Origin of the sequence: Arthrobacter sp. S41, assembly GCF_004320535.1 — a bacterium.
Lineage (GTDB): Bacteria > Actinomycetota > Actinomycetes > Actinomycetales > Micrococcaceae > Glutamicibacter.
Genome location: NZ_SIHY01000001.1, coordinates 113,013 through 170,683, shown reverse-complemented (window position 1 = coordinate 170,683; position 57,671 = coordinate 113,013). Strand labels below are relative to the sequence as shown.

Genomic DNA, 57,671 nt, shown 5'->3' with positions numbered 1-57,671 from the left:
TAGTGGCGAGGCCACTACAGCCGGGAAGGACTTACTTGATAACGAAGGCGAAAACCAGGCCAAGGATGGCCAGTGCTTCGGCAAGTGCGAAGCCAAGCATTGCGATTGGCTGCAGGATACGCTGTGCTTCAGGCTGACGTGCAACGCCGTTGATGTAAGCAGCGAAGATCAAGCCCACGCCGATAGCCGAACCAATTGCTGCCAGACCGTAACCGATCATGTTCAGGGAGCCGCTCATGCGATTTTTCCTTTCAAGATACCGTGCTTCTTAGCCGGTAGGTTGTGAGGTTTTCCTTGAAGGATCCAAGGAAGAACTTTTGGGATTTAGTAAATAAGAAATGGCCTAGTGGGCGTCAGCTTCAATTGCACCCTGGATGTAGATCGCGGTCAGCAGCGTAAAGACGAACGCCTGCAGAACCATGATCAACAATTCAAGGAAGTACATTGCTACGTAACCGACGATTACCAGAACACCAACACCATTCAGTGCCAGCTGATCCTGGACGACAATCAAGTAACGAGCACCTGAGGCTGCCAGCATCACAATGATATGGCCTGCCAGCATCGTCGCCATCAAACGCAACGAGTGCGTCAGTGGGCGAACAATGAAGTTAGAAATGATTTCCAAAGGCACCAGCAGGATCAGCATCACTGGGCTGACACCTGGTGGGGTGACTGCCAACTTGAAGTAACGGATACCGTGGTTCTTCAGACCTACAGCAATCCAGGTGCCGTAGATAATGATGGCCATTGCGTATGCAGAACCAGCGTGTGAGAACGATGGAAGCTGCAGGAACGGAATCGCACCGAAGAGGTTGTTGAGCAGTACGAAGAAGAAAGTCGCGAACAGCAGCGGAATCCATGGGCGGAAGTTTTTCTCGCCAATGATGTCGCGGCCGATACCGTTACGCACAAAGGCGTAGCCGGATTCAGCGAGGTACTGCATCTTGCCTGGAACCAATTTCGGGTTCTTGATGGCCATGGTGAAGAACCAAGAGATAAGCACAACCGACAAAGCGATCATGAGCATCTGCTTGCCGAAACCAGTGCCGTACTCAGCCGCCCATGGGAAAATTTCCGGGAGGTGGGTATCGTGCACGGTTGGCGGAATGAAGCCGCCTTCTTCGGAGGCCATTGGGAGCGCAAACGCGAACAACGCGCTGTCCTCTCTGCAGTAACGGTCACGGGCAAAAGGCGGTGACTGGCGGAAACTGCCTCTCACCGTGTGAAGAAAAGATCAAACGGGATCTCATCGCAGCTGTTGCCGGAGGCATCAACCTTGATGAGGAGCCATCAGCAAGTTTCCCTGCGACAGCATTAACTATTCAGCCTCACGCTTTTGGGCGCTTAGCTAAAAATGACCCGTAGTAAGCTTATCAAACTCACAGCATCCCCTGAGACATATCGCCTTCGGGAACTCTCTAGTCCTCGTTGTAGATAGCTAGCCGAGCCTTCATGAAGGCTCGCACTTCACCAATCTGCCAGGCAACGAGTGAGATTGCTGCTGCAAGAACGAATCCCTGTCGGTTTACCCACTCGGGCAAACCCAGGTTCAACAACACGAAGGCGATACCAAAAACCTTGATGACATATGCGCCCAAAAACGCGGGCATAGCCCACGTGCGGCGAATTCGTCCCGCTACTTCGGCGATCAGGATGCCAATAGCAAAAAAGCTAATGACAATCACTGCCGCCAATGCGCCCGACTGTGCGTAACGAAGATCGGCGGCCAACCACGAAATCAGGAAAAATGCGGCTGTTGCGATCAACGAATACATCAGTGACAAAGCCAGAATCGGCAACCAGATGGATTTCGGAGCTGACGAAGTACTGATGCGGGCAGAACTAGAAGCCACGACCGCAACCTTTCTTCGTCAAATCCGAGGAACCATCAAGCACCCACGATGCTGATGAAACTTGAAACTTCCGCTCACCCAAAAGAGCGTCCGGAAGAAGATCCATACTGAATTCTACACGAGATAGAAAGACATTGCTCGCGAATTGCTTGGCCAATTGGCCGGGTTAGGCCTTGCGCAATCGTTTGAGTAATGCATTGATTCTGCGCAACACCAATGGCCACCATGTACCAATAGCCGCAGCAAGGAAGAGTACCAAGGCCACAGGGACCACCAGGGCCACTGGGATGAAGGCAATTGCGACCACGGACACAGCAATCACGGCGGCCCAAATATAGAGCAAGATCACTGCCCTGCGCACTGAGTGCCCCTGAGCCAACATGCGGTGATGGATGTGTTTGGAGTCCGGAGAAAAGGGTGAGCGTTTGTTAGCCAACCGGCGCAGTACTGAGAGTACAAGGTCTAGTACTGGTAGGAACACAATAACCATGGGCAAGACCACTGGCATGTACGCCGGGATGTTTCTGAACCGTTGAGCTTCCAGCCCACGCACGTCACCGGTGACCGCAATTGCTGATACCGAGAGGATCAACCCGATGGCTAGTACGCCACTCTCCCCCATGAAGATATTCGCGGGGTTGAAATTATGTGGCAAGAATCCGAGGCAAGCACCCAGGAGCAGTGCACACAACAAGGCGCCAACGTTCGCGTAATCATCCGCGCTGACATGTGTGGCCAGTACATAGGAATAGACGAAGAAGGTGGCAGCGCCAATGGCTGCGAGGCCGGCAGCTAGACCGTCAAGCCCATCGGAGAAGTTGATGGCATTCATGGTCAGTACAATCAAAAATACTGTCAGTACAATCTGTAGCCATTGTGCGTTGATATGCCACGACCCCACAGGCAGAGACTGAATCAGCACACCGTGAGTGGCCATGATGAATCCGACGAAGATCTGGCCTAAGAGTTTGATCCACCAGCGCAGATCAAACATGTCATCTGCCAGTCCAAGAATCAGGATGACAATTAAGGCGTAACTCAGACCTTGAGGTACGTAGCCGCTGAAGACTCCCCTGAAGAAGTGGAAATTACTGGCCAGCCATAACCCCATGGCAAAAGCGGCAATAATTGCCACGCCGCCAAACTTCACGATGGGTACCTGATGCTGATCGCGGTCACGCAACATCTGGTTGTTCGTAAACCTGTGTCCCACTGACCGAACAATCGGAGTCAGCAGGTAGGAAGCGGTGAAGCTAAAGGCGATAAGCAGTAGGTATATTCTCATGCGTCCTGGCCCGGGGCATCCTGTCCCAAGTCGAGCACTTCAGGAACTACAACGCGCAACTCCTCGATGGAAATCGTTCCAGCACGGACAACCTTGAGCTGTTCACCGGTGCAATCGATAATTGTTGACGCTGCTACGTCTTCGCCGGTTTCGCCGCGCGGACCACCATCGAGGTAGACGTCTACCGATTCACCAAGCTGATCCATCGCGGACTCAATATCCAAGGCTGCTGGTTTGCCGGTGCGGTTAGCCGAAGATACGGCCAATGGTCCGGTTTCGCGCAAAAGTTCTAGGGCGGTGTCATCGTTGGGAACACGCAATCCAACAGTTCCGCGGGTCTCCCCCAGATCCCAGGTCAGCGAGGGCTGCGCTTGGAGGATCAGGGTCAGTCCGCCAGGCCAAAAAGCCTCAGCAAGTTTGCGGGCAGCATCTGGGATATCGCGAGCCAGCCCATCCATGGTGGCGCTTTGAGCGATCAGTACTGGAGGTGGCATGGTGCGGTTCCGGCCCTTGGCCGCCAACAACATGGCTACTCCCTGAGCGCTGAAGGCGTCAGCGCCAATCCCGTAAACGGTGTCCGTAGGCAAAACGATGCATCGTTTATCGGCCAGGGCAGCTTTAGCTGCTGCGATGCCGTCAGCGTGTTCTTGCTCGTTGCTTACCAAAAATCTTGTGCTCACGGGATCATTCTTTCATGCACTGTGCGTAGTAGGTGGTACTGGTTAGCGGTGTGGTGCGTACCCACAGGTGGCGCGGGCTCGTCCAGTGAGGTCTTCGTGACCGGAAACTTGGGTGAACCCTGCTTCTCTGAGCATCGTCGCCGCCGAGTCTTGCTGCACTTCAGCGTGCTCCATCACAAAATATCCACCGGGACGCAATAGCTTCATGGCCTGCCCTGCCACGGCACGCGGAATCTGCAGACCATCATCGCCTAGACCGTAGAGTGCCATGGCCGGATCATGGTCTCGAACTTCGGCCTCGCGCGGGATAGCGTTAGGCGGAATATACGGCGGATTTGAAACTACCAAATCCATGATGCCTTCCAAGTCCTCAGGAAGCGTGGTGGCATCTTGATGCAGGACGGTAACCTGATGTGGCAGGCAATTAGCTTTGGTGTACTGGATAGCATCATCGGAAAGCTCCACCGCCCAGACCTTGGAGCCGGGCAGTTCACTGGCCAATGCAGCAGCAATCGCTCCTGAGCCGGAGCACAGATCAATGCAATTTGGTGCTTCTAGTGCCTGTTGGACCACAAAATCCAGCCCCAACTGCACGACCGTTTCAGTCTCTGGACGCGGCGTAAATACACCAGGGCCAACTTTGAGCTCCAGGTAGCGGAAATGTGCCACCCCGGTGAGGTGTTGCAATGGGATGCGAGTGCGCCGGGCAGCCACTAGCTGTGTGAACTCTTCGCGGTGGCTAGCTTCAAAGCCATCCCCGCGTAGCTCGCGAAGCTTGAGTTCGGAACGACTAATGCCCAGGACATGGCAAAGCAGTAGGTCGACGTCGACGCCGGGGCTTGGCACCCCGGCGTCGGCCAATGCCGCGATCGCCTTGTGGCGGACGGCAGACAGTTCTTCCAAGACGATGCTTACTCGCCCAGCGCTGCCAAGCGCTCTTCTTCGTCCATCTGGATGCATGATTCGATCACTGGCTGCAGTTCGCCACTCATGACGGCATCCAAGTTGTACGCCTTGTAACCGGTGCGGTGATCAGCAATGCGGTTTTCTGGGTAGTTGTACGTACGGATACGCTCGGAACGATCCATGGTACGGATCTGGCTTGCACGAACTGCCGAGTTTTCGGCGTCGATGATTTCCTGCTGGTGAGCCAGCAAGCGTGAACGAAGCACACGCATGGCCGCTTCACGGTTCTGGATCTGCGACTTTTCGTTCTGCATGGCGACCACAATGCCGGTCGGGATGTGGGTCAGGCGAACCGCGGAGTCGGTGGTATTCACCGACTGGCCACCAGGACCTGAGGAACGGTATACGTCCACCTTCAGGTCGTTCGGGTGAATGTCGACTTCTTCGGGCTCGTCAACCTCGGGCAGGATCAGCACGCCGGCAGCCGACGTGTGGATACGTCCCTGAGATTCGGTCACTGGAACACGCTGCACACGGTGCACACCGCCTTCAAACTTCAGCTGTGCGTAAACACCCTCAGCTGGGTCATTGGACTTGCCCTTGATCGCAACCTGAGCATCTTTGTAACCGCCAAGGTCAGACTCGTTGAAGGAGATCATCTCCACCTTCCAGCCCTTGTTCTCAGCAAAGCGGGTGTACATGCGCAAGAGGTCAGCTGCGAACAGTGCTGCCTCATCACCACCTTCACCACCCTTAACTTCAAGGATCACGTCACGTGCATCGTTAGGGTCACGTGGGATCAGCAGGCGACGAAGCTTTTCTTCCAGCTCCGGAAGAGCTGCCTTGATGGTTTCGACTTCCTCGGCGAACTCTGGATCTTCATCCGCCATTTCCTGCGCAGCTTCCAAATCATCGGTAGCGGTGTGCCAGCGGTTGTAGGCTTCAACGATGCCGTTGAGCTGGGCAGAGCGGCGTCCGAGCTTGCGGGCCAGCGACTGGTCGGCGTACACCGCCGGATCCGAGAGCTGCGCCTGAATCTGGGCATGCTCTTCTAGTAGCGTCTTGACGGATTCGAACATGGTGATGTGCTTTCCTTGTCGGCGGTGCCCGCACAATCAGGCTCTTTTCGGGCCTGCGGGCTGCTGAGATTAAATTCTAGTGGGTTAAACGGTCACTACGCGCCGATGGCGTCCAGCCAGCTGCCCGGGTGGGGCAAACTGGCTGGACGCCATGGCGAGTAGGGCAACTAATCCTTGTTTGGGGTGGTCTTGTTGACCAGCATCAAGAATTCAGCGTTGGATTCGGTTTCGCGAATCTTTCCGGTCAGCACTTCCAGAGCCTGCTGTGGATCGATGCCCGAAAGCATACGACGCAGACGCCACATGATGCGTACCTCTTCGGCACTCATCAGCTGCTCTTCACGGCGGGTGGAGGATGCATTGACGTCCACCGCTGGGAAGATGCGCTTCTCGGCCAGCTGGCGTGAGAGGCGAAGCTCCATGTTGCCGGTGCCCTTGAATTCCTCGAAGATGACCTCGTCCATCTTGGACCCGGTCTCCACCAGTGCGGTGGCAAGGATGGTCAGCGAGCCACCGTTTTCGATGTTGCGAGCAGCACCGAAGAAACGCTTTGGTGGGTACAGTGCAGCCGAGTCGACACCACCGGAGAGGATACGGCCCGAGGCTGGAGCAGCCAGGTTGTAAGCACGGCCCAGACGGGTCATCGAGTCAAGCAGAACCACAACATCCATGCCCATTTCCACCAGGCGCTTAGCGCGCTCGATGGCTAGTTCAGCCACGGTGGTGTGGTCATCAGCTGGGCGGTCGAAGGTCGAAGCAATAACTTCGCCCTTGACGGTGCGCTGCATGTCGGTGACTTCTTCGGGACGTTCATCAACCAGCACCATCATCAGGTGTACTTCTGGGTTGTTGATGGTGACCGCGTTGGCGATCGCCTGAAGGATCAGGGTCTTACCGGCCTTTGGAGGCGATACGATCAGGCCACGCTGGCCCTTACCGATCGGGGCAACCAGATCGATAACACGTGGGCCGACCAGCTTTGGATCGGTTTCCAGGCGCAGGCGCTCGGTTGGGTACAGCGGAACGAGCTTGTTGAACTCAACACGTTCGCGGTTATCTTCTGGCTTCTTGCCGTTGACGCTGGTCAGCTGCACCAGTGCGTTGAACTTTTGGCGTGGGTTAGGGGTCTCGCCCTCGCGTGGCTGGCGGATCGCACCAACAATGGCGTCACCCTTGCGCAGGTTGTACTTCTTGACCTGGCCCAAGGTGACGTACACGTCGTTTGGACCTGGCAGGTAGCCGGAGGTGCGAACAAATGCGTAGTTCTCCAGCACGTCCAAGATACCGGCGATTGGCAACACAACATCGTCTTCGCTCAGCTGTGGCTCGTCTTCATCACGACGGTTGCGACGGTTGCGGTTGTTGCGATCATTGCGATCGTTGTTGCGCTCGTTGCGGTCATTGTTGCGCTCGCGACGGTTGCTGCGATCATTACGATCGTTGTTGCGCTCACGACGGTTGCTGCGATCATTACGATCGTTGCTGCGCTCATCGGATTCGTTCTCTGACGCTTCGTTGCGCTCGTTACGATCGTTACGGTCGATACGGTCGTTGTTGCGCTCATTGCGCTCGCCACGATCGTTATTGCGCTCGTTGCGGTCATTGTTGCGCTCGCGGCGATTGCCACGTTCACGACGTTCTTCGCGTGCTTCGCCGTTGGACTCAGACTCGCTGACTTCGTTGCGCTCGTTACGATCATTGTTGCGATCGTTGTTGCGCTCGCGGCGGTTGCCACGTTCACGACGCTCTTCGCGTGCTTCGCCGTTGGACTCAGCCTCGTTGGCCTCGCCACGCTCAGTGCGCTCGCCACGGTCGTTGTTACGCTCACGACGGTTGTTGCGGTCACGACGGTTGTTATTGCGTTCGCGACGCTCTTCGCGTGGCTCAGCGTTGTTATCAGTAGCTTCGGTCTGTGGCTCAGCGTTCTGAGCTGCAGGCTGTTCAGCGTTGACTTCAGCCTTGGCCCTCGAGTTGCGGCGCTGGCGTGGTGCCTTCTGCTCAACTGGTGCGGCTTCAGTTTCAACTGTTGCTGCAGGTGCAGGTGCTTCAGTCTGCTCCTGCGCAACTGGAGCCTTGCCCGAGTCGGTCACTCGACGCGATGGGCGACGGGTGCGTGCAGGCTTCTGTCCTGCGGTCGAGTCGTTCGCTGCTTCGGTAGCTGGCTGCGCCTGTGGTGCAACTTCAGCTTCTGCTGCCGGTGCGTTTTTTGGTGCACGGCGCGAGCGCGCCTTGGTTTCGGTTGGCTGCTGTTCGGCAGCTGGTGCTGCTTCGCTCTTAGCTGCCTTTGCTTCCTTCGCGGCGACAGATCCGCCACGCTGATGCTCGCCGATAGCCTTTACCAGGTCAGCTTTGCGCATTCGCGATCCGCCGGTAATTCCCAGCTGCGAAGCCAGCTGCTGGAGCTGGGTCATCTTCAAAGAGGCCAGACCGGCACTCTTGTTTTCGGAAGTCTTGGTGTCCACGCCTTCGTTGAGGCTCGTGGTTTCGGTCACGAAAGTTCCTTCTGACTCGTAGGATGGGCCGCTTCAAGGCAGGCCCACTATGCCGTTAATGTTTTGCCTTAGCCGAAGATTTCATGGCTAGTGCGCATTCCACCGAGCGAGCCCAAAAAGCAGGTCACTAAACTGCGGCGGAATATATAAGGAGACTGATATCTCGACGGCACGAGGCTGTGCATGAATGTGGGATATCAAAGTTGCTGCGACGGCAGGAAGAACCGGAACGACTGGACGGAGAAAGTAGGGTTCAAGAACCGAACCATTCCGTATCAACACTGGCCAATGGGATTTGAACCGGGTAACTACCCAACAATCCGGCCTGCCATAGTGTTACAGCACTTCTACTGTAACACCGTTGTTAGCCAGCGCAGGAACTTCAGCACGCCACGACACTGTAGATTCCGCAGAAAACTCTTCAATCTTGGCCAAGACTTGGGTCACCTGCTCTTCGCCCGCGACCAAGGTCAAAACCGTTGGGCCTGCCCCGGAAACCACAGCGGCCAGTCCTGCCTCACGCAATGAAGCGATCAAGGACGCACTTTCGGGCATAGCTACAGCACGGTAATCCTGGTGCAGATAGTCCTTGGTGCCTGCCAGCAAGACCGATGGATCGTTGCTGAGAGCATGAATAAGTAGGGCTGCACTGGCGCTATTGGCGGCCGCAATACTGTGATCAACCTGCGCTGGTAGAGCTCCACGCGCTACCTCGGTTGATAGCCCGTTGGAAGGAATGGCCAGTACAGCACGCAGCTGTGATTGCAACGGCACCTGAACCGAAGCAAAGCTACCGTCTGGTTGCGTTGATGAAATGCTCAGGCCACCGTAGACCGCCGGCGCGACGTTGTCTGGATGTCCCTCCCAGGCTGCCGCGGCTTGGAAAATTGCTTCGGTGCCACCGCGTGATTCTTCAGGCAGCAACGCATCGGCTGCTGCGTACGCGGCAACAATGGCTGCCGCGGAGGAACCCATACCGCGTGCGTGAGGAATATTGTTCTCTGCCACGAGGTGAACACCAACCGGTTCAAAACCGGCACGGCTCCAGTAGCGGTGCATCTCCTTGATGATCAGATGTGATTCATCTTTGGGAAGATCCTCGGCACCTTCCCCGGTGATCTCAACGCTGCTCGTCGACGCAGTGCGCACCACAAGCCGGTCCCGGTATTCCAAAGCCAAGCCGAGGGAATCGAAGCCTGGGCCAAGGTTGGCGGAAGTGGCTGGTGGGCAAACAATTACGTGCTGGCCCAAGGCGATCTGCTGCGTCATAGTTCCTTCAGTTTCAGAACAGGAAATGTGAAAAATGGACAATGGCCCGTCACGGTTGACCTAACTCCCCTACGGGAACTTGCCAAGGCGCGACGGGCCATATTCAGCCGGCGAAATCCGGCAGAGGTTCTAGGCCAGGCCCAGTGCGCCGGCTACCTCGACAACGTCGAAGCCGACCTTCTTAGGGGTGACGGCTGAACCATCGGCCTGCTTCAAGGCCCAGTCTGGGTCCTTGAGTCCGTGTCCGGTGACGGTGATGACAATCTTCTTGCCGGTTGGCACATTGCCAGCAGCGTGGTGCTTCAGCAGACCGGCAACACCGGCAGCCGAAGCAGGCTCCACAAAAACGCCTTCGCGGCTCGAAAGCCAACGGTGCGCTTCTAGGATCTGCTCGTCAGAGACCGAATCGATCTGTCCACCGGACTCGTCACGCGCTGCTTCAGCCTGTTCCCATGATGCTGGGTTACCAATGCGGATAGCGGTAGCGATGGTGTCTGGTTCGGTGATTGGGTGACCGGCAACGATTGGCGCCGCGCCTTCAGCCTGGAAGCCCCACATGATTGGAGTCTTGGTGGACACTGGTTCCAAAACCTTGCCGGCTTCGTTGGTCCATTCGGAGGAGTACTCCTTGTAGCCCTTCCAGTACGCGGTGATGTTACCTGCGTTGCCAACTGGCAGCATGTGGTAATCCGGTGCGTCACCCAAGAAGTCAACCACTTCAAAGGCGCCGGTCTTCTGACCCTGAATACGGGCAGGGTTCACGGAGTTCACCAAGAAGACTGGGTAGTTTTCGCTCAGTTTGCGAGCAACCTCAAGGCAGTTATCAAAGTTGCCATCAATCTGAATGATGTCAGCACCGTGAGCGATAGCCTGGGACATCTTGCCCATGGAGATCTTGCCGTCCGGAACAAGCACCGCACACTTCAGGCCAGCCTGAGTTGCGTAGGCGGCAGCTGAAGCCGAGGTGTTACCGGTCGAAGCGCAAACCACAGCCTTGGCACCGGCGGCTACCGCGGCGGTCATGGCCATGGTCATGCCGCGGTCCTTGAAGGAGCCGGTTGGGTTCATGCCTTCAACCTTGAGGTACACATCGTTGCCGGTGTGTGCCGAAAGGGCCGGGGCGTAAACCAACGGGGTTCCACCCTCGCCCAAGGTGATGACCTTGGTGTTTTCGTCTACTGGTAAACGGTCGGCATATTCGCGGATTACTCCGCGCCACTGGTGAGCCACGTTAGTTTCCTTCAACTCGCATAACGGATAGAACTGAATGCACAGCGTCCAAGGCTTCGAGGGCCTCAACGGTGCTGGCCAGGGCCGATTCGGTGCCCTGGTGGGTGAGGATACGCAACTGCGCACCAGAATCTGCGTCACCTTGTTGGCTCATCGATTCAATCGAGACCCCATGCTCACCAAAAACGGTGGCAATGGAAGCGAGCACACCGGACTGGTCCTTAACCGACAGGCCAATCCAGTAGCGGGTGGTGATCGCATCAAAGTCGAGCATCCGTGGGCTGCGCTGGATTGAACCATTGGGCAGTGGTGCACCGGCGGCGATCTGTCGAGCCACTGCGACCACGTCGCCCATCACGGCGCTGGCGGTGGCGTTGCCACCGGCACCGGCGCCGTAGAACATGAGGTCGCCAGCGTTTTCTGCTTCAACAAAAACGGCGTTGAAGGCACCGTGCACTGTTGCCAGTGGGTGCGAACGACGAATCAATGCTGGGTATACGCGCACCGAGATGCCCGCTTCACTCTGCTCAGCGATAGCCAGAAGCTTGATGACGTAGCCGGCCTCGGCGGCTGCTGCTACATCTTCTGCGCTGACCTCGGTGATGCCTTCGGTAGAAACCTGTTCCGAAGAGACAGTGGTGTGGAAAGCCAATGAAGCCAAGATCGCAGCCTTCGCGGCAGCGTCGTGTCCGCCGACGTCGGCAGTTGGATCGGCTTCGGCGTAACCCAAATCTTGGGCCTGCTTCAATACGTCGTCAAAAGCCGCACCGGTGGTATCCATGGCGTCCAAGATGAAGTTGGTGGTGCCGTTGACGATACCCATCACCTTGGTGATGTGATCTCCAGCCAGCGAATCAGCGATCGGGCGAAGGATCGGGATGGCACCGGCCACTGCCGCCTCGTAGCGCAACTGCGCTCCGGACTGTGCAGCAACTTCATTAAGATCTGCACCCTTAAGCGCAATCAGTGCCTTGTTGCCGGTGATTACGCTGGCACCCTTGGACAGGGCGGCAGCGATGTACTGGCCGGCTGGGTCCAAGCCACCGAGTAGTTCGATGACCACATCGGCCTTTTCGATCAACGCGAGTGCATCCGTGGTGAAAAGCTCCTTGGGCAAGTCCACGTCGCGCTTGGTATCAAGGTTCCGCACGGCAATGCCGATCAGCTGCAGACCAGCACCCGAACGGGATGCCAATTCATTCGCGTCTTCCAGCAGGATTCGGGCCACCTGGGCTCCGACCGTACCGCAACCCAGCAGGGCTACCTTCAGGTTCTTTTCGCCGCTCAATTAAACTCCCATGTCGCGGGCTAGCAAGTCGTCTTCGGTTTCCCTGCGTACGATCAAACGGGCTTGGCCATCGCGTACAGCTACCACCGCTGGGCGGGTGAGGTAGTTGTAGTTGCTCGACAGGGCCCAGCAGTATGCGCCGGTGGCCGGAATCGCGAGCAAGTCGCCAGCCGCCACGTCGTCGGGCAGGTAAACGTCCTTCACGACTATGTCACCTGACTCGCAATGTTTCCCAACTACACGAGAAATAATTGCGTCGCTTTGCGTCATACGACTGGCCAGAACGGCGGTGTATTGCGCGTCGTAGAGCACCGGGCGAGGGTTATCGCTCATCCCACCATCAACGGCAATGTAACGGCGCGGGTGCAGGGTGCCGGCTTCGTCTTCAACCTGAACATCTTTGAGCACACCGGTCTCGTACAGGGTGAAAGTGGTCGGACCGACAATGGCGCGGCCTGGCTCAATGGAGATGCGAGGGCAAGCCATTTCCAATTGCGCGCAGGTAGCCGAAACAACTTCGGCCATCTGGCCGGCAAGCTTCGCCGGGGTGGAGGGGTGATCCTCGGAGGTGTAGGCAATGCCGTAGCCACCACCCAAGTCCAGTTCAGGCAGCTCAACGCCGTGAAGTTCACGAACCTTTGCGAGTAGACCCAACATGGTGCGAGCCACCATGGCAAAACCGTCGGCTTCAAAGATTTGTGAACCAATGTGAGCGTGCAAGCCCAAGAGGTTCACATTCTTCGCTTCAATAGCGCGGGCTACCGCACGCAAAGCCGGTGAGGTGCCAGTGGCATCGGGAAGAATGGACAAGCCAAACTTCTGGTCCTCGTGCGCGGTGGCAATTGCTTCATGAGTTGATGCGTGAACACCAGGGGTAATACGCAGCATCACTTCTGCGGTCAGGCTCAAAGAATCAGCCAAGGAGATCACACGTTCCAGCTCATCAAGTGAGTCGATAACAATGCGGCCAACACCCATCTCAAGGCCACGGGTGATCTCGGCCTTGGACTTGTTGTTCCCGTGCAGCGAGAGATTCTCTGCCGGAACGTTAGCTGCCTTAGCTACCGCCAGCTCTCCGCCGGAGCAGGTATCTAGGCGCAGACCCTCATCGGTAACCCAGCGGGCTACCTCGGTGCAGACAAAAGCTTTGCCAGCGTAGTAAACATCTACTCCCCCGCACAAGTCCTTAAACGCTTCATCAAAAGCGGTCTTGAACCCACGGGCGCGGGCGCGGAAGTCATTCTCGTCAAGCACAAACAGTGGCGTGCCAAATTCTTCGGCGAGAGCACTGACCCGAAGGCCCTGGACGGACAGTTCGCCGTCAGCCTCGCGGGAAACCCCTGAAGCCCATTCGATCTCGCGTAGTGCGTTAATGTTTTCGGGGAATTGCAGCCATTGCGGGGCTAGCGGCGATACAGCCATACCAGTTACATCCTCTCTGGGGCAGAAACGCCCAGCAGTTCCAATCCATTTGCCAAGACGGTGGTGGCAGCGTCGTTCAGCCACAGGCGGGTGCTGTGCACTGCTGAGATCGCTTCGTCTTCACCAACCGGGGTAATACGGGTTGCGGCGTACCACGAGTGGTATGCACCGGCTACCTGCTCCAGGTAACGGGCAATGCGGTGTGGTTCGCGGAATTCTGCAGCACCAGCCACGACCGATGGGAACTGTCCGAGTACGGCCAGCAGTTCGTTTTCGGTCGGATCGGTCAGCAGAGTTGCGTCAAAGTCATCACGGGTAATGCCCTTGGCTACAGCGTTACGGGCTGCGGCAGCCGAACGTGCGTGAGCATACTGAACGTAGAAGACCGGGTTGTCGTTGGTGTTCTTTCGCAGCTGCTCTGGATCCAAGGCAATTGGAGAATCGGCTGGGAAACGAGCCAGCGAGTAACGCAGTGCGTCAGCACCGATCCAGTTGATCAGATCGCGCAGCTCAATGATGTTGCCAGCACGCTTGGACAGCTTGGCACCGTTGACGCTGATCAGCTGACCGATCAACACCTCGATATTCTTTTCCTTGTCATCTCCTGCGCAGGCAGCGATGGCCTTCAGTCGATTAACGTACCCGTGGTGGTCGGCACCGAGCAGGTAGATCTTTTCTTCGAAGCCGCGGTCCTTCTTGGACAGGTAGTACGCGGCGTCGGCAGCAAAGTAGGTTGGTTCGCCGTTGGCACGGATCAGCACACGATCCTTGTCGTCACCAAAATCGGTGGTGCGTAGCCAGACTGCGCCTTCCTGATCAAAGATATGACCCTGTTCGCGTAGGCGAGCCACGGCGTCAGCCACAGCACCGCCCTCATGCAAAGCGGTCTCTGAGAAGAACACGTCGAAGGTGACACCGAAGTCAGCAAGGGTCGCCTTGATATCAACCAACTGCGCTTTGTACGAAGCTTCGCGCAGGGCAGGAATGGCTTCTGCTTCTTCCAGCTTGCCAAGCTCAGGGTTCTCAGCGAGTACTACGTCGCCGAGTTCCTTGATGTATTCACCTGGGTAACCGCCCTCAGGTACGGGCAGGCCGTGGATGCGGTTGTATACGGAGCGGGCAAAGACGTTCATCTGGTTGCCGGCGTCGTTGATGTAGTACTCAGTGGTAACCGTTGCGCCCGAGGCACGAAGGACGCGCGAGATGGCATCGCCCAGTGCAGCCCAACGGGTGTGGCCAATGTGCAGCGGTCCGGTTGGGTTCGCCGAAACGAACTCCATGTTGACCACGTGGCCGGCCAGGGCTTGGTTGTGACCGTAGGCAGCGCCGGCATCAACGATGCTGCGGGCTAGCTCACCGGCTGCGCCGGCTTCTAGGGTGATGTTGAGGAAGCCTGGACCAGCGATGTCGACTGCGTCGACTCCTGGAACCTCTGCGAGTCGTCGGGCAAGGAGCTGCGCGAAGTCGCGGGGTGCCATTCCGGCATTTTTGCCCAGCTGCAGCGCGATGTTGGTTGCCCAGTCACCGTGCTCACGGCTCTTTGGACGGTCAACACGTACGGTCTCTGGCACCTCAACGGAGATATCACCAGCGGCTACGGCTTCGATGAGGCATGCGGATATTGCTGCGGAGAGTTCTTCAGGAGTCACCGTTCAAGAATACCGGTAATTGCCCTAAATAATGAGCATTCATGACTCCCCCGGACTGTGAGACTGAGCAGTCCCGGTGACTTTTGCACCACATTCTTGAGTGCTTTCTCCAATTGCGCAGATCAGCGCACCACCTGATAGTATTTTTTCTGTTGCTCAGCAACCCGCCTCTGTAGCTCAGTGGATAGAGCGTCTGCCTCCGGAGCAGAAGGTCGAAGGTTCGATTCCTTTCAGGGGCACCAGCAAATTGCAGGATCTGGAATTCCAGACCTGCAATTTTTTTGTTTAAATGTTGCCGATAACTATGGCGAAGATTTACTTGTCACTGGCGTCTATGTCTTGCTTAGTGATTATCTTGGCTCATGACCGAATCCACGAGTGCTCACCCTAACGAACCGCATCAGAAAAACTTTGCTGAACGTCTCAACTGGTTGCGCGCCGGCGTGCTTGGCGCCAATGATGGCATTGTTTCAGTAGCGGCCACGGTAGTAGGCGTCGCGGGTGTCACCAACCAATCGGCACCCATTTTTACTGCCGGCATGGCTGCCGTCATTGGTGGCGCGATATCCATGGCGCTAGGTGAATACGTATCGGTCAGTAGTCAGCGCGACTCACAGCACGCACTCATTGAAAAAGAACGCCAAGAACTTGCCGATGATCCGCAAGCAGAGCTTATTGAGCTTGCTGGGATTTACCAGTCGAAAGGGCTGAGCCAAGAGACTGCACTGCAGGTGGCCAATGAACTCACTGAACACGATGCGTTAGCAGCACACTTGTCGGCAGAGCTGAATATCGATGAAGAAGAAGTCGTCAATCCTTGGCATGCTGCTTATGCCTCTGCCGCTGCCTTTGTTATCGGCGCGATCCTACCCATGCTGGCCATCATGCTGCCGCCGGATTCGGTGCGCATTCCGATAACCTTCGCCGCGGTGCTCATTTCTCTTGCGCTGACCGGGACACTCGGCGCCTACATCGGTGGAAGTTCCAAACGTGTCGCGGCGCTTCGCTTGGTGATTGGTGGTGCGCTCGCTTTGGCGGCGACGTTCTTCATCGGCACCCTGCTTGGGTCCAGCGGAATCTTTTAGAGCGGTGCCAGCTCGGAGGTTACGTTCTCCTCTGGTTTTCTGCATCAAAGGCAATAGGCTGAAGTCATGACTAAGCAGCGTGGTTTCGGTGTGCTTTGGGCAGCCACCTCGCTGTCCAACCTTGCCGACGGCTTGGCTTTTGTCGCCGTGCCGTTGATCGCCGCATCGTTGACCCCCGATCCACGGTTGGTCGCTGGACTTTCTTTGACCTACGCCGTTGTGCGACTGCTATTCGCGCTCCCGATTGGCGTGTGGGTCGATCGACTTGATCGGCGCAATCTGTTCAGCGTCGCCAATATTCTGCGTGGGTTAGCACTATTAGCACTTGGCATCAGTTTTAACCTTTCCTTCCCGAATATCTTGGTCTTGTACCTGGCCATGGCGGTAGTAGCTGTCTTTGAAGGCACTGCCGATACGGCGGCAGTAGCGATACTCCCCCGGCTGGTGAAAACCACGAATCTTGATCGGGCCAATTCCAAAATTGCGGCCACACAATTGGTAACCGATGAAATTGTCGGTCCACCGCTGGGTGGTTTCCTCTTTGCTCTTGCGGCAGTCATTCCCCTTTATTTCATGGGTGCGCTCTGGGCCATCGCCGGATTACTGGCATTAGCGTTGCCACGCACCCGAGTACTTTCAAAGGACTCCGGCGAGCGCACTGGCGTCTGGGCAGAAGCCCACCAAGGGATCAGCTGGTTATCCAAGCACCGCGTTGTCGGCACTCTGGCGCTCATAGGTGGGTTGGCCAGCTTCGGATACATGTTGCCCTTTTCAATTTTGGTCCTTTTCGCCAAAGAGCAACTAGGACTGAATTCAACCGGCTACGGTCTGCTCCTCGCCTTTTCCGCCTTGGGCGGGCTGATTAGCTCGGTGATAGCACCAAAGCTACGAGTACGATGTGGCTACAAGAAATTAATCGTTCTCAGCCTGGGACTCGGCTCGCTAAGTCTGGCCGGGCTCGCCTTCACGACATCCGCTGTTTTAGCCGGGGTATTGCTGGCCTTGTACGTCTTGCATGCGGTCCTCTGGAATATCTGTTCAACCTCGTTGCGTCAGAAACTTGTTCCGCAGGCCCTTATGGGACGGGTAAGTTCAGCCAGTAAGGTTTTGGGTCTGATCGGTCTTGCTATCGGCGCAGCAGCTGGTGGCGCCTTGGGTACGGTCACCATCGCTTTACCCTTTGTCGTTGGAGCTGCAGTCTTCTTGCTCTGCGCTCTGCTTGCACTGACAAAGATGGAACACGTACCTCAGTAAGCTAAGACTATGGATGCCAAAAGTCCGTCAATAATTTTCGCAGTAGTGAAGCCTGAAGATCAAAAGTCTGTTGCCCAGGCTGCAATCATCTGGGCTCGCGCTGCCGCCCAGCGCGATCACCAGCCACTGCCCAAAGATGGCGCGCAAGCTCTCGCTGGCGTCCAACGTCGTTTAGCCCTTCCTAGCTCCCGGCTCGTCTTGGCTACGCTCGCTGATGAGCCTGCAGGTTTTACCCTCTGCGCTCCGCACGATGACTATCTGGAAATTTACTATGTCGCAGTCTCGCCAGAATTCTGGGGCCGTGGCGTTGCACGTCAGATGTTGGATGAAGTAGACCGCTACGCGCTCAGAGCAGGCTTCCACCACATCCGTTTATGGGTCATAGCCGAGAATTCCCGCGCCATGCAGGTTTATCTGTCTTGCGGCTACCAGCAGACAGGCCAAGAACTCGTTGATCAGAGTTCGGGACGAGTCGAGTGCCTGTTGGAGAAAACTTCGACTTAAACCAGTTCAGGCTCCGCCAACCATTAGGGTATGCGGAGCCTGAACTGTTGTTCTCAGTTTTTATTGCAGCATGGTGCGATCATCGAGCTGAGCGCCCTTGATCTTTTCAAATTCACCGAGCAATCCCTTAACAGTCATTTGCGACTTTTCTTCTTGATTCAAGTCCAAGATGATCTGCCCGTCATGCATCATGATCAGTCGTGTTCCCAATTGCAGTGCTTGTTCCATGTTGTGTGTGACCATCAGCGTCGTCAGCTGATGCCGTTCAACGATTTCCTTGGTCAAGCGAGATACAAGAGCTGCACGCTGCGGGTCAAGCGCTGCGGTGTGCTCATCCAGCAACAGGATCTTTGGCTTTGAGAACGTAGCCATCAACAGGCTCAATGCCTGACGCTGACCTCCCGAGAGCAATCCAACCTTGGTCTTCAGGCGCTTCTCGAGGCCTAGTTCCAGGCTCTTGAGTTCCTCGACAAATAGCTCACGTCGCTTGGCTCCAACGCCCAAACCCAATCCACGGAAACGGCCACGGGCGTAGGCCAAGGCCATATTCTCTTCAATGGTCATGGCTGGAGCAGTGCCAGCCATTGGATCTTGGAATACGCGACCGATGTACTTTGCTCGACTGTAGTCCGCTAGCTTGGTGACGTTCTTTCCGGCGATGCTCACCGAGCCTGCGTCCGGCTGAAGTTTGCCGGCCACCATATTGAGCACTGTAGATTTGCCTGCGCCGTTGGAACCAATGACGGTGACAAATTCGCCGTCGGTCAGTTCCAGATTGATGTTGCGCAGAGCTTTACGTTCATTGACGGTTCCGGGGAAGAACGTACGCGATAGGTTCTGGATATTAAGCATTGGTGCGAACCTCTTCCTTGCCAGTTACGGTAGCCGGCGAGCGCTTGAAGGTCTTCACTATTTTCTGGAACCCCTTCCATTTAGGCAGCAACAACGCCACGACAACGAGCACTGCTGAAATCAGCTTCATGTCGTTGACTTCCAGGCCCGCAGACAAAGCCAGCTGAATCACCAGACGGTAAATCACTGCGCCGAATACGACTGCCAATGCAGCCAGCCAGATGTAACGCTGGGTGAAAATCGCTTGGCCAACGATGACCGAAGCCAAGCCAATCAGAATCAAACCGATACCCATGCCTACGTCAGCGAAGCCCTGGTACTGAGCAATCACCGCACCGGAAAGCGCCACAAGGCCGTTGGAAAGGGCAAGGCCCAGAATCTTCTGATTATCGGTACTGACACCGAAGGAACGAATCATTTCCTGATTATCGCCGGTGGCACGCATGGCCATTCCCACTTCGGTGTGCAGGAACCACACAATGGCAGCAACAAATACAAGACAGAGAACGAAGAGAATCGCAATCGATGTCCCAGTACCCAATAATCCCGCTTTGCGCAGGGGGCTAAACAGAGTTTCTTCACCAAGCAACGGTGTATTTGCTTTACCCATGATGCGTAAGTTGATGGAATACAAAGCAATCATGGTCAAAATACCGGCCAACAAGCCGTCAATTTTTCCCTTGGTATGCAGTAGACCTGTGATGGTGCCGGCAACTAGGCCAGCGATAAAGGCCAGTGCCGTAGCGAGCCACGGGTTCACGCCGCTGACAATGCTCACCGAGGCGACAGAGGCTCCGGTGGTGAAGCTACCGTCGACTGTCAGGTCTGGAAAATCTAGGATACGGAAGGTCAGATACACGCCGAGCGCCATGATGGCGTAAATCAGGCCGAGTTCAACCGCTGTGATCATGTGGGGATCCTTGAGTTGTATTGTCACGACGAAAGGCGAGGCATCAGATCATGCGCCTCGCCTTACGTCGCTTGTGATGCAGGGTTTAGTAGACTTCGACGGCCTTTGACTTCATGTCCTCGGAGAATTCGATGCCGGAGTTCTTTGCGGCTTTCTCATTGAGGTACAGGTCAACCTTTGAGATGGTCTCTACCGGCAGGCTTGCTGGTTCGGCTTCGCCCTTGAGTACTTTGACCGCCATGGCAGCGGTCTGCTCGCCGAGCTTCTCGTAGTTAATACCGTAGGTAGCGGTAGCACCACGCTTAACGGAGTCGCCGTCAGCGGCAATAACTGGAATCTTCTTCTTGTCAGCGGTCTGGATCAGACCTTCAAGTGCAGAAACCACAGCATTGTCGGTCGGAACGTAGTAAGCGTCTACGTCCAACGATCCTGCTGCCTGCTGTACTTCACTAGAAGTTGAAATCGCAGACTTTTCGATGGTCAGGCCCAAATCTTTAGCAGCTTCTTCAGCCAGCTTGACCTGAACTTCCGAGTTCACTTCGCCCGAGGAGTAAACGATGCCGACCTTCTTAGCATCTGGTTTCAGTTCCTTGAGCAAAGCAAGCTGCTCATCAACCGGGTTCAAGTCCGAGGTGCCGGTGACATTGGCACCTGGTGCTTCATTGGATCCGACGAGCTTCGCGCTCACAGGGTCAGTGACAGCTGAGAACAGAACTGGAACCTTGGTGATGGTCTGGGCTACTGCCTGGGCTGACGGGGTGGCAACTGCCAACACCAAATCAATATCCGAGTCCGCAGCAAGCTTGCCAGCAATCGAGGTATTGGTAGCCTGATCAGCTTCCGCGTTGTTCTCGTCGTAGGAGATCTTGTCACCGGTGTAGCCGGCGCTCTCCATGCCCTTTTTGAATCCGGTGACGACAGCATCCAAGGATGGGTGCGTAACGTACTGTGCGATGCCGATCTTTACTGGCTCGTCACTTGCAGCCTTGTCGCTCGATCCGTTGCTACCGCCGCAAGCGGTCAACGCAAGTGCGCTAGCTGCAGCTACTGCTGCAAATTTCATAGCTGTGAAGCTCTTCATTGAATTCCCCTTCAAAGTCCCCATAGTGCGAGTGATGTCATCAATGCAGTTGGTAGTTGGGCTGCAAGACCACTTGTGAAATGCATCCGGGAACCGTCCCAACACCACGTCGATGAATACCCTAGATCTTACATGTGAACGACCTCACTTTAGTCACCGGATAGGGCCATCGAGAGACGTTTTAATCTTGATATTGAACTTTATGGGCACAATTTCCGAGTAGTGAGACGAATTTGGTACGTTTTGTATTTTGTCTCCACAAGATGTCGACGTTTGCCTAGACGGACAGAAAATTTGACTAACCTCTTTCACGCGTCTTTGGTCCGGACTAGGCCACAAATTTCGCCCTCGGCTCGGCGGCAAGTGGATTGGGCGCTACGCGAATAGAATAGAAACATCATGGCGCTTAGCATTACGTATCCAGAAGCCCTCCCGGTCTCAGCCCGTCGCGCAGACATCCTCAAAGCAGTGCGCGAAAATCAGGTGGTAGTGATAGCCGGTGAAACCGGTTCAGGAAAAACCACTCAGCTACCCAAGATGCTCATTGAACTCGGCCTGGCCGAAAAGGGCATGATTGGGCACACCCAGCCTCGTCGTCTTGCCGCGCGCACCGTGGCTGAACGAATTGCCGAGGAATTAGGAACCGAAATTGGTGACGAGGTCGGTTTCCATGTGCGCTTCACCGGTGAGGTCTCGCGCAATACCAAGCTAAAAGTCATGACCGACGGTATTTTGCTTGCCGAAATTCAGCGTGACCGTTTGCTGAAAAAATACTCTGCGATCATCATCGATGAGGCTCACGAGCGCAGCCTGAATATTGACTTCCTGCTTGGTTACCTCAAGCAGATCATGCCAAAGCGCCCTGATCTGAAGATCATCATCACCTCGGCTACGATCGACCCTCAACGTTTTGCCGAGCACTTTGGTAAGACGTTACCCTCGGGCGAGATTGAACCAGCACCGATTCTGGAAGTCTCCGGACGTACCTTCCCCGTTGAACTGCGCTACCGCCCATTGCAGGCTGAAGCAGCCCTTGACGATGAGTCAGATGATGAAAATTCATTAGAGGAAGAACGCGATCCCCTCGATGCAGTCACCGATGCGGTTAAGGAACTAAGCCGAGAAGCACCAGGCGACATCCTGATCTTCTTCTCCGGTGAACGAGAAATTCGCGATGCGGCTGAGGCGTTGCGAGCAATGGTCACCGCCAATAAGCGCCTGCCTCGTTATGAAGTATTGCCGCTTTTTGCTCGCCTCTCACTCGCTGAGCAGCACCGAGTCTTCCACCCGGGCAGTGCACCACGCCTGATCTTGGCTACCAACGTGGCTGAAACTTCACTCACCGTGCCAGGCATCAAGTACGTGATCGATACTGGCACCGCCCGCATCTCGCGATACTCTCATCGCACCAAGGTGCAACGTCTACCTATCGAACGCGTTTCACAGGCCAGCGCCAATCAGCGTTCGGGCCGTTGTGGTCGTGTCTCCGAGGGCATCGCCATCCGCCTGTACGCGGAATCAGACTTCGAGGCTCGCCCCGAGTTCACTGACCCAGAAATCCTGCGTACCAACCTAGCTAGCGTCATTTTGCAGATGATTTCCATGGGCGTAGTTGCGTCAGCCACCGAGGTGGGAAAGTTCCCCTTCGTTCAGCCTCCCGAAGCAAAGGCCATCACCGATGGTGTGAACCTGCTGCGCGAACTTGGTGCGTTGGAATCCAACAAGTCCGCCAAGCTCACCCCGATTGGTCGCAAGCTGTCCCAGCTGCCACTAGACGTACGTCTGGGACGAATGATCGTAGAGTCCGCGGACCGCGCAGTGGCTAAGGAAGTCATGGTGCTCGCCGCAGGTCTGAGCATCCAGGACCCACGAGAGCGTCCAAGTGAAGATACCGGCATGCGCGAAAGAGCTGCCGAGCTACACAAACGATTCACCGATGAGAAGTCTGACTTCATTGCCTTGCTTAATCTCTGGGCATACCTGCAAGAACAGCAAAAGGAACTCTCTTCCTCGGCCTTCCGCCGCATGTGCAAGACAGAGCACATCAACTACCTGCGCGTGCGTGAATGGCAAGACTTGTTCACACAGTTGCGTCAGCTTGCTAAGCCGTTGGGCATCACCGTAGCGGCTGCCCCGATTGACCCGGCTGCCAACGAAGACCAAGTTCACAAGTCACTACTGGCTGGTTTGCTTGGACATATCGGTATGTACGATGAGCGCAAACGAGATTATCTCGGTGCGCGTGGCACTCGCTTTGCCATCTTCCCTGGCTCCGGACTTTTTAAGAAGTCGCCAACCTGGGTCATGTCCGCCGAGCTCGTGGAGACCTCACGCCTATGGGCGCGAATGAACGCAGCCATCTCCTCCGAATGGGTGGAAGAACTCGCGCCGCATCTGCTTAAGCGAACGCACTCGGAACCGCATTGGTCTAAGCGCACCGGCTCTGTCATGGGATATGAAAAGGTCACGCTCTTTGGCCTGCCAATCATCCCCCGCCGTCAGTTCCACTACTGGCGGGTTGACCCGATTCTGGCGCGCGAACTATTTATTCGTCACGCGCTGGTTGAGGGAGATTGGCGTACCCACCATAAGTTCTTTGCCAAGAACCGGGCTCTGCTTGAAGAAGTTGAAGAGCTTGAGACACGTATGCGCCGTCATGATCTGCGCATCTCTGATGAAGATCTATTCACTTTCTATGATGCGCGGGTGGGCTCCGAAGTTTATTCTGAGCGTCATTTTGACCGTTGGTGGAAAAATGCACGGGCAACTGACCCAACGCTTTTGGACTTTGACCCCGAAGCTTTGTTGGCCGACGGTGAAGAACTCGATGAAAGTAACTTCCCCACCACGTGGCAACTGGGCAATATTCACCTGCCCCTGAGCTACGAATACAATCCGGCCGCCAGTGCGGGTGAAGGCGACGGCGTTTCGCTTACCGTTCCTGTGGTGTTCTTGAATCAGCTGGACCCTGCTCGCTTCGCTTGGCTCATTCCAGGCCTGCGTCACGAGCTGATTACTGCGCTGATCCGTTCCATGCCGAAGGCCATACGTAAAAACTTCGTTCCGGCCCCGGATGTTGCAGGTAAAGCTCTAAACATGCTGGATCAAGACTTTGATCCAGCTACTGATGATCTGGCGGAATCACTGGCGCTGGTCTTGCGTCGATTGCGCGGCATGGTGGTTGAACCTTCGGTCTTTGATTTTGCTGCATTGCCAGCGCACTTGCGCTTCGGTTTCACTGTCACGGATGCCTCCGGCAAGGTATTGGGTCAGGGTGATGATCTGGCCGCCCTGCAATACAAGTTTGCGGCTGCCAACCGCGCAGCGCTGGCTAGTGGAGTCAATAAGCCGGGCAAACCTGGCGCATCGGTGGCATCACCTTCGAACAAGTCGAACAAGTCGAACAAGAAGGGTGCCAAGGCCTCGGCCGCACCAACTCAGGGAGCTTGGGACCAGCAAGGTCTTGACCATTGGCCTGAGCTAGAGGCTGCTGGCGATACCCTAGGCGATACTTTGCCAGCTAAGGTCACCACCACGGTTATGGGCCAAGAGATCACTGCCTTCCCCGGACTGAACGACACCGGGTCGGCCGTAGATCTCACCGTCTTCCGTAGCGAGACTGAACGCGATGCTGCGCATCGTGGTGGTGTCATTCGACTGCTGATGTTGCGTTTGCCGTCGGCGGCAAAGTTTGTAATCTCGCACCTGAAAAATGCGGAAAAGCTGGTGTTCACGCAGAATCCGCACGGATCCATCGACAAGTTAATTGCTGACTGCACCATGGCCGCCGTGGATCAGTTGGTTCCGGCCACGCTTCCGATGAACCGAGCTAGTTTTGAAGCACTCTTCGAATCTGTGCGTGCCGAGCAGATTGACACCGTCTTCACCATCACCGGAGTGGTGGCTAAGGTCTTTGGATCTTCGACCCGGATCAACAAGGATCTAAAGAGCACAAAGTCATTGGCGATGTTTGCTGCAGTCACCGATATCCGTTCGCAGCTTGAGCAGTTGATTTATCCGGGATTCATTGCTGCCACCGGTGCCGCGAACCTCATGCGCCTACCGCGTTATGTACAAGGCATTGAAGTGCGTTTGGAGAAGTTGCGCGGTGGAGCGGTCACCCGTGATTCACAGGCATTGGTGACCATCCAAAAACTGGAAGATGAGTACGATACTGCTCTGGGTAAGGTTCCACAGGGCGCACGTGTTCCTGCGACTTTGGGCCAGGTGAAATGGATGCTGGAAGAAATGCGCATTTCGCTCTTTGCCCAAGAACTGGGCACTGCGTATTCGGTCAGTGAAAAGCGCATCCGTAAAGCAATGAAGGATGGGCTCGCTGAGCTTTAGCCATACTCGTTACAAAGTTTGGAGCGGGACGAATCCCGAGTCAGATGCCGCGGGGTACTGGACATCATGTTGGTGCGCCATATCGGTTCTGAACGCCCAACCACGCAGGTCCAAGGCTAACTATCTGGCTGGTGGAACGACGATGATTTGCACGTCGTCCTCGTAGATGACCGTGCCAGGAGACTTTGACTGTAGTTTCTCCCAACCGATCTGGTGCGCGTCGAGCAACTTGAGATACGGCTCGACGCGCTCCAGCAGGTGGTGTGCACTGTCCTTAAACCAAGCCACTGCCCCGGGATTGAGCTCATGATCATAAATTTCGGGGTCAGTGCTGCTTGGGTTTGGATAGGCTGCGTCATACCAATCATTGCCCGCACGCCAAATGACGTGCTCTTCTTCGCTGAGCTCACCGCCACGGCCGAGCGAATTGACGAGGGCAAAAATTCCTAGATTTACGCCGCGATGGTTAGGCGACACAGACTGGTAGCGCAGGTACAGCAAGGTTTTAGGCCTCTGGGACAAATTCGCTGTGGCCGTCCTGAACCAAGCCATCGCGCAAGAGCTGAGCGTTTTTATCCAAGGCCACTGGGTCTGGGTTCTCTGTCGCATTGGACAGATCAAAATCGGCCAGCGAATTGGTTGGCCAGACATGCACATGCAGATGAGGAACTTCAAAGCCTGCAATCATCAGTCCGGCACGCTGCGCACCAAATACGCGCTTCTGGGTCTGTCCGATTTTTCTCGCCACCAAGGTCAGATGGGTGACTAATTCTTCAGAAGCATCCGTGAATTCATCGATCTCCTCACGTGGCACTACCAGTGCGTGCCCGTCGGTCAGTGGGCCGATAGATAAGAAGGCAACGCATTTTTCGTCTTTCCAGACGAAACGACCTGGGATCTGACCTTCAATAATCTTGCTGAACAGCGTACTCATTGCTGCCTTTCTCTAGCTGCAGTATTTTTAGTTGCGATGCTTCTCGTCGCTCGTGGCCACTGGCGCTTGCGGGTATGAGCAATATTCGGACCAGCTACCTGGGTATAAGCCCAGTTCAATGCCTGCGCTGGCTGCAGCGAGCACCTGATGCGCGGCGGTGATGCCGGAGCCACAGTAGGCTGCAGAACCGGGCTGCTGCGCTCCGAGCTTGGTAAAGCTTGCTTGCAGATGTTCGGGTGTGTGGAAGCGCGCCTGGGCGTCCAAGTTGTCGGTGGTCGGCCGGTTCAAGGCGCCGGGAATGTGTCCGGCCACCGGGTCAATCGGCTCTTCGATCCCCAGATAGCGGGCGGTAGCGCGCGAATCGATTAGCACTCCAGTTAGGGATTCCAATTCGCCGAACTCGACTACCGGCATTCTGCCCCAGGAGAACATCACCGTCCCGGGTGCTGCTTCTTCGATGCCATCCGAGATCGGTCCATCTGTCTGTTTCCAAGCTTCCAGGCCGCCATCAAGTACCTGAACGGTTTCAAATCCTGCATGGCGTAACAACCACCAGACACGGGCTGCGGCGAGGGCACCAGAATCGTCGTAGGCCACGACGCGACTGTCTGGGTTGATGCCCCAACTGCGCGCGGCAGCTTCAAAATCTGCAGGCAGTGGTAGCGGGTGACGTCCGGTATGCTCACCGACAGTGCCCGATAATTGCGTTTCCAAATCCACAAAGATGGCACCCGGAATATGACCGGCAGCGTACTGCTGTGCGCCGTCGTTCTTTCCAAGCACCCAGCGCACGTCTAAGAGCACGGGAGAGGCCTCGCCCTGAAGCAAGGCTGTGAGTTCATTGGCGGAAATCAAAGGATTCATATGCACTACCTTGCTAACAGTTCCTCGACCTTATATTCGGTGCCCTGCTCTAGTCGCTGATAGGTGCTGCCGGAACGCTCAGCAATGGTGCCCAACTGGCGGTCGAACAAGCCCACGCCGATCTCGTTGAGCAACCCGTCGTGGATTGGCGCCCACGTTTTTGCCTTGGTTGCCGTAGCAAAGTCAGCAGCTTCAGACATCTTGCCCCACGGTGCCATCACCGGCAGTAGCAGTAAATCTACTGGCACGCCCACGGGAACTTGGTAGCTGTCTCCGGGGTGGAAAACTATCGGTTGACCAACTGCCTTATCCCCCAGCACGTATCCGACGTTGGCAACCAAGTCGATGGATTGGTGGATCGTCGCGTGGGTGCCGCCTACTGCGCGCACACGAATCCCGCCGACAATGAAGTCGGCTCCAGCGCACACGGGGTGCACCTGGGCAATGGTGGCGGCCGGTAGTTTTTCCTTCAGGCTCTTAGCCAACGCCGCTGGCGAGTAGACCTCCAACACCGGATTAGAACTCAGTGCTTGGACGATAGCTTCGAGATCCGCATGGTCCGCATGCTCGTGGGTGATCAGCACTGCGTGCTTGTCTTCGAAAGCCCCAGTCAGTTCAGAAAAACTTCCAGGATCAAGCAGCAGCGAACCGTCTACGGTGCTCAGTTCAATACAGGAATGGCCTCTGGTTTTGATGCGCATGTCTTTAGCGTAGGCTCCACGCCCCGCCCGTGCCAGCGCCTGACACGCATCATCCAGAAAAGTTGGCTAAAATTGAGTGACAGTACAGGTGATCTGCATACTTAAATGAGCTGTTGCCTGTCCGCAACGAAGTCAAGGAATGGTGCACATCGATGTCCCAGCCAGAAACCCGGATTACCAAGCAGCGACTAGCTGTAGCGCAGGCACTAGGCGAGATCAATGATTTCGCCACCGCACAGCAGCTGCACCGTTGGTTGCAGGATTCCGAGAAGAAGGTTTCGCTGGCCACCGTCTACCGCCTGTTGCAATCCATGGCAGATGACGGCTTGGTCGACGTCCTGCGTAGCGGTGACGGCGAAGCACGTTTCCGTCAGTGCATCACCGACACCCACCACCATCACTTGGTCTGCCGCTCTTGCTCTAAGACCGTAGAAGTACAGGCCCCGTCCGTAGAACGCTGGGCCGCGCGAGTCGCAGCCGAACACGATTTTTCTGAGCCTGAACACACCGTTGAAATCTATGGTGTGTGCGCCGAATGTCGCGCTAAAGCCAGTAGCTAATCACCGAAGTTGTAATTCAAAATCTCTGTGAACATGACAATCGCCCCAGATCAATGATCTGGGGCGATTGTCTTGTCGGCAGTTCTATACCTGGTGGCGTCTGCGCGGTGAACGAACGTATTCAATGCTTCGGCAGATCACGTAAATCAAGAATGAAATCGTGGTGACGTAAGGGCTGATTGGTAGCGAACCGGCTAGGGCCAGCAAGATGCCACCAACAACTGCAAGTTCTGCAAACGCAATCGAGAGCACCACGGTCAGTACCGGATTGGACGTCACCCTCATCGCGGCAGCGGCCGGTGTAATCAGCAAGGCTAGGACCAGCAGTGCGCCGACAACCTGAATAGTCACCGCAACGGCAAGTGCCAAAATCACCATGAAGATAATCGACAGCCCGGAGGTGCGTACGCCACGGGCATTAGCCACGACTGGGTCCACGGAAGCGAAAGTCAGTGGGCGCCAGATCAGAATCAGCGCAAGCACTACGACCAGAGAAAGTAGCAGCATGCCGTTGAGCTGGACATCGTCCACGGCAACAATCTGACCGGTCAGCAGGCCGAATTTATTTGCGCTTCTGCCCTCATAGAGGGACAGGAACAAGATGCCCAGTCCCAAACCAAATGGCATCAGGACACCGGTAATTGAATTTCTGTCTCGTGCTCTGGTGCCTAGGAATCCAAGGATCAACGCGGCAATGAGTGAGCCGAGTACCGAGCCAGTGACCACATCGGCGCCAATGAGCAGCGCAAAGGCCGCGCCAGCAAAGGACAGTTCAGCAATGCCGTGCACAGCGAAGGCCATATCGCGCATCATGATGAAGATGCCAATCAGTCCGCCCACAACGCCCAGAACCGCTCCGGCGATCAGTGAGTTGGACACTAGGGGCAAGAGTAGGGCGTAGTCGTCAAAGTTAAATGCCTTGTCGATGAAATCGGAAAAGTTCACAGTTAGCCCTACTTCCCGGTCTCAAGTTCAATATCATGTGCGTGATCATGCCCATCGGCAGGTAGCGGTCCAGCGCCGTCACCGGCAAGCACCACAATGCGTCCATTCACTCGCAGCACTTCAACCGGTGCACCATAGAGCTCGGTGAGCACCGAAGTCTGCATGACCTCATCTACGGTCCCCAAGTGGAACTTGCCCTGTGCCAAGTACAGAACTCGGTCAACGTACGGCAGGATCGGGTTGATCTCGTGAGTGACAAAAATTACCGCACTATTGCGTTCAACGGCCTGGCGGTGAATGACTTCACTGATGGCCTGCTGATGGTGTAAGTCCAGGGACAGCAACGGTTCATCGCACAGCAGCACTGCCGGGTTACCAGCCAAGGCCTGGGCTGCACGAAGCCGCTGCTGTTCGCCGCCAGAAAGATCTGACACCGCACGATTGGCGTATCCGCTGGCTCCGACCATGTCCAACAGTTGATCGACCTGTTTGCGCACCGAGTTGCGGCCAATTCGGATGCCTAGCTTAGAACCATCTAGTCCAAGGGCCACAAGATCCCTGGCACGCAATGGAACGTTATCGCCAAAGGGCCGCTGCTGTGGAATCAATCCGACAGTTGCTGATCCTCGACGCACGGCTTCTCCCGCGATCGATACCGAGCCACGATTCAGCGAGGTTGTTCCGAGCATGGTGTTGATGAAGCTGGTCTTGCCTGAGCCGTTAGGCCCCAAGACTGCAAGGAACTCACCTTTATCGATGGAAAGATTAAGTTCATCCCAAAGCACTCGGGACCCGTAGGCCAAGCGTGCGTCTTGAAAACGGACGATCGGGCTAGATGACATGGAATACTTTCTAAACTGCACGGTTTGCGGAACAGCCGCGACGAAAAACTGCGGCACCCATGATGGGCACCGCAGTTAATCCTACCAGTTGCGATTCATTCGCAATACGCACTCACCAAGTGAGCTTCGCCTAGTTTCCTTGGCGCTCACCACGAGGTAGCGAGGCACGCTTTCGGGTGGTGTCGGTAATTTCGCCGACCAGCACCTCGATCACGTCCTCCAAGAACACCACGCCAATGACCGAACCCGAAGCATCAACAACCACCGACAGATGGTTGCCTTCTTGACGCATCTCTTCCAGGGCCGCTTCAATCTCAGTGTCCTGACTCAGCTGACCCAAGGGGTGCAGTGGCAAATCAATCAATGGCTGAGTTGAGTGAGCGTCGTCAATGAGCATGACATCCTTGACGTGCCAGTAACCCACCGGGATCTCGTTCTTCGTGATCAGCATGCGCGAGAAGCCGGTCTTACCAACCTTCTTCTCAAATTCACGTGCGGTGGTCTGTCCCCATTCAAGGGTGAACAAATCATCGATGGGAACCATGCAACTACGTGCGGTGACCGAGGAAAATTCCAAGGCCTTGGTCAGACGCATGGCATTGTCTTCGTCCAGCGTGCCCTCTTCTGAAGAGGTGTCGATGATCGAACGCACTTCATCAGCGGTGTATGAGCTGGTCACTTCATCCTTCGGCTCAATACCAAAGACGTGCAGGACAATATTTGCCATGCCGTTGAGCATCGAAGTGATTGGCTTGAGTACCTTTGAAAGTCCCACCAATGGCATGGCCAGCAGCATCACTGCCTTATCTGCCACAGACACCGAAATGTTCTTTGGCACCATCTCACCAAAAGTCACGTGCAAGAAGGTCACCAAGACCAGAGCAACAAGGAACGCCACGGTATCCGCTGCCGACTCAGACATACCCAAATGGACCATCGGTTCAGCAAGCAGGTGGTGAATAGCTGGCTCAGAGATGTTCAAGATCAGCAGCGAGCACACGGTAATGCCCAACTGGCAGACCGCGAGCATCACCGAAACGTGCTCCATGGCGTACAACGCGAGCTTGGCGCGCTTGTTGCCTTCGTCCGCCAACGGCTCGATCTGCGAACGACGCGCGCTCATTACCGCGAATTCGCCGGCAACAAAAAAAGCGTTACCCAGCAACAAGACAACGAGCCAGATTAGACCCATAAAATCATGCATCGTCGGCCTCCGATTCCGGTGCCGATGGTTCGAACTTCACCTGGGCGATACGACGACCTTCCAATTCGGTGACAGTAAACGTACCGTGCTCGGTCACCGCCTGATCGTCGAGTTCTGCCAGGCGGCCCAACTCAGCGAGCATGAATCCACCAATGGTTTCGTAGGAAGACTCTTCGGGGATTACCTCGTGGTCAAAGTTTTCATTAACCTGATCGGGGCGGAACATTCCGGGGAACAACCAGCTGCCGTTGGGCTGCGTGATTGCTTCCTCTTCGTCCTCATCGTGTTCGTCAGATACTTCACCGACGATTTCTTCGACCAAGTCCTCAAGGGTGACCAGACCGGCGGTTCCACCGTATTCATCCATAACGATGGCGATCTGGAATTCAGCTGCACGCAGTTGTTCAAGAAGCACGTCAAGGTGGATGGTCTCAGGAACGTAGAGTGCATCGCGGGCGAATTCACCCACCTGCAATGCTGCCCGGCGTTCGCGAGGCACCGAGACAACAGCCTTCACGTGGCAGATGCCCTGGATCTCGTCACTGGATCCCTCAATGACCGGGAATCGTGAGAAACCGGTATCGGCGCTGACTTCGATCAGTTCCGAAAGTGGGGCCTGCGAATCTATGGTGGACATCGAAGTACGTGGAGTCATCACATCAGCTGCGGTGCGCTCTGAGAACTCAATAGTGGATTCCACAAAACGCGCGGTCTGCACGTCCAAGGTTCCCAACTGAGCTGAACGTCTCACCAGCGAAGCCAATTCTTGCGACGAACGGGCTGCGGAAATTTCTTCCTTGGCCTCTAGTCCGAAGAAGCGATGCAGGATTGCGTTGGAAAAACCGTTAAGCACCATGATGGCGGGCTTGAAGATCGCGGTAAAAACTAGCTGCGGGCGAGCCAGCAACTTTCCGACCCGCATTGCCTGAGCGATAGCCATGTTCTTTGGAACTAATTCACCAATCAGCATTGAGAGCAAGGTTGCCAGAACGAGGGCCACGATGACGGTAACTGCTACCGAGCTGGCCTCCGGGACACCCAAGTTTTCCAACAGTGGCTCCAGCAGGGCGCTGATGGCCGGTTCAAGAACATAACCGGTGAGCAAAGTGGTCAGGGTAATGCCCAACTGGCAGCTAGAGAGCTGGGTGGACAGTGAAGTTAAGCATTGTAGGAGCGGCTTTGCGCCAGCTTCCCCTCGATCAACGGCATTTTGCACCGTACTTTTATCGAGCGCGACAAGTGAGAATTCCACCGCCACGAAAAAGCCTGTGCCAAGAATAAGTAGCAGGCCAAAAAGAATGTAGAGCCAATCCATGGGTGGTTACCGCCACCTGTTCGTTGACATCAAAGTAAGAGGTTCGGTGCCGATCAGGCGGCAACTAGAAGGCTCCAATCGCGAGCCAGAACCTGCTGAACATGAACTGTGTTGGCCGGCACTGCGCCCGTGGGCGGCACGCCGGCTTGGAGAGTGTGATTCCATAGTGCTTTTTAGTCTATCGAACGATGACCTTTTGTGCACCACATCGATTTTGTGACGTTCAACGGTAGCGCAATGACGCTAAACGGACTGTTATACACGACACTTTCGTGAGATTACATACGTGCCGTGGCCAAGCGGCCGTAAAAGTAACTAGACTGGTGCGCAGGTCTAGAAATCTTGTGAGCCGAAGTGGTCGATTCACGTCCTCGGAAGACCACCGGCTCAAGCTAGAACAACGTAGAAATCAGGGAAGAGGCGTTGCACGTGCCAGAGCAAGCACACCACCGACTTACTGAAGAGTTTGGTGGAAACGAGTGGCTAGTAGACGAGCTGTTCGAACAGTATCTCGTCGACAAGAACTCGGTAGATAAGAAATGGTGGGATATTTTCGAATCTCTCGCCGCCGACAAAAAGGCACCGGCAGCGCAGCCGACGCCTGCGGCGCCAGCAGCTCCTGCTGCGGCTCCGGCTACCAATGGGCAGGGCGCACCACGCGCTGCAGCCCAGGCTCGCACTTCTGAGCCAGCACCAGCACCAGCTTCAAAGCCAGCCGCCGCTCCAGCACCAGCTGCTGAAGAAAAGAAGGCTGAGCCAGCACCGAAGACCACGCCAATTCCGGCGCAGGCTCCGAAGGCTACCCCTTCCACCGAACTTTTCGGTGAGGAAAAGCGCACCCCACTGCGTGGGCCAATGAAGGCCATCGCAACCAACATGGATGCCAGCCTCACCGTGCCGACTGCAACCACCGTTCGTGCGGTTCCAGCCAAGGTGATGATCGATAACCGTATCGTCATCAACAACCACCTCAAGCGCTCGCGCGGTGGCAAGATCTCCTTCACCCACCTGATCGGCTTCGCCGTGATTCGTGCATTGAAGCAGATCCCTTCGATGAACGTCACCTACGACGTCATCGATAAGAAGCCAACCGCCATCCAGCCAGCACACGTGAACTTCGGTATCGCCATCGACATGCCAAAGCCAGATGGCACCCGCATGTTGGCTGTACCAAACGTCAAGGCCGCGGAGACCCTGAGCTTCAACGAGTTCTGGGCCACCTACGAAGACTTGATCAAGCGCGCTCGTGCCAACAAGCTGACCGCTGATGACTACGCAGGCACCACCGTGTCGCTGACCAACCCAGGTGGCATCGGTACCGTTCACTCGGTCCCACGTCTGTCCAAGGGCCAGGCAGCCATCATTGGTGTGGGCGCACTGGAATACCCAGCTGAGTTCCGCGGCTCTTCAGAGAAGACCGTTTCCGGCCTTGGCATCGGCAAGCACATCACCCTGACCTCCACCTATGACCACCGCGTCATCCAGGGTGCCGGTTCGGGCGAATTCCTGAAGCTAGTTGAATCCCTCTTGCTCGGCGAGCAGGGCTTCTACGACGAAATCTTCGAACAGCTTCGTATTCCTTACGAGCCAGTTCGCTGGGCCGTTGACAACCAGGTTGATATCGACCTGCAGGTCAACAAGGTTGCACGCATCCAGCACCTGATCAACTCCTACCGGGAGCGCGGCCACCTGATGGCCGACATCAACCCATTGGAATACGTTCAGCGCAAGCACCCAGATCTGGACATCAACAACTACGGTCTGACCCTGTGGGATCTGGACCGCGAGTGGATCACCGGCGGACTGGGCGGCACCGACCGCGCTCTGCTGCGAGAGATCCTCGGCACCCTGCGTGATGCTTACTGCCGCACCATCGGCACCGAGTACATGCACCTGCAGAACCCAGAAGAGCGTGAGTGGTTCCAGGCCAAGCTTGAATCCCGTTACGCAAAGCCAACCCGCGAAGAGCAGCTGCGCATTCTTTCGAAGCTGAACTCCGCTGAGGCTTTCGAAACCTTCTTGCAGACCAAGTTTGTTGGACAGAAGCGCTTCAGCCTCGAAGGTGGCGAATCGCTGATTCCACTGTTGGACGCCATCATCTCTGATGCTGCGGACGCTCAGCTGGACGAGGTAGCCATTGGTATGGCCCACCGCGGACGCCTGAACGTACTGACCAATATCGCAGGCAAGACCTACGCACAGGTCTTCCGCGAATTTGAAGGCACCGCTACCCCAGGCTCGGTTCAGGGCTCGGGCGACGTGAAGTACCACCTGGGCACCGAAGGTTCTTACACCTCGGACGCTGGCAACCAGACCAAGGTTTACTTGGCTGCTAACCCTTCACACCTGGAAGCAGTTGATCCGGTACTCGAAGGCATCACCCGCGCCAAGCTTGACCGCTTGGGTTCGAAGAATGAAGTACTGCCACTGTTGGTTCACGGCGATGCTGCATTCGCCGGCCAGGGTGTCGTCTCCGAGGTTCTGGCCATGAGCCAGCTGCCTGGTTACAAGACCGGCGGTACCGTGCACGTGATTGTGAACAACCAGATTGGTTTCACCACCGCACCTAGCTCTTCGCGCTCCTCGGTTTACGCTTCGGACGTTGCTCGTACCGTTCAGGCTCCGATCTTCCACGTCAATGGGGATGACCCAGAGGCAGTGGTTCACGTAGGTCAGTTGGCTTTCGAGTACCGCCAGAAGTTCGGCAAGGACGTTGTCATCGACCTCGTGTGCTACCGCCGCCGCGGTCACAACGAAGGCGACGATCCTTCGATGACCCAGCCGATCATGTACAACCTGATCGAAGCTAAGCGCTCTACCCGCAAGCTGTACACCGAGGCCCTGGTTGGTCGCGGCGACATCACGCAGGAAGAAGCCGAGCACGTTTTGGCCGAGTACAAGGAAAACCTGGAGCGCATCTTCGCTGAGACGCATGCCGCCCAGACTTCCCCGATCCCAATCATCACCCCGGGCTCGACCATCAACGACCTAGAGAAGCCATTCGCTCAGGCTGCCGACGAGAACACCGTCGACGGCGCACGCGCATCGGCCATCTCCGCTCAGACCTTGGCCCACATCGGTGCAGCTCACCTTCAGTTCCCTGAAGGCTTCACCATGCACACCAAGCTCAAGTCGTTGCTCGAGCGTCGTGAGAAGATGTCCCGTGAAGGCGGCATCGACTGGGGCTTCGCCGAAATCGCTGCCCTGGGCTCGCTGTCCATGGAAGGCGTACCAGTACGTCTGGCCGGCCAGGACTCACGCCGTGGTACCTTCGTTCAGCGTCACTCGGTCTTCCACGACCGCGAAAACGACAACGAGTGGTACCCACTGCACAACCTAAGCGATGATCAGGCTCCACTGTGGATCTACGACTCGCTACTCTCCGAATACGCAGCACTCGGCTTCGAGTACGGCTACTCGGTGGAGCGTCCAAATGCACTGGTGATTTGGGAAGCCCAATTCGGCGACTTCGTCAACGGCGCACAGACCGTCATCGATGAGTTCATCTCCTCGGCAGAGCAGAAGTGGTCACAGTCCTCCTCGCTGGTTATGCTTCTTCCGCATGGCTACGAGGGCCAGGGCCCAGACCACTCCTCGGCTCGCATCGAGCGCTTCTTGCAACTTTGTGCAGAGAACAACATGGTTGTGGCTCAGCCATCGACCGGTGCCAACCACTTCCACCTGTTGCGTCGTCAGGCTTACGCCCGTCCACGCAAGCCACTGATTGTCTTCACCCCGAAGCAGCTGTTGCGCCTGAAGGCCGCAGCAAGCACCGTGGAAGAATTAACCACCGGTGGTTTCCAGGAAGTCATCGGCGACGCATCGATCACCGATGCCAACGCCGTAGAGAAGGTACTGCTGTGCTCGGGTCGTGTTTACTACGACTTGATCGCTACCCGCGCCAAGGCTCAGGACACCAAGACCGCGATCATCCGCGTTGAGCAGCTCTACCCTGCACCACTGGAGCAGATCGCTGCCGAGCTGGCCAAGTACCCGAACGCCAAGGCAACTTGGGTTCAGGACGAACCAGCCAACCAGGGTCCATGGCCGTTCTTCGGTCTGTATGTGGCACCGCAGCTTGAGCAGAAGATTGAATTGGTCTCCCGCCCAGCTTTGGCCGCTACCTCTGCAGGTACCGCAAAGCGCCACGACGCAGAAAACGCAGTGCTGATGCAGCAGGCTTTCGCCCGCTAATCTTTCGCCGCTTTGATCGCTAAGGCTTAGTTGCCGGCGAGTATTTTCCAAGATTTTATGGTCAATACCCGCCGGCAACAGCTCTTTAACCACAAACTCACACTGCACAGTAACTTGTTGCCTTTTCCAGCATGAATCTCCCGGAAAGCAACCCATAGGACTGCTAAGGTTGGGATCGATTCATATTCTTGAAGCCAACGAAAGGTCGCCCAGTTGGAGTTACGCACAATCCGAATTACCGCAATCGGAGATGAGCTACTGGCCGGACATGGGGACCCGCGCGGACTGGGCTGGTTCGGCCGTGTTATGGCCCGAACCCAGGACCCTGCCTTGCGACTTCAGTCCTTCGTTCTGGCTGCCCCCGCTGAAGGATCCGAAGCCCTAGCCGAGCGCTGGATGGGCGAAGCATCTCGACGATTCAGCGACCAGTATGAAAACCGCCTGGTTATTGCACTCTCAGATCGCGATGTTGACCTCGATGTCTCCACCGCACGCAGCCGTTTGAACCTGGCCAACATCCTTGATTCAGCCTCACAAATGAGCATCAAAGCTTTGCTTGTTGGCCCAGCGCCCGGCTTGGACGACGCTCGCAACCAGCGCGTGGCAGAATTAAACCGCGTGTACTCGGATGTGGCACTGCGCCGCAACCACCACTACGTGGATACGTTCACTCCCCTGCGCGGTCACGCTCAATGGCGTAGCGACCTGAACGCCTCGGGCGGTGTACCTGGGCAAGCCGGTTACGGACTGATGGCCTGGTTGGTACTACACCGAGGCTGGTACTCATGGCTAGACTTGCCGGAGCCAGGCGAGGGCTAAACCACCTTTGCGCGTTAGGAAAATGGACGCAAAGTATGAAAGACTATTAGTCGGCCCGAGCTATCGGGGAAAACCATTGATCCCTTAAAGGAGTCACCATGTCGAAGCGCGCTCGTAAGCGTCGCGATCGCAAGCGTGGCGGTGCCAACCACGGCAAGCGCCCAAACAGCTAAGCGAAGCGAACATAAAAAGAACCCCGTACCATTCGAGTTTTTACTCGAAAGCTACGGGGTTTCTCTTTGCCTGTTAGTGACCTGATTCGAGGCGAACCTGCGAAATCTTGGCAAAGATACTGGCTTTCAAATTATGCGGCGCCTGCTCTTGGCAGCTACGTCGCACCACCGAACGGATAATGCACTCAAGGTCATATTCCTCGGTGCACTCCGGGCAGCCATCAAGGTGCGCTTTGACCTCTTTGATGTCATTCAGCGTCAATGCACCATCGAGGTATTCATAGATGCGTACCATGCGGTCATCGGCGCAATCACCCAATGAATTGCAATCCATCTTATTTCGCTCCTCCATCAGCCTTCGCGGCGCTCTTGGCACGAGCTCCGGTGGCTATCCCACGGTCTGCTGCATAATCTGCCAACAGTTCCCTCAAATTCTTACGTCCACGGTGCAACCGGGACATCACGGTGCCGATCGGCACACCCAAGATGTCGCTGGCTTCCTTGTAACTGAAACCCTCAACATCAACGAAGTACACGGCCATCCTGAAATCTTCACCGATGGACTGCAAAGCCGCCTTCACATCCGAATCCGGAAGGTGATCCAGCGCCTCAACCTCAGCCGAACGCAAACCCGTAGGCGAATGCTCCATCGCTGAAGCCATCTGCCAGTCCTCGACGGTGTCGGTGCTGGTGCGCAAAGGCTCGCGCTGACGCTTGCGGTACAAGTTGATATAGGTGTTGGTCAGAATGCGGTACAGCCAGGCCTTCAGATTGGTACCTGGCTTGTACTGGTGGAAGGCCGAGTACGCCTTGGTGTAGGCCTCCTGCACCAGATCCTCAGCATCCGTAGGGTTTCGAGCCATCCGCAGGGCAGCTGAATACAACTGATCCACATACTGCATGGCGTCACGTTCAAAACGCTCGCGACGCTGTGCCTCGGACTCAGTGGCCGCATCGGGCAAATTCTCGTCCACACTCTTGTTGTTCATCACGCCTGAGTCTACGCGGTTACTAGCGCTATTGCGCGAATTCGAACGCGACCGGGTAACGGTACGGGCCCCGCGAGGTTCCTCGGCCACCACACAAGTGGTGCCGCTGGCTGTTGAAGTCTGCTCTCTGATCGTCACACTGGGTACAACCACGGGATCCAAAACCTTATTCCCCCATAGATCTCCGCTAAGATTTAACTAAAATCGCACAAGCCTAAGGATCAGCAATCAACACCGCAAGCGCCTCTGGAAGCCAGCACCACCCACCGCAGCACAACGCAGAGAACTGGTGGCCCGCGCCCTACACCGGCACCGGGGTTCACGCCACCGTCACCGTGCCAGCTTCCAAGTCGTTAACCAACCGCTATCTGATCCTTGCGGCCTTGGCTTCTTCGCCATCCACCATCCACAACACCTTGATCAGCCGCGATACCGAGCTGATGCTCGGGGCGCTGGAAAAGTTCGGGGTGGGAATCGATCGCACCGAGCAGCCCGATGGCTCCACCACGGTAGTGCTCACTCCTGCCAGCGAACTAAAGCGCGCTGAGTCCGATGGCACCGAGCTGACCATTGAGTGCGGCCTGGCCGGAACCGTGATGCGTTTTGTTCCGCCATTGGCTGCTGTCGCTAAAGCACGGGTCCACTTTGATGGCGACCCGGCCGCTCGAGTGCGTCCCATGGCCCCGGTACTTAATGGACTTCAGGCTCTGGGCGCACGCCTGAGCTACGGACAAACACCTGGCATGCTGCCGTTCACCATGGATGCCAGCGAAGTACAAAGCACCGGAGAAGTAGTGGTTGACGCTTCGGGTAGCTCGCAATTCATCTCCGCACTGCTGCTTGCCGGACACGCACTGCCCGGCGGACTGCGACTGCGCGCTGCACCCGGCCCGGTGGCCTCCCCGGATCACATCGCCATGACCGTGGAAACCTTGCGCGAATTAGGCGTAGCGATCACCGTGGATGACGATGGCCGCGGTTGGCAGATCGCCGAAGCACCCATTGCCGGCTTCACCGTGACCGTTGAACCTGACCTGTCCAACGCTGGGCCTTTTTTGGCTGCAGCTCTGGCGACCAACGGCTCGGTGGGCATCCGTTTCTGGCCCGAAAAGACCACCCAGGTCGGCGGTAAGTGGGTGCAGATCTTGAGCCAAATGGGGGCCGAGGTCAGCCATGGCACCGACGGGGTGCTCACCGTGCGCGGCACCGGAAAGATCACCGGCATCAACTACGCCGATGCCTCCGAGCTCGCGCCAACTCTGGCTGCTCTCTGCGCACTGGCCGATTCCCCGAGCAAGCTCACCGGCATCGGACACCTCCGCGGACATGAAACCGACCGGCTCGCAGCGCTGGAAATTGAACTAGCCAAAATCGGTGCCAGCGTCACCGCGACCGACGACGCGCTGGAAATCATTCCCGGGGTGCGTACCAGAGCAGATCTGAACAGCTACGAGGATCACCGCATGGCGACCGCCGGTGCGCTGTTGGGTCTGGCCATCAAAGGCATCCGCGTAGAAAATATTGCCACCACCGCCAAGACCATGCCGCAGTTCCCCGAACTGTGGACACAAATGGCCAAAACCGCTAAGGATCGCGGCTAATGCACTACTCAGACTATGACGAATCCTCAGTGCGTGTCCGTCCGAACAAGCGTGGCTCCCGCCCGCGCACCAAGGACCGTCCCGCCTACGAAAAGGCCGTCATTGGCCGCATCATCACCGTGGACCGCGGCCGCTACACGGCCATCTTGGATGAAGACACCGCCAATGAGCGCATCGTCATCGCAGCTCGCGCCCGCGAACTTCGTCGCCAGGCGATCGTCCCGGGCGATCTAGTAGCACTGGTCGGTGACACCACCGGCAAGCCTGACACCCTGGCACGCTTGGTGCGCATCGAAGAACGCCGAACCCTGCTGCGCCGCAGTGCCGATGATACCGACGCTACCGAGCGTGTTGTGGTGGCCAACGTGGACAAGCTAGTGATTGTGGTGGCCGCAGCCAACCCTGAGCCACGCACCGGCTTTGTTGACCGCGCACTGGTGGCCGCCTACGATGCCGGCATTCAACCGGTCTTGTGCGTGACCAAAGCCGATGTGAAGGACCCGGCCGAATTCCTCAAGCACTATGAGGGTCTGGATTTCCCCGTGGTCATTTCCCGCACCACCACCGAAGAGGCCTCCGGCGTTGATGCCCGAGGCGCCGACGGGTCCAGTGCAAGGCTGGATGTGCGTGCACTGGCAGAACTTGATGAGCTGCTTGGCGGCTGCGTTTCGGTCGTTTTAGGACACTCTGGTGTTGGCAAGTCCACCCTAGTTAACGCGTTGACTGGTTCAACCCGAGCAACCGGGCACGTCAACGCAGTGACCGGGCGCGGACGCCACACCTCCTCAAATGCGCTCGCGCTACGCCTGGGACAGGTTCCGGGCTCGTGGCTCATTGATACCCCTGGTATTCGTTCCTTCGGTTTGGGCTTGGTGGATCCGGATAATATTCTGGCCGCCTTTGAAGACCTGGCCCAGATCGCGACCGACTGCCCGAGAGGTTGCACCCACGCCGCCGGTGAAGCTGGCTGTGCTTTAGAAGCCTGGGCGCTGAGCGCAGATACTGCTCAACCTGCAGATCGTCTGGCCTCGTACCGGCGGTTAGTGACCACCAAGGAAACCACGCACGAAAAGGAGCTCGGCGCTCAGTAGGCGCCGGAACACCATGGCAGAATTTACCTTGCAAGAAGATCTTGAATTTGCGCTGGCTTTGGCCGATAAGGTTGATGCGCTCACCCTGGCCCGCTATGGATCCAATGACTTGGTGGTCGAATCCAAGCCGGATATGACCCCGGTCTCTGATGCAGACCGTGGCGCAGAGCAGTTGATCTTGAACGAACTTGCTGCCCACCGCCCGGATGATTCGGTACTGGGCGAAGAATTTGGTGTGCACGGTACCGGTTCACGACGCTGGGTGATCGACCCGATCGACGGCACCAAGAACTTTGTGCGTCGCGTGCCTGTCTGGGCTACGTTGATCGCTCTGTTGATCGATGACGAGCCAGTGCTTGGTGTCATTTCTGCCCCAGCGTTGAGCCGTCGCTGGCACGCCGCCACCGGTTTGGGCGCCTACGTCACTGAACCGGGCACCAGCGTGGGCTCCACCGCCACCCGGGCCATTTCGGTCTCCTCGGTGACCGATTTGGCCGATTCATCGCTGGCCTACGCCTCGCTGAGTGGTTGGAAGGAAGCCGGAAAGCTTGATGGCTTCCTCGACCTGTTAGACACCGCTTGGCGTACCCGCGGTTACGGAGATTTTTACTCCTACGCGTTACTGGCCGAAGGCGCCGTGGACGCGGCTTTTGAGCCCGAGCTTGAACTCTACGATATGGCCGCACTGGTCCCCGTGGTTCGTGAAGCCGGTGGTCGCTTCACCTCGGTAGCTGGAGAAGAAGGTTGCCATGGAGGCAACGCGCTGGCCAGCAACGGCAAGCTGCACGAGGCGATCCTGCCATATCTAAACCGCTAATGAGCACCCCACACCCCACCGGGTCGCTGACCACCAGCGAAGAGGACTATCTCAAAGCGCTTTACACCCTGACCGAGTGGGACGACTCCGAAGTAAGCACCGGGGTCCTGGCCGATCAGCTGGGCCTGTCCCCTGCATCGGTGACGTCAATGATCCAAAAGCTTGCGGGTAAAAATCTGGTCCATCACGTCCCACGCAAATCTGTTTCGCTCAGTGATAGTGGCAGGCGCGAAGCACTGCGGATGGTCAGACGTCATCGGCTATTGGAAACCTTTTTGCGCGATGAATTAGGTTATGGCTGGGACGAGGTCCACGACGAGGCCGAGGCGTTGGAGCATACGGTCAGCGACCGATTTATTACCGCCCTGGACGCGCGCCTTGGCCACCCTCGCCGTGACCCACACGGGGACGCGATCCCTGCTGCCGATGGCACCCTGCCCGTCTCTAAAGCGATCAGGCTTGACCGTTTTGCCGGCAAAGAAGCCATCATCGATCGGATCAGCGACGAAGATCCCGAGTTTTTGCGACGCGCAGCCGCCCAGGGGCTGGTACCCGGGGCCAGAATCAAACTCCCACACCAGTTGGACTACATCGAGGCCTCACTTATTTGGGTCCATGTTGGCGCAGGGGTGTGAACCAAGATGAGTACTAACCCCGGGGCGCACATCCCAAAATTTCGCAGGGTCGACTTAGCCTTGGTCTTTGTTGGCGGAACGCTGGGCACAGCCAGCCGACTGGCCCTGAGCCTGCTTCAGCCCCAAGGACTCAACCTTCCTGTGATGGTACTGCTGGTCAACGTCGTTGGCGCGTTCGCCTTGGGTTGGTTACTCACTTCCCTCTCGGCTCGCGGACCAGAAACGTCAGCACGCCGCAGAATTCGTTTGCTTGTTGGCACCGGCTTCATGGGAGGCTTCACCACCTACAGTGCCTTGGCAACCGACTCCATGCTGCTCACCAACGACGGATCGGTGCTACTAGGCCTAGGCTACGGGCTGGGGACAGTTCTCGTCGGAGCGCTGGCCACATGGTGCGGCATGCTGGTGGGAACCAAACGTCGCACCTCGGCGAAGGGGAACTGAGATGGCCATAACCCCTACCCTATTTCTCACCATCGCTCTGTGCGGTGGTTTGGGCGCGATACTTCGCTTTACTGTTGATACCTTGCTCACCGCACGCTTCGGCTCACGAATGCCTTGGGGAACCATCGTTATCAACCTCTCCGGTTCCTTCGTCTTAGGCTTGCTCACAGGCCTACTGACGCATTCCTTGTTGCCTGAGCCCTGGCTTCTAGCTGTGGGAACTGGATTGCTTGGCGGCTATACGACTTTCTCCACAGCAAGTTTTGACACCTTGAGATTGCTTCGAGAGGGCCGGACGGTCGCCAGTTTGGCCAATGCCTTCGGTACGCTTTTCGGCGCAATCCTCGCTGCTTATCTGGGCTTCCTGCTGGCTACTTTGTTCTAAGAGACAAGAAAACCCCAGCCGTTGGCTGGGGTTTTCTTGTAGGAAAAACTTTTATCGTGCAGCTCGCCGGCCTTTGGGAGCGCCTGAGCTTTCGGCTTGAGGAAGTGGTTGGGCCTGCTTTGGCGTGCGGTCGTGCGGCACGGCGTAACCGCCAGTGGCAACGACAAGAATCGCGCTGATGCCGGTCAAGGCGAGCATGGCAATGGCCCAGATTTGTGACTGTTCATAGAACGAGTGATCAACGCTGAGCCACAACGTATAAGCTCCACCGATGTAGATCAGGTGAATCAAAAGCATGCGCGTTCGTAGCCTGAACTTGACCACGGCTTTCGGGGAAAAGAAGATTCCCCAGAGGATCAGAAGCGGGATAACCACTACCAAGATCGCCGGAATGATGGGCCATGGGATGAAGGCGATGGCGGCCAATGCTGCTGCGAAAAGCAAACCGACTTCGAGCAGAAAAGCGACGACTGCATAGATTGCTGAAAGGACAGGCGACACCCGTTGGGAACTGTTTTTACCCATCGATTCTTCTCTCACTCCAATTCTGCAAAGTCCACCGCATGAAATTCTTCTGCTTTCATCTCAAGTCTATGTGTAAAACCTCCAAGCCGCGAATGGACTCGCAATTTTTGCACAGTGTTTAGTCAAGGCTCGCGAATGTTATCCGAGCGGACTCCCCCAATGCGCGACAGGTTCAGCACAAACGAAAAAGCTCCGGAACCAAGCGGTTAGCCTGATTCCGGAGCTTAGATACGTGGAGATGGGGAGAATTGAACTCCCGTCCGATGTGGTGTTGCCAGGTCTTCTCCGGGCGCAGTTTGCTGCGGATTTTCTCTGCCCCAACCATCACGCAAACATGTGGTTGATCCAGGCACAGTTACCTAAATATGTACCCAACAGCGGTAACGGCCGCTGGATACAGTGGCTATCTAAATGACGTTAGGATCAGAGGCGATAGCAAACCTCTGGCTAACGGACTGTCTGGCTGCTTAGGCAGCGAGAGCGAAGTCAGTGCGCTTTGATTCGGCACTTATTGTTTTGCAAAGAGCGTTTACGAGATAACTTTGCATCCTCGGCCCGCTTCATCTGTCGCGACTCACACCGTCGAAACCGATCATCCCCGTATTTTGTTGTCAGTCCCAGTTTCCCAGGTACAACCACGCCCAAGAGCGTGTTTTTCAATCATAGCGCATTGCCTTGGGCTAACCCAACGCAAGATACGCCACAATCTAGTCTTTAAGCTAGCCGCGATTACGCTCACGCATGGCGCGTAGTGCCTCGCGATTGTCTTGCTGCTCACGCAAGGTCTGGCGCTTGTCGTACTCGCGCTTACCGCGTGCAACACCGATTTCGATTTTCGCTCGGCCCGACTTGAAGTAGAGACTCAATGGAACGATGGTGAGACCAGCTTCGCCAACCTTTCGCTCAATTTTCACTAATTCTTGACGGTGCAACAAGAGCTTACGACGTCGGCGTGCAGCATGATTGGTCCACGATCCGTTGAGGTACTCAGGGATATAGACGTTCTCGATATAAAGCTCATCACGGTAGAACTGTCCGAAGCCGTCAATTAGCGAGGCTTTACCTTCGCGCAGTGACTTTACTTCGGTGCCACTGAGCACCATGCCAGCTTCAAAAGTATCGAGGATTTCATAATCGTGGCGTGCCTTGCGATTACTCGCAATCACCCGATCTTCTTGATTTTTCTTAGCCACGTTACTCCTTGCATGTCGTGGGCGGACTCCCGCGCACAGATTACAAGTCTAGCGCTAGAGAAGTCCCAATGGGTTCACGGCATTGCCGTTTACGATAGTTTCAAAGTGCAGATGGCAGCCAGTCGAGTTGCCAGTAGTGCCGACATAACCGATTACGTCGCCCTGCTTCACGTGTTGCCCGACGCTTACAGCAACGCGCGACATGTGGTGGTAACCGGTAGCAAGGGCCTTGCCCTTGACGACGCCGTGGGAAATGATGACCTTGTTGCCAGCAGTTCCGCCCCAACCAGCGGTCCAAACTTCGCCGTCAGCCGCAGCGGTAATCGGTGCACCGCATTGTCCGCCAAAGCCCCAGTCAATTCCGGCGTGAACGTATCCACCCTGTCCACCGTAATCAATCGTTCCGGCAGGAGTCGGACGCCATCCGAAGGTTGAGGTCAGGTTATTACTTGGTGTCGGCTTAACCAATCCCCAAGCACTTGAACCCGCTGACTTGCTAACCGTAGGTTCGGAAACTGGCGCAGGAACGAAAGCTTTCTTTTTGTAAGCTTTCTTCTTTGCTGCCGCTTCCTCAGCTAGACGCTTTTGCTCTGCTTCGTAGGCAGCCTTGCGCTTTGCTTCAGCTTCAGCAGCTTTACGCTTACGTTCGGCTTCCTCACGCAACAAACGCTCCTGGCGTTCCTTGATATCGGACTTAACCTGAGCGTACTCTTTTTGCTGTGCCGCTAGCTTGGCCTGAATCTGTGGTTTCTTCGCTTCGAGCTCAGCGCCCAACTTCTCGGTGCTGGCGACCAAAGCATCAAGCTCATTCTTAGCGTTTTGGGCCTGGTTTCGAGCGGTCTGCTCTTGCGCCAAGGCTTCTTCCGCCTGCGATTTGAGCGAGGAGATTTCCTTCTCGACAGCGCTCAAGCGAAGCTTGTTGTTTTCGTTATTGGCCTGCTCTTGCGCAAGATCGTTATAAGTGTTGCTCTGCGATTCCATGGCACGGTTCGCCAAGTCTAGGCCGTCGGCCATCTGCTGGGTCGAATCCATGTTGAGGATCATGTCCAGTCCGCTGGAAACGCCACCGCGCTTATAAGCTTCGGAAGCGATGGAAGCCATGGCGGCTTTCGCTTCGGAGATCTTTTTGGCGTTCTTCTCGATCTCGGCAGTTACCTGATCACGAGTCGACTGAGCAGCGATCAATCGATCATTCAGATCAGCGACAGCGGATTGGGCATTAGCGACACGGCTTTGCGCGTCGGCCAATGCCTGTTCAGCGGCAGGTACTTGAGCCTGCTGATCACGTAGCTTCTTGTCGGTTGCCTGGATATCGGAATCCAAGAATTCCATGTCCTCTTCCAGGTTGTTGATATTTCCTTCAACCTGGGTCTTCTTATCATCAAGATCATCAGCGACAACTAGGCCCGCTGGCAACGTTAAAGCGAGAGCCATTGCCCCACCGAGGGTGGCGCGCAAGAACTTACTTCGCACTGCGTTGGACAGCATGTGGCTCCTTCGAGAAAGATGTCGTGCTACGGGTCTACCGACGATGAGGGGTCGATTAAACCTTCAGGTAACGCTTCAACGTTACCACTGATGAAATTGTGGCCAAAACGATACCAATAATCAAGAGGCCAGGCGCAACTAGCCAAACTTCATTGGTAGAGATGAATGCAACGCCGACGTTTTCACTGGCAAGTTTGTCTTCGACAAGGAACTTGAGTAGGAGCCATAGCGTGCCTGATGCCAGCACACCACCAATCAGTGATGCGATAACACCTTCGATAATGAACGGTAACTGAATGGTTGCTTTCGAGGCACCGACCAAACGCATGATCGTGGTTTCCAGCCGCCTGTGCATTGCAGAGAGTTGGATGGTGGTACCGGTCAACAACACGGCACAAACAATCATCACGATTGCAACGACTGCTGCAGCAGCAGAAGCCACGCGGACCAGTTGGAATACCTTTTCCAAAAGTTCACGCTGATCCACTACAGGGTCAACGCCATCAACGGTCGACAATGCTTCGTTGATAACTGGGTACTTCTCCGGATCAACCAGTGCGACTCGGTACGACTCAGGCAACTGCTCTGGAGTGATCTGGTCGACGAGCGAGGAGTTCTTGTACTGATCCAAGAAGTTCTTGTATGCCTGGTCTTTCGACTCGTAGGCATATTCCTTGATGTACGGCGCTAGCTGCTCAGACTTGAGAACTTTTTCAATGTTCTGACGCTGGGCGTCGGTGACTTCTTTGCCAGCACAGTTTGTTGAAGAGCTGGAGTCGTCACAGAGGTAAACAGCTACCTCCATGCGGTCGTACCAGTAGCCCTTCATCTGGTTGATCTGGAGCTGCAAAAGAGCTGAGGCGCCGACGAAGGTCAACGACACAAAAGTCACCAGTACTACGGAAACGACCATGACAACGTTCTGGCGAAGGCCCTTGGCCGCTTCGCGAAGAATAAATCCTAGTTTCACTGGTCCTCGTCCTTCTGGTCCTCAGTAAACTGCGAATCTTCATCATGCTCAACAGCGGAATCGCCCACGAGCAGCTCACGCGAGCCGTCTTGGTTCACCACTGTGGTCATTGGCATGTACTGGCCGTCAATCTCATCACGGATAACTTGACCGCGCTGGAGTTCGATCACACGATGACGGTATTCACTAACAAGTTCGTGTGCGTGGGTCGCCATCAAAACGGTTGTACCGTTTTGATTGATGCGGTTGAGCACGTTCATAACCTCAACGCTGTTTTTGCGATCGAGGTTACCGGTAGGCTCATCCGCCAAAAGAATTGATGGCCTATTGACGATGGCACGCGCTATGCCCACGCGTTGCTGCTCACCGCCGGAAAGTTCAGTTGGCTTACGACGAGCCTTGTCTTCAAGGCCGACAAGCTTCAGCGCGTCTGGCACGCGCTCTCGAATCTGAGCACGCGAGGCACCAATGACCTCCATGGCGAATGCGACGTTGTCAAAAACCGTACGCTCGCGCAAGAGTCGGAAGTCCTGGAACACGAAGCCGATATCGCGACGCAGCTTTGGCACGCGATGACTCGGGATACGGTTCAGGTTCTGTCCGGCCACGTACACAGCACCGTCAGTGGAACGCTTTTCGCGTAGCACCAAGCTGAGGAACGTCGACTTTCCGGAACCGGATTCACCAACAAGGAAGGCGAATTCGCCACGGTCAATCTCGATGTTTATGTCATCCAAAGCAACGTTCTGCTGCTTTGGCTCGTAAACCATCGAGACATTTTCGAATTTAATCATGTCTTCAATCGCTAGTTTTCGTCGGGGCGCGACCCACGAATACCAATCTCGAGATCAAACGTCAATAGATGCGCCAGTGTTCCAAACACTATCGGTGCAGGCGCTAGAACCCGCCCAAATCCTAGGCGTGTTGCCAGATTCATCCAATAAGCACAGCCTCCACAAATGGCTGAAGACCAACGTGACTTGAACGGTTTTACTTGTAGTCAGTTGCCTTGGTGACGATACTTACACAGTTTGTGACAAGTTTGCCCAGCTCGATTGGTATTCGCATGATCTGCTACTTCCTCGGACGGCGCTGGCCTGCGCGCCATCGAATTCCTGCGTCAATAAAGTCATCGATTTCGCCGTCAAACACAGCTTGAGTATTTCCAACTTCGTGCTCTGTACGCAGATCCTTAACCATCTGGTAAGGATTGAGTACGTAGGAACGCATCTGGTCACCCCACGATGCCTTCACATCTCCGGCGAATTCCTTCTTCTGTGCATTTTCTTGCTCTTTTTTCAATAGCAGAAGTCGGGACTGCAGGACGCGTAGCGCAGCGGCTCGGTTCTGAATCTGCGACTTTTCGTTCTGCATCGAAACTACGACACCAGTTGGAATGTGAGTCATTCGCACGGCAGAGTCGGTGGTATTCACGCTCTGTCCACCAGGGCCCGACGAACGGAAGACGTCGACACGAATTTCCGACTCTGGAATTTCAATCGTGTCAGTCTGCTCAATCAACGGCACAACTTCCACGGCCGCAAACGACGTTTGGCGGCGGCCTTGGTTATCGAACGGTGAGATTCTGACAAGCCTGTGAGTGCCGGCTTCTACTGACAACGTTCCAAAAGCGTATGGCTCGTCGATTTCGAAAGTCGCAGATTTAAGTCCAGCTTCTTCGGCGTAGGAAGTATCCATGACTGTTGCCTTAAAGCCACGTTTCTCAGCCCAACGCAGGTACATGCGCATCAGCATCTCGGCAAAATCGGCTGCGTCCACGCCGCCAGCGCCGGAGCGAATCGTCACCACTGCCCCGCGAGAATCAAATTCTCCGCTGAGCAAAGTCACGATTTCTAACTCATCGAGAGCCTTATGGATGCTGACAAGTTCTCTGTCCGCCTCTTGAATGGTCTCTTCGTCGGCTTCGAGCTCCGCCAGTTCTACCAAAACTTCCAGATCATCAATACGAGTCCTGATCTTGGTCAATCGTTCAAGTTCAGACTGGCGATATGAAAGTTTACTGGTAACGATTTGCGCGGCAGCGGGGTCATCCCAAAGATCGGGAGCTCCGGCTTCCTCGGAGAGCGTCACGATGTCAGCTTTAATCTGATCAACATCGCTCACGTCTTCAATCGACGAGAAAGTTGAGCGCAGTGTGCGGATTTCTGCAGAGAAGTCAGTTTTTGCCATGGTCATCTAAGACTACGTCATTTCGCTTCCGATTCCTGAGCCCACGGTCATCTGCTAAGTACGGTCTGAGCCGTTGAATTCACTGAAATCGGCACACCCTCGGGCACGATCCACCCCACCATCGGTGGTTGAACTGAACCTGAAAGTTCTAGTGTGGCGCCTTGCCCATCGGGACGGATTTGGACGGATCTGATCTGAAGATTGTCAACGCGACCGCTGGCACCTACATCGCTAAGATACTGAGCCACAGCTTGCTGTACGCGTTGCTGGCTGAGCTGTATCCGCGGGTTCGGTCCATCAGCCACAAACTCAACGAGGCAGAAGACCTCGGCGTGGGAGGCTGCGGGGACCGTCGGCTGGTCGGAAGCGCCCCATTACCGGCAACGGTCAACGACAAGCAGGAGACAGAAACATTCTCAATATAGACGTCAACAACGAATCATCGGTCAGAAAATAAGTAATGATAAGCATATGAGCAATCAAATGAGTCGTTGGGGTCGCGGTCGCGGGCTAAGTCGCCTCCTGGCCCGGGAAACGAACGTTGCGGACCTTATTCAGTTCCTCAGTGACCGCGACCCATCGCCCTGGGTAGAGGTCGTAGGCTTCAGTCCCAACGAAGTTAAACGTGAGGGGTCCAAGAGCGAGAACTACGCGGATTTGGTGTTGATATCCGATTCAGACAGCGCTGCGATCGAAGTGAAGCTCGGTCATACAATGAGTGAAGAGCAACAGTCTGCCTATGAAGCCCGACAAGGCCGAGCCGCCTATCTCGCAGCACTAAGCTTCGATGAAGCGCGCCTCTCGGAAACTGACAAGGAGCTGTGGGGGTTCCTCAGTTTGAGCAATCTTGTTGGCAAGTGGGAGCATTCCAACGACGAGCTCGCACGGCTACTTGCGAGTGAGGCAGCCACCGTCCTGAGCGGATGGGACGACATGATTTCAGGAGTCTTCAAACCACCGACGTCAAGTCAATTGGTTCCCCTGAGTGCTCTAGGCGAAAAGTTCCTGGCTAGAGTAGTCACCCGCAGGATCGCTTTCGACCTGAGGGCGGCCGGCAAGTGGGCCACAGCCGGCGTCACCAGTGGCGGCGGCCTTCCGATAGTACAGGCTTGGACGCCGATCCGCGGCGAGAACATAGACCGAGCCTTTATCGCTGAGATCCGCTGGAGTAGCAATCGGCTCCGCGGGGAGCTGCGGTTCGGCATTGATTTTGATCCTCGGCCGCAACAGTCTGAGAACGAGGAGGTGCGCAGAGCCGCGTACGATCTCGCCCACAATATGGACTCAGTCATCGCCTGTAACTCTCTCGAAGATCATCTCGCCGAAATCCATCCAGATCTTCTTGACTTCTTAGTGTGCAAAAGCGGATCCGGCCGCCCCGAGGTCAAAGGTGATTGGGAAAGTGTCATCAAGCATGGCTTCAAAGGTTCCTCTTTGAGCAACGGTAAGAAGAATAATCGCAGGCAGACTACGCCTGGATTTTACGGTGATGGAGCCCTTCGATTTGAGGCAACCGTTGGCGTTGCCTTCGAACATACCTCAGCGCTTGATCTAATAGTTCTTCTTAGCGCGACTTTGGAGTACCTTAGTTCTAATCAGCCGACACCGGCTTAGAACGCTCGACGAAGGTCTTCGAAACCGCGTTGTGGCCCATAGATCATACTTTGGCGTCTCGTTTAGCCTGTCTCTCCTGCTACAAATGCGAGACAGACTTCTGAGACGAAACGATGGGTGCAGTGACAAGGAATGGAGTACGCCTCGCAAAGGTAATGTTTGTGAAAACCTACACGACATATTTATGTTGTACTACCTGAACTTTATACAATTATTAAATGCCCCGACCACCACGATGGCAGTCTACGCTTGACGCCAGTATTGATGAGGCTTGCCTCGCAGTTCGTCTCTATAATGATTCAGCTGAATCCCGAGCGTTCGAAGGATTCGTCATCCACATGCACTTGGCATGGCTTTATCTTCTCCACGCTGAGTTCGTTCGAGACGATGTCGACTTTAGGTATCGTGATCCAAAGCAAAAGCGTCGCCTACTGAAAATCGATGGTGAACCGAAACGCTGGGAACTCGAGCGCTCCATGAAAGAACGCTGGCCGTCTGACTCCGACCCAGTACGGGCAAATCTGGCGCTGTTTATTAGGCTCAGGAACCGGCTCGAACACCGTCACGCAAATGCAGATGAAGCGCTCATGCTCAATCTCGCAGGTCACGCGCATGCATTACTCGTAAACTATGAAGCAGAACTAACTAGTCAATTTGGAGAACAACAATCATTAGCTGTCCGTTTGCGTTTGCCGATATTCGTAGGCACTTTCACTTCTCAAGGCGAGCAGGCGCTCAGAAGTTTCCGAAAGACACTACCACCAGATTTGCGCAGTTTTGTGACGGATTACGAATCCGGACTCGACGACTCAATCGTAAATGATTCCAAATTCGAGTTTCGGCTTCGCGCCATGGTTGAGCTAGCACCGAAGGATCCGGACGCCATAGCCATGCAGTTCACCCGCTACGAAGACATGACTGATGGTGAGCGCGAATTCGCCGAAGAATTAGGTCGACGCGGACAGGTCATTGTGCGTGACAAAAAACGTCCAGTTTCAGGACTCGGGCGGCTCATGCCAAAATCCGTATCTGAAAAAGTTCAGGAGGGCATTCCCTTCATCTTTAATTTGAACCATTTTGCTGCAGCTTGGAAGAGGAAGAAGGTTCGTCCTCCGGCCAGAGACCCCCACCCAGAACGTACGAATCCTGACTTCTGCGAATATGACGAACCTACGAAAACTTATCGATATACGCCAGCCTACGTAAGCCACCTCATCAACAAGTGCGGGACTGAAAAAGGCTTCAAAGACATAACTGGGAAAGATCCTCAGCCTAAGGCTTTAGACCAAAACGAAGTCAATGAAGATAATGAAAAGTAAGCAGAAATTCTCATGATCTGTATTTAGGACTTAGGTTTCCGCTCGAATCCATTAACACAAGAAGTCCCGTGTAGCCTAAGGATGACAGTGCGGTAGCGCTAAGTGATCGGAAGTGTGCAGAGCAGTTATGAGCTCTGTATTCAGGAGGAACATTTGCACATATATCGTTTCACTAATTATCCATTGATCTCCACGATTTCGAAATCAGCATCTTCGTCTTCCAATGGATAGTCCCCCGGGTTTGACATGTGGAGCACTTCTCCACCGAGGCTGTAATTGCTGCATTGCTCAAGGCCATAGTTTTCCGCTTCTTGTTCAGTTTCGAAAATTTCGTCTTGCTCTTCAGACGATCCATCAGGATAACGCATGACTACTTTGAACACCGTGAGTTCCTCTCAATTACAACTTTATGACTTGTTGCGGCACATTAGCTCAAACCGTCAAAGCCCCTTTCCACATCCAACCTGGTCGGGCTCAGCCCGTACTACCAAATAAACGGGACCAGTGAACTCGACTTCAAGTTACAGTTCTATCATCATCCACACGTCTTATAATCCATTGATTGAGCACTCGTATAGCCGTCGTCAGCCCATTAAGCCGCCAGGTGTGTGGTGACTTCCATCCGATCACCAGGCGGTTCCTGAGATCGGATAGATGGTCAGTCACCACCAAGTTGAACGTGCGCAGAGTGCCGTCGTTTGAAATCTCGCCCCGGTTCTCCACGACCGACCAGAGTCGTGCCCGGTCGCCGCCCTCGCGGATGAACACGACCCACATTCGCGGCGGGTTCACGGGGAGGACCCGGGGCTTCGCGGACCGCTGGGACGTGTAGGCGAGGATGTCTTCGTCGGCTGAATCGGCGTGTATCCCTTGGAGGCCTGATTCTTCATGCTCCCGGACGAAGGCGTGCCGGATCACCTGCACTTCGGCTGGATTCAGACCGGCGCTGCGAATCAGTGGGGCGAGGGTCAGCGCCATGCAATAAACTTCCTCGACCAGAGCTCAACCTTCAGAGTTTCCTCACTGCTCGTCGAGAATAATTTCAACGTCCGTGATGTCATGTTCCTGTTGAGCTTCCACCAGGCAGATTGAGCGCTTTCGAAGCGTCCCTGACGAGCTCCGAGAGCTCAGCAGAATTGGCGTCGCCAGCATGCTTCGCCGCGTCTCGGTGCGAGAACCGAGAGAGTACATTCTTGACGAGTACCGCGTCACCAACCTGCACCCGTGCCTTCAGCCGAATCTCGTCATCCGAGTTCGCATAGAAGGGAGCCAATGCCTTCAACGACAGAGCTACGTCCTCCGCCGTGTCGGCCTCCCGGAAATGCCGTGCCGACTCGCGCAGGAGCAAAGCGCCAAATGCGCCGATCACAACAGCCAGGGAGGCGCGCAATATGCCACCTCCGACTGACAGGTCGAAGTTATTGGCGATTGCCTCACTCACGATGAAGTATCCGACGGCTCCAGCAAAGACGAACGCCGCTGCTGCACCGAATCGGATCCACTGAGCGGATCGTCGTTCGCGTTTCGCACGGCCGTACCAATCCGCAGCGCTCAGGTCGCCGGCAGCGTGTTCCGCTAGTGAGGCTCCCGCCTTGGTAATTGCCGCAAGCGTTGCGATGCTCTCAAGCGCCTGTGCGTCGTGCTCAGCGTCGGTCGCTTTCCGCTCCTGCTTCCAGTCCTCCAGAGTCGTCTCCCAGGCTGCCTTCATGTCAGCATCGGCCGAGTCGCTGACCTCCTTGATTGCTTCCTGTTGAGTCTCAATCTCCGTTCGGAGCCTCACGACGTCCGAGGTAACTGTGCTGAGCTCATCCATGCGTTGTTTGAGCGAACTCTCGGTCTCTTTGATGCGCTCTTCGAGTTGATCGAGGCGTGCGGTACGAGCTTCGACCTCCTGGTCGAGCAGGCCGACGTAGCTTGCTTTCAGATCCTTAGGCGGAGGCAGAGGCAGAGAGCGGAGAGCTAGCTCTAGAGTCTGGTAGGCCTGCCCATTGTGCCCGCGATAGGCAACGAACTGCCTAAACTGAGCTGTGTCGACCGGCAACTGGTTGAGCGCAGCACTGAGTTGGTCGAGCGCCGTCAAGTACAGCGCCGACTGCCGGGCTGCCTTAGACTTCTGCGCCTCCTGAAGCCACTCTACGATGTCCTTGCGGGCCTGTTCACAGGTGGCGTCGTCATATCGCGCAGCTTTGAGAGAATCGAGCTTGAGCTGCAGAGTCTCCCAGACTGCATGTTTAGAGTACCGTTCGTGTCCAGTAGCCATCGATGTGCTCCTTCCTGAGCATCGCTAGACCGTTCTCATTTCAGCTCGAGTTTCAGGCCGAGCGCCTCGGCAATCTTCGCGATAGTCGCTGTCGTGACATCGTTGTTCCCTTCGACGCGGGCGATGGTGGGGCGGGAGACCCCGGCACGCTCTCCGAGTTCTCCCTGCGACCATCCATGCTTCTTGCGCGCTTCCCGGATCACGTCGCCGAAGTTCATCTCAGGCTCATTGCTCATGTCCTTTGCTCCTCGGATCCCTCACCCGCATCGACACGGTGCTGAGCATGGAGCGCATCCGCGGCGATGTCCGCGATCTGGCCAATGAAGGCCGGATCCGCCATGTACGACTGGATCTCCTTGGACTCGTTCACCGTCTTAAGGACGGCAAGCCCGACAGCAGTGCTGAATCCTTCGGAGGCCTTGAGCTGGGCGACGGTGTTGTTCCTTGCCATCGCCACTGCCTCTTCGTTCTCATCGAGGAAGCCCCAGAAGGTCGTGATGAAGCCCGAGACGCTTTCAGGACTGACTTCGACTCCCTTGGCCTTGAACATCTCGTTGACCTTTTCGATGGCCTCGTCGAGCGGACCCTTCTTCGGCGCGGAGCTGCCGCTTCGCTCCCCGTCGAAGATGGGAAGCTTGATACCCTCGTTATTTCCTTCGCTGAGCGAATGATCCTCTTCTATTGCAGACGGTACGAGCTTGACTCCCGAGAGCTGCACTCCCTCGAGGAAGCTGTCGTCGCGGTCGTCGCCGTCGGTGTGGAGATTTCGCCCAAGCAGGGTCGCGAGGATTGCGCGACGGTGCAGATCGGGATCTTGGTAGTCGACGATCTGGCTGAGAAACTGCCAGGCGTTGCGGTACCCGAGCACGTCGGCACGGAACGTTTCCAGCTCTTCCTTCTGCTTCTTGTCCTTTGACAGCACAGCCTGTCTCCACTGGCCCGTCCAGCGGTTCTTGATTGGCGACAGGACCTTGGCGATCACCTCGCCACCGAGGACTGTGAGAAAGGCGTCGGCGACGGCATTCATCTCCTCATGCGTGTACAGCCCAGAGGTGTCCAGACGTTCGCCCACGGTGATGAGCGCATTGGGATCGACGTCGCCGTCGACATGCGCATCGGAATAGTAGAGCTTGAAATCCGACTGGACGCTCGCCGGAATGTTGCGGAAATCCACAACCATCGGCGCTGTCTTGCCGGGGTAGATCCGATTCAACCGCGAAAGGGTCTGCACCGTAGCAACACCAGAGAGCTTCTTGTCGACGTACATGGCCATCAGCCGAGGCTCATCGAAGCCAGTTTGGAACTTGTTCGCGACGATGAGGACGCGATAGATGCCCTGCTCGCGGAAAGCTCTCCCGACGTCGCTCACGCCGTTCACGGCAACCTCGGTGACGCTTTCGCCGTCTTCATCGGTGAGCGAGCCCGAGAACGCCGCGAGCGTGTGCAGGTCGTACCCCTTCTCGGCGATGTAGGCGTCCATCTTCCGCGACCAGCTCAGCGCCTCAACGCGTGAGCTCGTCACCACCATGGCCCGCGCCTCGCCGCCGAGGAGCGGCTGCACATTGCGCCGGAAGTGCTCGACCACGACGCGGACCTTCTGTGCGATCGCCGTCGGGTGGAGCCTCGCGTAGCGGACGATGCTTGAGACCGCTTCTCCTGTATTGACTTGGATGTCGCTCTCTGAATCATCGCCGTCGAGCGCGTTTTTGACACGGAGGAACATGTCGTAGGTCGAGTAGTTGGTCAGCACATCGAGGATGAAGCCCTCCTCGATCGCCTGGGCCATCGTGTAGGTATCGAAGGCTTCCCATCGATCGTCGCGCTGCGTGCCGAAGAGGCGCAGGGTCTTGGCCTTCGGAGTCGCGGTGAGCGCGACGAAGGTGATGTTCGCCGCAGCCGCGATGGCTGAGTCCTTGGCGGCAAGCAGGTCGTCGGCGCTGATGTCCTCATCGGGATCTACCTCGACGTCGACGAGGAGCTCCTTGAGCTTCTTGGCGGCGGAGCCGGTTTGCGATGAATGAGCCTCATCGGCGACAACCGCCCAGCGCCGGCCTCGCAGCTCCTGGCTGTCTTCGATGAGCTTCATGACCTCGGGGAAGGTCTGCAGGGTGCAGGTGATGATGTGGTCGCCGTCGATCAGGGCCTTCTTCAGCTGCGGCGACTTCGCTCCGGACTTCTCACCCACGGACACTACGAGGCCCTTGCTCGACTGCACGAGGTTCATGTCGTCTCGTATGTTCTCGTCGAGGACCGTGCGGTCTGTGACGACGATGACGGAGTCGAAGGTCGACTTGGAGTCCGCGCCCACGTGTCGGATCAGACGGTGGCTGAGCCAGGCGATCGTCTTGGTCTTGCCGGAACCGGCAGAGTGCCAAATTAGGTAGCGCTTGCCCGTCCCGTTGGCCTCGAT

Annotated in this window: 53 protein-coding genes, 1 tRNA gene and 1 other RNA gene (1 of these 55 only partly in view); 17 read left to right on the top strand and 38 right to left on the bottom strand. The window is 56.0% G+C overall.

The annotated features are described in order from the left end of the window. Positions 1-31: 31 nt before the first annotated feature. The 13 genes from EYR88_RS00885 to argS all read right to left on the bottom strand — a co-directional run bounded on the left by EYR88_RS00885 (position 32) and on the right by argS (position 15,156). Complete coding sequence (locus EYR88_RS00885; protein WP_022876338.1) at positions 32-238, bottom strand: ATP synthase subunit C; 207 nt, start codon at positions 236-238, stop codon at positions 32-34. A gap of 105 nt (positions 239-343) precedes the next feature. After that, positions 344-1,135, bottom strand: coding sequence for a F0F1 ATP synthase subunit A (atpB, locus tag EYR88_RS00880; RefSeq protein ID WP_131087865.1), 792 nt, complete (start codon positions 1,133-1,135; stop codon positions 344-346). Between the two features lie 286 nt (positions 1,136-1,421). Further along, positions 1,422-1,856 carry a hypothetical protein gene (locus EYR88_RS00875; RefSeq protein ID WP_131087864.1) on the bottom strand — a complete coding sequence of 145 codons (435 nt, stop codon included), beginning with the start codon at positions 1,854-1,856 and terminating at the stop codon, positions 1,422-1,424. A 166-nt stretch (positions 1,857-2,022) separates the two neighbouring features. After that, positions 2,023-3,141 (bottom strand): MraY family glycosyltransferase, encoded by a 1,119-nt coding sequence (locus tag EYR88_RS00870; RefSeq protein WP_131087863.1) that lies wholly within the window; start codon positions 3,139-3,141, stop codon positions 2,023-2,025. Further along, entirely contained in the window at positions 3,138-3,821 is a 684-nt protein-coding gene (locus EYR88_RS00865; protein ID WP_131087862.1) for an L-threonylcarbamoyladenylate synthase, read from the bottom strand. Before EYR88_RS00865 ends, EYR88_RS00870 begins: the two co-directional genes overlap by 4 nt. A gap of 42 nt (positions 3,822-3,863) precedes the next feature. Beyond that, the gene (gene prmC, locus EYR88_RS00860; RefSeq protein ID WP_131087861.1) at positions 3,864-4,724 is read right to left on the bottom strand and encodes a peptide chain release factor N(5)-glutamine methyltransferase; all 861 of its coding nucleotides are present in this window, start codon (positions 4,722-4,724) and stop codon (positions 3,864-3,866) included. 8 nt (positions 4,725-4,732) lie between these two features. After that, the gene (gene prfA / locus EYR88_RS00855; protein ID WP_131087860.1) at positions 4,733-5,806 is read right to left on the bottom strand and encodes a peptide chain release factor 1; all 1,074 of its coding nucleotides are present in this window, start codon (positions 5,804-5,806) and stop codon (positions 4,733-4,735) included. A 167-nt stretch (positions 5,807-5,973) separates the two neighbouring features. Further along, the gene (rho, locus tag EYR88_RS00850) at positions 5,974-8,298 is read right to left on the bottom strand and encodes a transcription termination factor Rho (protein ID WP_131087859.1); all 2,325 of its coding nucleotides are present in this window, start codon (positions 8,296-8,298) and stop codon (positions 5,974-5,976) included. 336 nt (positions 8,299-8,634) lie between these two features. Further along, a complete protein-coding gene (gene thrB, locus EYR88_RS00845) occupies positions 8,635-9,567 on the bottom strand; it encodes a homoserine kinase (RefSeq protein ID WP_131087858.1) in 933 nt (310 codons plus the stop codon). Positions 9,568-9,696: 129 nt separating this feature from the next. After that, positions 9,697-10,797, bottom strand: coding sequence for a threonine synthase (gene thrC / locus EYR88_RS00840; RefSeq protein ID WP_131087857.1), 1,101 nt, complete (start codon positions 10,795-10,797; stop codon positions 9,697-9,699). 1 nt (position 10,798) lies between these two features. Beyond that, positions 10,799-12,085, bottom strand: coding sequence for a homoserine dehydrogenase (locus tag EYR88_RS00835; protein WP_131087856.1), 1,287 nt, complete (start codon positions 12,083-12,085; stop codon positions 10,799-10,801). Further along, complete coding sequence (lysA, locus tag EYR88_RS00830) at positions 12,086-13,507, bottom strand: diaminopimelate decarboxylase (RefSeq protein ID WP_131087855.1); 1,422 nt, start codon at positions 13,505-13,507, stop codon at positions 12,086-12,088. 5 nt (positions 13,508-13,512) lie between these two features. After that, positions 13,513-15,156, bottom strand: a complete 1,644-nt coding sequence (gene argS / locus EYR88_RS00825; RefSeq protein WP_131087854.1) for an arginine--tRNA ligase — start codon at positions 15,154-15,156, stop codon at positions 13,513-13,515. 166 nt (positions 15,157-15,322) lie between these two features. Here argS and EYR88_RS00820 point away from each other — a divergent pair. The 4 genes from EYR88_RS00820 (at position 15,323) to EYR88_RS00805 (ending at position 17,999) form a co-directional block, all read left to right on the top strand. Then, positions 15,323-15,398, top strand: a tRNA-Arg gene (locus tag EYR88_RS00820). A gap of 120 nt (positions 15,399-15,518) precedes the next feature. Further along, entirely contained in the window at positions 15,519-16,241 is a 723-nt protein-coding gene (locus EYR88_RS00815; protein WP_131087853.1) for a VIT family protein, read from the top strand. A gap of 66 nt (positions 16,242-16,307) precedes the next feature. After that, positions 16,308-17,495, top strand: coding sequence for an MFS transporter (locus tag EYR88_RS00810; RefSeq protein WP_131087852.1), 1,188 nt, complete (start codon positions 16,308-16,310; stop codon positions 17,493-17,495). Positions 17,496-17,504: 9 nt separating this feature from the next. Beyond that, on the top strand, positions 17,505-17,999 hold the full coding sequence (locus EYR88_RS00805; RefSeq protein ID WP_131087851.1) for a GNAT family N-acetyltransferase: 495 nt from the start codon (positions 17,505-17,507) through the stop codon (positions 17,997-17,999). 60 nt (positions 18,000-18,059) lie between these two features. Here EYR88_RS00805 and EYR88_RS00800 read toward each other — a convergent pair whose 3' ends face one another. The 3 genes from EYR88_RS00800 to EYR88_RS00790 all read right to left on the bottom strand — a co-directional run bounded on the left by EYR88_RS00800 (position 18,060) and on the right by EYR88_RS00790 (position 20,842). After that, positions 18,060-18,851 carry an ABC transporter ATP-binding protein gene (locus EYR88_RS00800; RefSeq protein ID WP_131087850.1) on the bottom strand — a complete coding sequence of 264 codons (792 nt, stop codon included), beginning with the start codon at positions 18,849-18,851 and terminating at the stop codon, positions 18,060-18,062. Beyond that, positions 18,844-19,761: an ABC transporter permease gene (locus EYR88_RS00795; RefSeq protein ID WP_131087849.1), complete on the bottom strand. Its 918-nt coding sequence runs from the start codon at positions 19,759-19,761 to the stop codon at positions 18,844-18,846. Before EYR88_RS00795 ends, EYR88_RS00800 begins: the two co-directional genes overlap by 8 nt. An 85-nt stretch (positions 19,762-19,846) precedes the next feature. Beyond that, the gene (locus EYR88_RS00790; protein ID WP_131087848.1) at positions 19,847-20,842 is read right to left on the bottom strand and encodes an ABC transporter substrate-binding protein; all 996 of its coding nucleotides are present in this window, start codon (positions 20,840-20,842) and stop codon (positions 19,847-19,849) included. Between the two features lie 399 nt (positions 20,843-21,241). Here EYR88_RS00790 and hrpA point away from each other — a divergent pair, with 399 nt between their 5' ends. Beyond that, positions 21,242-25,189, top strand: a complete 3,948-nt coding sequence (gene hrpA / locus EYR88_RS00785) for an ATP-dependent RNA helicase HrpA (protein WP_131087847.1) — start codon at positions 21,242-21,244, stop codon at positions 25,187-25,189. 120 nt (positions 25,190-25,309) lie between these two features. Here hrpA and EYR88_RS00780 read toward each other — a convergent pair whose 3' ends face one another. The 4 genes from EYR88_RS00780 to EYR88_RS00765 are packed head-to-tail and all read right to left on the bottom strand — an operon-like array spanning position 25,310 to position 27,688. Continuing rightward, positions 25,310-25,711: a hypothetical protein gene (locus EYR88_RS00780; RefSeq protein ID WP_242632421.1), complete on the bottom strand. Its 402-nt coding sequence runs from the start codon at positions 25,709-25,711 to the stop codon at positions 25,310-25,312. Then, positions 25,695-26,123 (bottom strand): HIT family protein, encoded by a 429-nt coding sequence (locus tag EYR88_RS00775; RefSeq protein WP_131087845.1) that lies wholly within the window; start codon positions 26,121-26,123, stop codon positions 25,695-25,697. Before EYR88_RS00775 ends, EYR88_RS00780 begins: the two co-directional genes overlap by 17 nt. A 27-nt stretch (positions 26,124-26,150) precedes the next feature. Then, a complete protein-coding gene (locus EYR88_RS00770) occupies positions 26,151-26,987 on the bottom strand; it encodes a sulfurtransferase (RefSeq protein WP_131087844.1) in 837 nt (278 codons plus the stop codon). A gap of 5 nt (positions 26,988-26,992) precedes the next feature. Then, positions 26,993-27,688, bottom strand: coding sequence for an MBL fold metallo-hydrolase (locus EYR88_RS00765; protein ID WP_131087843.1), 696 nt, complete (start codon positions 27,686-27,688; stop codon positions 26,993-26,995). Between the two features lie 152 nt (positions 27,689-27,840). Between EYR88_RS00765 and EYR88_RS00760 the strand changes: the two genes are divergently transcribed. After that, positions 27,841-28,248, top strand: a complete 408-nt coding sequence (locus EYR88_RS00760) for a Fur family transcriptional regulator (RefSeq protein WP_131087842.1) — start codon at positions 27,841-27,843, stop codon at positions 28,246-28,248. Between the two features lie 84 nt (positions 28,249-28,332). On the opposite strand, the gene EYR88_RS00755 is transcribed toward EYR88_RS00760, so the two are convergent. The 4 genes from EYR88_RS00755 to EYR88_RS00740 form a co-directional block, all read right to left on the bottom strand. Beyond that, positions 28,333-29,193, bottom strand: coding sequence for a metal ABC transporter permease (locus EYR88_RS00755; protein WP_131087841.1), 861 nt, complete (start codon positions 29,191-29,193; stop codon positions 28,333-28,335). A gap of 8 nt (positions 29,194-29,201) precedes the next feature. Then, on the bottom strand, positions 29,202-30,035 hold the full coding sequence (locus tag EYR88_RS00750) for a metal ABC transporter ATP-binding protein (RefSeq protein WP_131087840.1): 834 nt from the start codon (positions 30,033-30,035) through the stop codon (positions 29,202-29,204). A 130-nt stretch (positions 30,036-30,165) separates the two neighbouring features. Next, positions 30,166-31,239, bottom strand: a complete 1,074-nt coding sequence (locus EYR88_RS00745; protein WP_165477248.1) for a hemolysin family protein — start codon at positions 31,237-31,239, stop codon at positions 30,166-30,168. Further along, positions 31,232-32,554 (bottom strand): hemolysin family protein, encoded by a 1,323-nt coding sequence (locus EYR88_RS00740; protein WP_131087839.1) that lies wholly within the window; start codon positions 32,552-32,554, stop codon positions 31,232-31,234. Before EYR88_RS00740 ends, EYR88_RS00745 begins: the two co-directional genes overlap by 8 nt. 429 nt (positions 32,555-32,983) lie before the next feature. Here EYR88_RS00740 and EYR88_RS00735 point away from each other — a divergent pair, with 429 nt between their 5' ends. Beyond that, positions 32,984-36,748, top strand: coding sequence for a multifunctional oxoglutarate decarboxylase/oxoglutarate dehydrogenase thiamine pyrophosphate-binding subunit/dihydrolipoyllysine-residue succinyltransferase subunit (locus EYR88_RS00735; protein WP_131087838.1), 3,765 nt, complete (start codon positions 32,984-32,986; stop codon positions 36,746-36,748). 213 nt (positions 36,749-36,961) lie between these two features. Then, positions 36,962-37,567: a GDSL-type esterase/lipase family protein gene (locus EYR88_RS00730; protein ID WP_131087837.1), complete on the top strand. Its 606-nt coding sequence runs from the start codon at positions 36,962-36,964 to the stop codon at positions 37,565-37,567. Between the two features lie 246 nt (positions 37,568-37,813). On the opposite strand, the gene rsrA is transcribed toward EYR88_RS00730, so the two are convergent. Together rsrA and EYR88_RS00720 are read right to left on the bottom strand one after the other, a co-directional pair. Then, positions 37,814-38,074: a mycothiol system anti-sigma-R factor gene (rsrA, locus tag EYR88_RS00725; RefSeq protein ID WP_131087836.1), complete on the bottom strand. Its 261-nt coding sequence runs from the start codon at positions 38,072-38,074 to the stop codon at positions 37,814-37,816. A 1-nt stretch (position 38,075) separates the two neighbouring features. Then, entirely contained in the window at positions 38,076-38,729 is a 654-nt protein-coding gene (locus EYR88_RS00720; protein ID WP_131087835.1) for a sigma-70 family RNA polymerase sigma factor, read from the bottom strand. Between the two features lie 227 nt (positions 38,730-38,956). Here EYR88_RS00720 and aroA point away from each other — a divergent pair, with 227 nt between their 5' ends. Genes aroA through crcB form a run of 6 tightly spaced genes read left to right on the top strand, consistent with a single transcriptional unit; the run spans position 38,957 to position 43,702 of the window. After that, positions 38,957-40,330, top strand: a complete 1,374-nt coding sequence (gene aroA, locus EYR88_RS00715) for a 3-phosphoshikimate 1-carboxyvinyltransferase (RefSeq protein WP_131087834.1) — start codon at positions 38,957-38,959, stop codon at positions 40,328-40,330. Continuing rightward, entirely contained in the window at positions 40,330-41,421 is a 1,092-nt protein-coding gene (locus EYR88_RS00710; protein ID WP_131087833.1) for a ribosome small subunit-dependent GTPase A, read from the top strand. Before aroA ends, EYR88_RS00710 begins: the two co-directional genes overlap by 1 nt. Positions 41,422-41,434: 13 nt before the next feature. Then, on the top strand, positions 41,435-42,238 hold the full coding sequence (locus tag EYR88_RS00705; protein ID WP_131087832.1) for an inositol monophosphatase family protein: 804 nt from the start codon (positions 41,435-41,437) through the stop codon (positions 42,236-42,238). Continuing rightward, a complete protein-coding gene (locus EYR88_RS00700) occupies positions 42,238-42,873 on the top strand; it encodes a metal-dependent transcriptional regulator (protein ID WP_131087831.1) in 636 nt (211 codons plus the stop codon). Before EYR88_RS00705 ends, EYR88_RS00700 begins: the two co-directional genes overlap by 1 nt. 6 nt (positions 42,874-42,879) lie before the next feature. Next, positions 42,880-43,317 carry a CrcB family protein gene (locus tag EYR88_RS00695; RefSeq protein WP_131087830.1) on the top strand — a complete coding sequence of 146 codons (438 nt, stop codon included), beginning with the start codon at positions 42,880-42,882 and terminating at the stop codon, positions 43,315-43,317. A 1-nt stretch (position 43,318) separates the two neighbouring features. Next, positions 43,319-43,702 (top strand): fluoride efflux transporter CrcB, encoded by a 384-nt coding sequence (gene crcB, locus EYR88_RS00690; RefSeq protein ID WP_347559249.1) that lies wholly within the window; start codon positions 43,319-43,321, stop codon positions 43,700-43,702. Between the two features lie 51 nt (positions 43,703-43,753). On the opposite strand, the gene EYR88_RS00685 is transcribed toward crcB, so the two are convergent. The 7 genes from EYR88_RS00685 to prfB form a co-directional block, all read right to left on the bottom strand. Continuing rightward, positions 43,754-44,227 carry a DUF2568 domain-containing protein gene (locus EYR88_RS00685; protein WP_131087829.1) on the bottom strand — a complete coding sequence of 158 codons (474 nt, stop codon included), beginning with the start codon at positions 44,225-44,227 and terminating at the stop codon, positions 43,754-43,756. Positions 44,228-44,457: 230 nt separating this feature from the next. After that, positions 44,458-44,827: a transfer-messenger RNA gene (ssrA, locus tag EYR88_RS00680) on the bottom strand. Positions 44,828-44,946: 119 nt separating this feature from the next. Beyond that, positions 44,947-45,420 (bottom strand): SsrA-binding protein SmpB, encoded by a 474-nt coding sequence (smpB, locus tag EYR88_RS00675; protein ID WP_131087828.1) that lies wholly within the window; start codon positions 45,418-45,420, stop codon positions 44,947-44,949. A gap of 54 nt (positions 45,421-45,474) precedes the next feature. Beyond that, entirely contained in the window at positions 45,475-46,908 is a 1,434-nt protein-coding gene (locus tag EYR88_RS00670; RefSeq protein WP_131087827.1) for a M23 family metallopeptidase, read from the bottom strand. Between the two features lie 55 nt (positions 46,909-46,963). Beyond that, positions 46,964-47,878 carry a permease-like cell division protein FtsX gene (gene ftsX, locus EYR88_RS00665; protein ID WP_131087826.1) on the bottom strand — a complete coding sequence of 305 codons (915 nt, stop codon included), beginning with the start codon at positions 47,876-47,878 and terminating at the stop codon, positions 46,964-46,966. Continuing rightward, entirely contained in the window at positions 47,875-48,672 is a 798-nt protein-coding gene (gene ftsE, locus EYR88_RS00660; RefSeq protein WP_131087825.1) for a cell division ATP-binding protein FtsE, read from the bottom strand. Before ftsE ends, ftsX begins: the two co-directional genes overlap by 4 nt. 280 nt (positions 48,673-48,952) lie before the next feature. Next, positions 48,953-50,068, bottom strand: a complete 1,116-nt coding sequence (gene prfB, locus EYR88_RS00655; RefSeq protein ID WP_131087824.1) for a peptide chain release factor 2 — start codon at positions 50,066-50,068, stop codon at positions 48,953-48,955. Between the two features lie 161 nt (positions 50,069-50,229). Here prfB and EYR88_RS00650 point away from each other — a divergent pair, with 161 nt between their 5' ends. From EYR88_RS00650 to EYR88_RS00640, 3 genes are all read left to right on the top strand, one after another. Continuing rightward, the gene (locus tag EYR88_RS00650) at positions 50,230-50,493 is read left to right on the top strand and encodes a hypothetical protein (protein WP_131087823.1); all 264 of its coding nucleotides are present in this window, start codon (positions 50,230-50,232) and stop codon (positions 50,491-50,493) included. Positions 50,494-50,539: 46 nt separating this feature from the next. Beyond that, positions 50,540-51,682, top strand: coding sequence for a hypothetical protein (locus EYR88_RS00645; RefSeq protein WP_131087822.1), 1,143 nt, complete (start codon positions 50,540-50,542; stop codon positions 51,680-51,682). A gap of 218 nt (positions 51,683-51,900) precedes the next feature. Continuing rightward, complete coding sequence (locus EYR88_RS00640) at positions 51,901-53,001, top strand: DUF3644 domain-containing protein (protein ID WP_131087821.1); 1,101 nt, start codon at positions 51,901-51,903, stop codon at positions 52,999-53,001. A 176-nt stretch (positions 53,002-53,177) separates the two neighbouring features. Here the strand turns inward: EYR88_RS00640 and EYR88_RS00635 are convergent, their stop codons facing one another. From EYR88_RS00635 to EYR88_RS00615, 5 genes are all read right to left on the bottom strand, one after another. Next, positions 53,178-53,384: a hypothetical protein gene (locus EYR88_RS00635; protein WP_207306448.1), complete on the bottom strand. Its 207-nt coding sequence runs from the start codon at positions 53,382-53,384 to the stop codon at positions 53,178-53,180. A gap of 133 nt (positions 53,385-53,517) precedes the next feature. Then, positions 53,518-53,979: a hypothetical protein gene (locus EYR88_RS00630; RefSeq protein ID WP_207306447.1), complete on the bottom strand. Its 462-nt coding sequence runs from the start codon at positions 53,977-53,979 to the stop codon at positions 53,518-53,520. A gap of 79 nt (positions 53,980-54,058) precedes the next feature. Beyond that, positions 54,059-55,261: a hypothetical protein gene (locus EYR88_RS00625; RefSeq protein ID WP_131087820.1), complete on the bottom strand. Its 1,203-nt coding sequence runs from the start codon at positions 55,259-55,261 to the stop codon at positions 54,059-54,061. A gap of 35 nt (positions 55,262-55,296) precedes the next feature. Then, positions 55,297-55,497, bottom strand: coding sequence for a helix-turn-helix transcriptional regulator (locus tag EYR88_RS00620; protein ID WP_207306446.1), 201 nt, complete (start codon positions 55,495-55,497; stop codon positions 55,297-55,299). After that, positions 55,494-57,671 carry the 3' portion of a type I restriction endonuclease gene (locus EYR88_RS00615; protein ID WP_131087819.1) on the bottom strand. It continues 936 nt past the right edge of the window, so 2,178 of the gene's 3,114 nt are visible here — the last part of the coding sequence; its start codon lies off the right edge, out of view; the stop codon is at positions 55,494-55,496. The genes EYR88_RS00620 and EYR88_RS00615 overlap by 4 nt, the downstream gene beginning before the upstream one ends.

What these genes read in the sequence shown, in the direction of transcription:
- EYR88_RS00885 (WP_022876338.1), bottom strand. Translation starts at nt 238, where the DNA reads ATGAGCGGCTCCCTGAACATGATCGGTTACGGTCTGGCAGCAATTGGT.
- atpB (WP_131087865.1), bottom strand. Translation starts at nt 1,135, where the DNA reads ATGGCCTCCGAAGAAGGCGGCTTCATTCCGCCAACCGTGCACGATACC.
- EYR88_RS00870 (WP_131087863.1), bottom strand. Translation starts at nt 3,141, where the DNA reads ATGAGAATATACCTACTGCTTATCGCCTTTAGCTTCACCGCTTCCTAC.
- prfA (WP_131087860.1), bottom strand. Translation starts at nt 5,806, where the DNA reads ATGTTCGAATCCGTCAAGACGCTACTAGAAGAGCATGCCCAGATTCAG.
- thrB (WP_131087858.1), bottom strand. Translation starts at nt 9,567, where the DNA reads ATGACGCAGCAGATCGCCTTGGGCCAGCACGTAATTGTTTGCCCACCA.
- lysA (WP_131087855.1), bottom strand. Translation starts at nt 13,507, where the DNA reads ATGGCTGTATCGCCGCTAGCCCCGCAATGGCTGCAATTCCCCGAAAAC.
- EYR88_RS00815 (WP_131087853.1), top strand. Translation starts at nt 15,519, where the DNA reads ATGACCGAATCCACGAGTGCTCACCCTAACGAACCGCATCAGAAAAAC.
- EYR88_RS00810 (WP_131087852.1), top strand. Translation starts at nt 16,308, where the DNA reads ATGACTAAGCAGCGTGGTTTCGGTGTGCTTTGGGCAGCCACCTCGCTG.
- EYR88_RS00805 (WP_131087851.1), top strand. Translation starts at nt 17,505, where the DNA reads ATGGATGCCAAAAGTCCGTCAATAATTTTCGCAGTAGTGAAGCCTGAA.
- EYR88_RS00800 (WP_131087850.1), bottom strand. Translation starts at nt 18,851, where the DNA reads ATGCTTAATATCCAGAACCTATCGCGTACGTTCTTCCCCGGAACCGTC.
- EYR88_RS00795 (WP_131087849.1), bottom strand. Translation starts at nt 19,761, where the DNA reads ATGATCACAGCGGTTGAACTCGGCCTGATTTACGCCATCATGGCGCTC.
- EYR88_RS00790 (WP_131087848.1), bottom strand. Translation starts at nt 20,842, where the DNA reads ATGAAGAGCTTCACAGCTATGAAATTTGCAGCAGTAGCTGCAGCTAGC.
- hrpA (WP_131087847.1), top strand. Translation starts at nt 21,242, where the DNA reads ATGGCGCTTAGCATTACGTATCCAGAAGCCCTCCCGGTCTCAGCCCGT.
- EYR88_RS00775 (WP_131087845.1), bottom strand. Translation starts at nt 26,123, where the DNA reads ATGAGTACGCTGTTCAGCAAGATTATTGAAGGTCAGATCCCAGGTCGT.
- EYR88_RS00770 (WP_131087844.1), bottom strand. Translation starts at nt 26,987, where the DNA reads ATGAATCCTTTGATTTCCGCCAATGAACTCACAGCCTTGCTTCAGGGC.
- EYR88_RS00765 (WP_131087843.1), bottom strand. Translation starts at nt 27,688, where the DNA reads ATGCGCATCAAAACCAGAGGCCATTCCTGTATTGAACTGAGCACCGTA.
- EYR88_RS00760 (WP_131087842.1), top strand. Translation starts at nt 27,841, where the DNA reads ATGTCCCAGCCAGAAACCCGGATTACCAAGCAGCGACTAGCTGTAGCG.
- EYR88_RS00750 (WP_131087840.1), bottom strand. Translation starts at nt 30,035, where the DNA reads ATGTCATCTAGCCCGATCGTCCGTTTTCAAGACGCACGCTTGGCCTAC.
- EYR88_RS00745 (WP_165477248.1), bottom strand. Translation starts at nt 31,239, where the DNA reads ATGCATGATTTTATGGGTCTAATCTGGCTCGTTGTCTTGTTGCTGGGT.
- EYR88_RS00740 (WP_131087839.1), bottom strand. Translation starts at nt 32,554, where the DNA reads ATGGATTGGCTCTACATTCTTTTTGGCCTGCTACTTATTCTTGGCACA.
- rsrA (WP_131087836.1), bottom strand. Translation starts at nt 38,074, where the DNA reads ATGGATTGCAATTCATTGGGTGATTGCGCCGATGACCGCATGGTACGC.
- EYR88_RS00720 (WP_131087835.1), bottom strand. Translation starts at nt 38,729, where the DNA reads ATGAACAACAAGAGTGTGGACGAGAATTTGCCCGATGCGGCCACTGAG.
- EYR88_RS00710 (WP_131087833.1), top strand. Translation starts at nt 40,330, where the DNA reads ATGCACTACTCAGACTATGACGAATCCTCAGTGCGTGTCCGTCCGAAC.
- EYR88_RS00705 (WP_131087832.1), top strand. Translation starts at nt 41,435, where the DNA reads ATGGCAGAATTTACCTTGCAAGAAGATCTTGAATTTGCGCTGGCTTTG.
- EYR88_RS00700 (WP_131087831.1), top strand. Translation starts at nt 42,238, where the DNA reads ATGAGCACCCCACACCCCACCGGGTCGCTGACCACCAGCGAAGAGGAC.
- EYR88_RS00695 (WP_131087830.1), top strand. Translation starts at nt 42,880, where the DNA reads ATGAGTACTAACCCCGGGGCGCACATCCCAAAATTTCGCAGGGTCGAC.
- crcB (WP_347559249.1), top strand. Translation starts at nt 43,319, where the DNA reads ATGGCCATAACCCCTACCCTATTTCTCACCATCGCTCTGTGCGGTGGT.
- EYR88_RS00685 (WP_131087829.1), bottom strand. Translation starts at nt 44,227, where the DNA reads ATGGGTAAAAACAGTTCCCAACGGGTGTCGCCTGTCCTTTCAGCAATC.
- EYR88_RS00670 (WP_131087827.1), bottom strand. Translation starts at nt 46,908, where the DNA reads ATGCTGTCCAACGCAGTGCGAAGTAAGTTCTTGCGCGCCACCCTCGGT.
- ftsE (WP_131087825.1), bottom strand. Translation starts at nt 48,672, where the DNA reads ATGATTAAATTCGAAAATGTCTCGATGGTTTACGAGCCAAAGCAGCAG.
- prfB (WP_131087824.1), bottom strand. Translation starts at nt 50,068, where the DNA reads ATGGCAAAAACTGACTTCTCTGCAGAAATCCGCACACTGCGCTCAACT.
- EYR88_RS00645 (WP_131087822.1), top strand. Translation starts at nt 50,540, where the DNA reads ATGAGCAATCAAATGAGTCGTTGGGGTCGCGGTCGCGGGCTAAGTCGC.
- EYR88_RS00640 (WP_131087821.1), top strand. Translation starts at nt 51,901, where the DNA reads ATGCCCCGACCACCACGATGGCAGTCTACGCTTGACGCCAGTATTGAT.
- EYR88_RS00630 (WP_207306447.1), bottom strand. Translation starts at nt 53,979, where the DNA reads ATGGCGCTGACCCTCGCCCCACTGATTCGCAGCGCCGGTCTGAATCCA.
- EYR88_RS00625 (WP_131087820.1), bottom strand. Translation starts at nt 55,261, where the DNA reads ATGGCTACTGGACACGAACGGTACTCTAAACATGCAGTCTGGGAGACT.
- EYR88_RS00620 (WP_207306446.1), bottom strand. Translation starts at nt 55,497, where the DNA reads ATGAGCAATGAGCCTGAGATGAACTTCGGCGACGTGATCCGGGAAGCG.